This is a genomic window from Gulosibacter sediminis (assembly GCF_030011715.1).
Lineage (GTDB): Bacteria > Actinomycetota > Actinomycetes > Actinomycetales > Microbacteriaceae > Gulosibacter > Gulosibacter sediminis.
The window spans coordinates 1-55,952 of record NZ_JASCYH010000009.1 but is presented as its reverse complement, the minus strand read 5'-3'; the positions used below and the strand labels follow the sequence as shown (position 1 = coordinate 55,952).

General features: G+C 68.5%; 52 protein-coding genes and 1 riboswitch (1 of these 53 running past the window's edge). Of the genes, 25 read left to right on the top strand and 27 right to left on the bottom strand.

The genetic code is table 11. The features are described 5' to 3' along the window. The 4 genes in view from QM019_RS04950 to QM019_RS04935 are tightly spaced (each overlapping or abutting the next) and all read right to left on the bottom strand, a layout consistent with a single transcriptional unit that may run on beyond the window. On the bottom strand, window positions 1–375 hold the start of the coding sequence (locus QM019_RS04950) for a dipeptidase (RefSeq protein ID WP_282852101.1). Its footprint begins 630 nt before the window's first position; the window shows 375 of its 1,005 coding nt (coding positions 1–375); it begins with the start codon at window positions 373–375; its stop codon lies off the left edge, out of view. Beyond that, window positions 372–1,514 carry an o-succinylbenzoate synthase gene (gene menC / locus QM019_RS04945; RefSeq protein ID WP_282852100.1) on the bottom strand — a complete coding sequence of 381 codons (1,143 nt, stop codon included), beginning with the start codon at window positions 1,512–1,514 and terminating at the stop codon, window positions 372–374. The genes QM019_RS04950 and menC overlap by 4 nt, the downstream gene beginning before the upstream one ends. After that, window positions 1,504–2,175 carry a MurR/RpiR family transcriptional regulator gene (locus tag QM019_RS04940; protein ID WP_282852099.1) on the bottom strand — a complete coding sequence of 224 codons (672 nt, stop codon included), beginning with the start codon at window positions 2,173–2,175 and terminating at the stop codon, window positions 1,504–1,506. The genes menC and QM019_RS04940 overlap by 11 nt, the downstream gene beginning before the upstream one ends. Continuing rightward, window positions 2,172–2,930, bottom strand: coding sequence for a GNAT family N-acetyltransferase (locus tag QM019_RS04935; RefSeq protein WP_282852098.1), 759 nt, complete (start codon window positions 2,928–2,930; stop codon window positions 2,172–2,174). The genes QM019_RS04940 and QM019_RS04935 overlap by 4 nt, the downstream gene beginning before the upstream one ends. 89 nt (window positions 2,931–3,019) lie before the next feature. Between QM019_RS04935 and QM019_RS04930 the strand changes: the two genes are divergently transcribed. The 7 genes from QM019_RS04930 (at window position 3,020) to QM019_RS04900 (ending at window position 12,630) form a co-directional block, all read left to right on the top strand. Next, entirely contained in the window at window positions 3,020–4,093 is a 1,074-nt protein-coding gene (locus tag QM019_RS04930) for a M20/M25/M40 family metallo-hydrolase (protein WP_282852097.1), read from the top strand. A 348-nt stretch (window positions 4,094–4,441) separates the two neighbouring features. Next, entirely contained in the window at window positions 4,442–6,127 is a 1,686-nt protein-coding gene (locus QM019_RS04925; RefSeq protein WP_282852096.1) for an ABC transporter substrate-binding protein, read from the top strand. Window positions 6,128–6,147: 20 nt separating this feature from the next. Next, window positions 6,148–7,191, top strand: a complete 1,044-nt coding sequence (locus tag QM019_RS04920; protein ID WP_282852094.1) for an ABC transporter permease — start codon at window positions 6,148–6,150, stop codon at window positions 7,189–7,191. Next, on the top strand, window positions 7,188–8,096 hold the full coding sequence (locus tag QM019_RS04915) for an ABC transporter permease (protein WP_206427730.1): 909 nt from the start codon (window positions 7,188–7,190) through the stop codon (window positions 8,094–8,096). Before QM019_RS04920 ends, QM019_RS04915 begins: the two co-directional genes overlap by 4 nt. After that, window positions 8,096–9,754 (top strand): ATP-binding cassette domain-containing protein, encoded by a 1,659-nt coding sequence (locus QM019_RS04910; protein WP_282852093.1) that lies wholly within the window; start codon window positions 8,096–8,098, stop codon window positions 9,752–9,754. Before QM019_RS04915 ends, QM019_RS04910 begins: the two co-directional genes overlap by 1 nt. A 3-nt stretch (window positions 9,755–9,757) precedes the next feature. After that, window positions 9,758–10,591: a serine hydrolase gene (locus tag QM019_RS04905; RefSeq protein WP_282852092.1), complete on the top strand. Its 834-nt coding sequence runs from the start codon at window positions 9,758–9,760 to the stop codon at window positions 10,589–10,591. Continuing rightward, window positions 10,588–12,630 (top strand): D-alanyl-D-alanine carboxypeptidase, encoded by a 2,043-nt coding sequence (locus QM019_RS04900; protein ID WP_282852091.1) that lies wholly within the window; start codon window positions 10,588–10,590, stop codon window positions 12,628–12,630. Before QM019_RS04905 ends, QM019_RS04900 begins: the two co-directional genes overlap by 4 nt. On the opposite strand, the gene QM019_RS04895 is transcribed toward QM019_RS04900, so the two are convergent. Then, the gene (locus QM019_RS04895; protein ID WP_282852090.1) at window positions 12,627–13,538 is read right to left on the bottom strand and encodes a DMT family transporter; all 912 of its coding nucleotides are present in this window, start codon (window positions 13,536–13,538) and stop codon (window positions 12,627–12,629) included. The genes QM019_RS04900 and QM019_RS04895 overlap by 4 nt on opposite strands. Before the next feature lie 80 nt (window positions 13,539–13,618). Here QM019_RS04895 and QM019_RS04890 point away from each other — a divergent pair, with 80 nt between their 5' ends. Then, window positions 13,619–14,284, top strand: coding sequence for an alpha/beta fold hydrolase (locus tag QM019_RS04890; protein WP_164509796.1), 666 nt, complete (start codon window positions 13,619–13,621; stop codon window positions 14,282–14,284). Here the strand turns inward: QM019_RS04890 and QM019_RS04885 are convergent. Next, the gene (locus tag QM019_RS04885; RefSeq protein ID WP_282852088.1) at window positions 14,281–15,690 is read right to left on the bottom strand and encodes an MDR family MFS transporter; all 1,410 of its coding nucleotides are present in this window, start codon (window positions 15,688–15,690) and stop codon (window positions 14,281–14,283) included. The two genes, QM019_RS04890 and QM019_RS04885, sit on opposite strands and share 4 nt — an antisense overlap. Window positions 15,691–15,811: 121 nt before the next feature. Between QM019_RS04885 and QM019_RS04880 the strand changes: the two genes are divergently transcribed. Then, the gene (locus QM019_RS04880; protein WP_282852087.1) at window positions 15,812–16,411 is read left to right on the top strand and encodes a TetR/AcrR family transcriptional regulator; all 600 of its coding nucleotides are present in this window, start codon (window positions 15,812–15,814) and stop codon (window positions 16,409–16,411) included. Window positions 16,412–16,427: 16 nt separating this feature from the next. On the opposite strand, the gene QM019_RS04875 is transcribed toward QM019_RS04880, so the two are convergent. Beyond that, entirely contained in the window at window positions 16,428–16,736 is a 309-nt protein-coding gene (locus tag QM019_RS04875) for an antibiotic biosynthesis monooxygenase family protein (protein ID WP_193128043.1), read from the bottom strand. Between the two features lie 16 nt (window positions 16,737–16,752). Then, complete coding sequence (locus QM019_RS04870; RefSeq protein WP_282852086.1) at window positions 16,753–18,249, bottom strand: gamma-aminobutyraldehyde dehydrogenase; 1,497 nt, start codon at window positions 18,247–18,249, stop codon at window positions 16,753–16,755. Between the two features lie 163 nt (window positions 18,250–18,412). Here QM019_RS04870 and QM019_RS04865 point away from each other — a divergent pair, with 163 nt between their 5' ends. Then, entirely contained in the window at window positions 18,413–19,912 is a 1,500-nt protein-coding gene (locus tag QM019_RS04865) for a CoA-acylating methylmalonate-semialdehyde dehydrogenase (RefSeq protein WP_282852085.1), read from the top strand. Window positions 19,913–19,981: 69 nt separating this feature from the next. On the opposite strand, the gene QM019_RS04860 is transcribed toward QM019_RS04865, so the two are convergent. Then, window positions 19,982–24,331 carry a lamin tail domain-containing metallophosphoesterase family protein gene (locus QM019_RS04860; protein ID WP_282852084.1) on the bottom strand — a complete coding sequence of 1,450 codons (4,350 nt, stop codon included), beginning with the start codon at window positions 24,329–24,331 and terminating at the stop codon, window positions 19,982–19,984. 248 nt (window positions 24,332–24,579) lie between these two features. Beyond that, the gene (locus QM019_RS04855; protein ID WP_282852083.1) at window positions 24,580–26,088 is read right to left on the bottom strand and encodes a PucR family transcriptional regulator; all 1,509 of its coding nucleotides are present in this window, start codon (window positions 26,086–26,088) and stop codon (window positions 24,580–24,582) included. Between the two features lie 99 nt (window positions 26,089–26,187). Between QM019_RS04855 and QM019_RS04850 the strand changes: the two genes are divergently transcribed. After that, window positions 26,188–27,552 carry an aspartate aminotransferase family protein gene (locus QM019_RS04850; RefSeq protein ID WP_428831958.1) on the top strand — a complete coding sequence of 455 codons (1,365 nt, stop codon included), beginning with the start codon at window positions 26,188–26,190 and terminating at the stop codon, window positions 27,550–27,552. Window positions 27,553–27,566: 14 nt separating this feature from the next. Here QM019_RS04850 and QM019_RS04845 read toward each other — a convergent pair whose 3' ends face one another. Then, window positions 27,567–28,205, bottom strand: a complete 639-nt coding sequence (locus tag QM019_RS04845) for a response regulator (protein ID WP_282852081.1) — start codon at window positions 28,203–28,205, stop codon at window positions 27,567–27,569. Further along, a complete protein-coding gene (locus QM019_RS04840) occupies window positions 28,202–29,326 on the bottom strand; it encodes a sensor histidine kinase (protein ID WP_282852080.1) in 1,125 nt (374 codons plus the stop codon). The genes QM019_RS04845 and QM019_RS04840 overlap by 4 nt, the downstream gene beginning before the upstream one ends. 109 nt (window positions 29,327–29,435) lie before the next feature. On the opposite strand from QM019_RS04840, the gene QM019_RS04835 reads away from it, so the two are divergent. After that, entirely contained in the window at window positions 29,436–30,122 is a 687-nt protein-coding gene (locus tag QM019_RS04835; protein ID WP_282852078.1) for a GAP family protein, read from the top strand. 4 nt (window positions 30,123–30,126) lie between these two features. On the opposite strand, the gene QM019_RS04830 is transcribed toward QM019_RS04835, so the two are convergent. The 10 genes from QM019_RS04830 to QM019_RS04785 form a co-directional block, all read right to left on the bottom strand. Further along, the gene (locus QM019_RS04830) at window positions 30,127–31,503 is read right to left on the bottom strand and encodes an NAD(P)/FAD-dependent oxidoreductase (RefSeq protein WP_282852077.1); all 1,377 of its coding nucleotides are present in this window, start codon (window positions 31,501–31,503) and stop codon (window positions 30,127–30,129) included. Between the two features lie 13 nt (window positions 31,504–31,516). Beyond that, window positions 31,517–32,866 carry a D-arabinono-1,4-lactone oxidase gene (locus QM019_RS04825; RefSeq protein WP_282852076.1) on the bottom strand — a complete coding sequence of 450 codons (1,350 nt, stop codon included), beginning with the start codon at window positions 32,864–32,866 and terminating at the stop codon, window positions 31,517–31,519. Next, the gene (locus QM019_RS04820) at window positions 32,863–34,050 is read right to left on the bottom strand and encodes an alanine racemase (protein WP_282852075.1); all 1,188 of its coding nucleotides are present in this window, start codon (window positions 34,048–34,050) and stop codon (window positions 32,863–32,865) included. Before QM019_RS04820 ends, QM019_RS04825 begins: the two co-directional genes overlap by 4 nt. Before the next feature lie 2 nt (window positions 34,051–34,052). Next, entirely contained in the window at window positions 34,053–34,364 is a 312-nt protein-coding gene (locus QM019_RS04815) for a chorismate mutase (protein ID WP_282852074.1), read from the bottom strand. Window positions 34,365–34,391: 27 nt separating this feature from the next. Further along, window positions 34,392–35,096 carry a deoxyribose-phosphate aldolase gene (deoC, locus tag QM019_RS04810; RefSeq protein ID WP_193128050.1) on the bottom strand — a complete coding sequence of 235 codons (705 nt, stop codon included), beginning with the start codon at window positions 35,094–35,096 and terminating at the stop codon, window positions 34,392–34,394. Window positions 35,097–35,100: 4 nt separating this feature from the next. Next, complete coding sequence (locus QM019_RS04805) at window positions 35,101–35,688, bottom strand: GNAT family N-acetyltransferase (protein ID WP_282852073.1); 588 nt, start codon at window positions 35,686–35,688, stop codon at window positions 35,101–35,103. A 2-nt stretch (window positions 35,689–35,690) separates the two neighbouring features. Continuing rightward, window positions 35,691–36,488, bottom strand: coding sequence for a hydroxymethylpyrimidine/phosphomethylpyrimidine kinase (locus QM019_RS04800; RefSeq protein ID WP_282852072.1), 798 nt, complete (start codon window positions 36,486–36,488; stop codon window positions 35,691–35,693). 75 nt (window positions 36,489–36,563) lie between these two features. After that, complete coding sequence (locus tag QM019_RS04795; protein ID WP_282852071.1) at window positions 36,564–38,117, bottom strand: tripartite tricarboxylate transporter permease; 1,554 nt, start codon at window positions 38,115–38,117, stop codon at window positions 36,564–36,566. After that, a complete protein-coding gene (locus tag QM019_RS04790) occupies window positions 38,117–38,761 on the bottom strand; it encodes a tripartite tricarboxylate transporter TctB family protein (RefSeq protein WP_282852069.1) in 645 nt (214 codons plus the stop codon). Before QM019_RS04790 ends, QM019_RS04795 begins: the two co-directional genes overlap by 1 nt. Further along, complete coding sequence (locus tag QM019_RS04785) at window positions 38,758–39,726, bottom strand: Bug family tripartite tricarboxylate transporter substrate binding protein (RefSeq protein ID WP_282852068.1); 969 nt, start codon at window positions 39,724–39,726, stop codon at window positions 38,758–38,760. Before QM019_RS04785 ends, QM019_RS04790 begins: the two co-directional genes overlap by 4 nt. Before the next feature lie 182 nt (window positions 39,727–39,908). Here QM019_RS04785 and QM019_RS04780 point away from each other — a divergent pair, with 182 nt between their 5' ends. From QM019_RS04780 to QM019_RS04765, 4 genes are all read left to right on the top strand, one after another. Then, window positions 39,909–41,531, top strand: coding sequence for an ATP-binding protein (locus QM019_RS04780; RefSeq protein ID WP_282852067.1), 1,623 nt, complete (start codon window positions 39,909–39,911; stop codon window positions 41,529–41,531). Then, window positions 41,528–42,226: a response regulator gene (locus QM019_RS04775; RefSeq protein WP_282852066.1), complete on the top strand. Its 699-nt coding sequence runs from the start codon at window positions 41,528–41,530 to the stop codon at window positions 42,224–42,226. The genes QM019_RS04780 and QM019_RS04775 overlap by 4 nt, the downstream gene beginning before the upstream one ends. Window positions 42,227–42,304: 78 nt before the next feature. Further along, window positions 42,305–43,777 (top strand): FAD-dependent tricarballylate dehydrogenase TcuA, encoded by a 1,473-nt coding sequence (gene tcuA, locus QM019_RS04770; protein ID WP_282852064.1) that lies wholly within the window; start codon window positions 42,305–42,307, stop codon window positions 43,775–43,777. 22 nt (window positions 43,778–43,799) lie between these two features. Beyond that, window positions 43,800–44,441 (top strand): GntR family transcriptional regulator, encoded by a 642-nt coding sequence (locus QM019_RS04765; RefSeq protein ID WP_282852063.1) that lies wholly within the window; start codon window positions 43,800–43,802, stop codon window positions 44,439–44,441. A 6-nt stretch (window positions 44,442–44,447) separates the two neighbouring features. On the opposite strand, the gene QM019_RS04760 is transcribed toward QM019_RS04765, so the two are convergent. Together QM019_RS04760 and QM019_RS04755 are read right to left on the bottom strand one after the other, a co-directional pair. After that, a complete protein-coding gene (locus QM019_RS04760) occupies window positions 44,448–45,737 on the bottom strand; it encodes an adenylosuccinate synthase (protein ID WP_193128053.1) in 1,290 nt (429 codons plus the stop codon). Between the two features lie 44 nt (window positions 45,738–45,781). Continuing rightward, window positions 45,782–46,207, bottom strand: a complete 426-nt coding sequence (locus QM019_RS04755) for a DUF3151 domain-containing protein (protein ID WP_282827078.1) — start codon at window positions 46,205–46,207, stop codon at window positions 45,782–45,784. Window positions 46,208–46,308: 101 nt separating this feature from the next. Here QM019_RS04755 and QM019_RS04750 point away from each other — a divergent pair, with 101 nt between their 5' ends. The 5 genes from QM019_RS04750 (at window position 46,309) to QM019_RS04730 (ending at window position 50,615) form a co-directional block, all read left to right on the top strand. Further along, window positions 46,309–46,851 carry a cysteine hydrolase family protein gene (locus tag QM019_RS04750; RefSeq protein WP_282852062.1) on the top strand — a complete coding sequence of 181 codons (543 nt, stop codon included), beginning with the start codon at window positions 46,309–46,311 and terminating at the stop codon, window positions 46,849–46,851. 48 nt (window positions 46,852–46,899) lie between these two features. Then, window positions 46,900–47,023: riboswitch (FMN riboswitch) on the top strand. Window positions 47,024–47,082: 59 nt separating this feature from the next. Next, a complete protein-coding gene (locus QM019_RS04745) occupies window positions 47,083–47,949 on the top strand; it encodes an ABC transporter permease (protein ID WP_282852061.1) in 867 nt (288 codons plus the stop codon). Beyond that, complete coding sequence (locus QM019_RS04740; protein WP_282852058.1) at window positions 47,942–48,970, top strand: ABC transporter substrate-binding protein; 1,029 nt, start codon at window positions 47,942–47,944, stop codon at window positions 48,968–48,970. The genes QM019_RS04745 and QM019_RS04740 overlap by 8 nt, the downstream gene beginning before the upstream one ends. 17 nt (window positions 48,971–48,987) lie before the next feature. Continuing rightward, window positions 48,988–49,626, top strand: a complete 639-nt coding sequence (locus QM019_RS04735) for a TrmH family RNA methyltransferase (protein WP_193128054.1) — start codon at window positions 48,988–48,990, stop codon at window positions 49,624–49,626. Window positions 49,627–49,742: 116 nt separating this feature from the next. Beyond that, a complete protein-coding gene (locus QM019_RS04730; RefSeq protein ID WP_282827087.1) occupies window positions 49,743–50,615 on the top strand; it encodes a DUF559 domain-containing protein in 873 nt (290 codons plus the stop codon). A gap of 77 nt (window positions 50,616–50,692) precedes the next feature. Here QM019_RS04730 and QM019_RS04725 read toward each other — a convergent pair whose 3' ends face one another. After that, complete coding sequence (locus QM019_RS04725) at window positions 50,693–51,172, bottom strand: septum formation family protein (protein ID WP_282827089.1); 480 nt, start codon at window positions 51,170–51,172, stop codon at window positions 50,693–50,695. 2 nt (window positions 51,173–51,174) lie between these two features. Beyond that, complete coding sequence (gene pyrE / locus QM019_RS04720; RefSeq protein WP_125107516.1) at window positions 51,175–51,726, bottom strand: orotate phosphoribosyltransferase; 552 nt, start codon at window positions 51,724–51,726, stop codon at window positions 51,175–51,177. A gap of 39 nt (window positions 51,727–51,765) precedes the next feature. On the opposite strand from pyrE, the gene QM019_RS04715 reads away from it, so the two are divergent. The 3 genes from QM019_RS04715 to QM019_RS04705 all read left to right on the top strand — a co-directional run bounded on the left by QM019_RS04715 (window position 51,766) and on the right by QM019_RS04705 (window position 53,862). Continuing rightward, complete coding sequence (locus QM019_RS04715; protein WP_125107515.1) at window positions 51,766–52,602, top strand: exodeoxyribonuclease III; 837 nt, start codon at window positions 51,766–51,768, stop codon at window positions 52,600–52,602. 70 nt (window positions 52,603–52,672) lie between these two features. Continuing rightward, on the top strand, window positions 52,673–53,428 hold the full coding sequence (locus tag QM019_RS04710; RefSeq protein ID WP_282852057.1) for a hypothetical protein: 756 nt from the start codon (window positions 52,673–52,675) through the stop codon (window positions 53,426–53,428). Continuing rightward, window positions 53,425–53,862, top strand: coding sequence for a hypothetical protein (locus QM019_RS04705; protein ID WP_125107513.1), 438 nt, complete (start codon window positions 53,425–53,427; stop codon window positions 53,860–53,862). Before QM019_RS04710 ends, QM019_RS04705 begins: the two co-directional genes overlap by 4 nt. On the opposite strand, the gene QM019_RS04700 is transcribed toward QM019_RS04705, so the two are convergent. Next, window positions 53,859–55,214 (bottom strand): serine hydrolase domain-containing protein, encoded by a 1,356-nt coding sequence (locus tag QM019_RS04700; protein ID WP_282852056.1) that lies wholly within the window; start codon window positions 55,212–55,214, stop codon window positions 53,859–53,861. The genes QM019_RS04705 and QM019_RS04700 overlap by 4 nt on opposite strands. Before the next feature lie 117 nt (window positions 55,215–55,331). On the opposite strand from QM019_RS04700, the gene QM019_RS04695 reads away from it, so the two are divergent. Beyond that, window positions 55,332–55,898 carry a nitroreductase family protein gene (locus QM019_RS04695; protein WP_282852055.1) on the top strand — a complete coding sequence of 189 codons (567 nt, stop codon included), beginning with the start codon at window positions 55,332–55,334 and terminating at the stop codon, window positions 55,896–55,898. Window positions 55,899–55,952: the final 54 nt, after the last annotated feature.

The window sequence follows — 55,952 nt, the reverse complement described above, 5'->3', positions numbered from 1 at the left end:
CACCGCGAGCGAGCCGTGAATCTGCGCGCCGCCCTCGACGCCGAGCAGCGAGGCAATCTTGCCCTCGGCAATAGCGGCGCGCGCCTCGGCAGCGGTCGGCGTGAACGCGAGACGGTCGGGGTAGTCGTGAATGAGCCGGCGCACGAAATCGATCTGCTCAAGCGTCGCGACAACCTGCTCGGCCCCGGAGACCTTGTCGGGGTTCACCCACACCGACCAGAACTGGCCCGCGACGCCGCCCGCCTGCAGCCGCGGATAGTCAGTCTGCGTCGTCGCAATCGGTCCCCCGAACGGCTCGGTCGAGTACGCGAACTGCTTGCGGCACTCCCACGCGAAGTCGTTGTGACCGTCAATGACCTGGTATTTCGGGCTCATACTTCCTCTGCTTCCGGAACCCGCGCGGCGGCGGAGTCCCACACTCGGTTGGCCAGTTCGGTGATGCGATCGGCCCGCACCTCGTAGCCGAGGCCGGGCACGTTCGGCACCGCGACGGTGCCGCCGTGCGCGGCGACCGTTGGTTGGATGATGTCTTCTTCGTAGTACTTGTCGCTGCCCGAAACATCAGAGGGCAGAGAGAAGTTCGGCAGCGACGACACGGCGACGTTCGCGGCGCGACCGATGCCGAACTCGTGCATCCCGCCGCACCACACCGGCACGCCGAGCTCGCTCGCGCGGTCATGCGCGCGGCGCGCCTGCGTGAGCCCGCCCATCCGCGACACCTTGACGTTGAGGATGCGCCCGGCGTCGAGCCGGACCATCGTCTCAAGGTCGTCGAGCTGCACGACCGACTCGTCGAGGCAGATCGGCGTGGCGATGCGCCGCTGTAGCTGCTGATGCGCGAGAAAATCGCGCACGCCGAAGGGCTGCTCGATCATCGTGAGCGCGCTCGCATCGAGCCGTTCGAACAACTCGGCAACCTCATCGCTCCAGTCGTACGCGCCGTTCGCGTCGACGTGGAGGTCGAGGTGCGGATGCGCGGCCCGCACCGCCGTGACCGGCTCCAAATCCCAGCCGGGCGCGATCTTCAGCTTGACGCGCGAGTACCCGGCGTCGAGCTGCCGCTGCACCTGCTCGAGCAGGGCGTCGATCGACGGTTCGATGCCGAGCGAGACGCCGGCCTGCACGACCTCGCGGGTGCCGCCGAGCACCGAGGCGAGTGAGCGGCCCTGGTACTGCGCGAATAGATCCCACGCGGCGCCAACGAAGCCAGCCTTCGCAAACTCGTGGCCACGCACCTTCGCCCACGCCGCCTCGAGCTCCTCGGGGTGCGCCCACTCGCGGTCGAGCACGGCGGGCGCGAGAAACTCGGGGGCGACGAGCCAGGCAGTGCCGGTCGTCTCAGCGCCAAAGAAGGGGTCCTGCGGCGTCGCGATCTCGCCCCAGCCAACCGCACCGTCGGCGCTCGTGGCTTCGACGAGCGCGTGCGTGATCGCGCTCTTCCGGTGCGAACTCGTCTCAAAGCTGCGGCGCAGCGGCAGCGACACCTCAAAGAGGCGGATGCGGTCAATTCTCACTGAGCGCCTCCTCATCGGGCTCGTAGAGCCCGAGCTCCTGGGCCAGCCGGTCGCGCTCGGTGAGCCGACGGCGGGCCCCCTTCGCGCTCGCCGAGATGAGCGTGCTGAGCAGGTGCGCCACGGCGACGACCGGCGTGGGGCTGTCGGCGTACGAGGCAGAGCCGGTATCGACGATGATCACGACGTTCGCGAGGTCGACGAGCGGCGCCGACTCACTGTCGGTGATGCAGATGAGCTGGCCCCCGGCCTCGTGGAAGAGTCGCCCGAGCCGGATCACTTCGGCGCTGTAGCGGCGCATCGCGAAGACGATGAGCACGTCGGTCTCGCGCACATCGGTGAGCGCCACGATCGGGGTGAGCGCGCGGCCCTCGATGAGGTGGATGTTCGAAAGTGTCGCCGAGAGGTCGGTCGCGAGCAGCAGCGCGTAGGCAGCGCTTTTGCCCTCGCCTGCAATGAAGCGCCGCCGCGCGCCGAGCACGACGGCAGCGGCCTGCTGCGCCGCCCCGCTCTCGTCGAGGCGCGCGTAGGTGTCCGCGAGGGCGCGGGTGTCGCTCGTGACGACGCGCTCCTGCATCGTCGCGGCGCTCAGGTTCTTGCGCACGCGATTGCCGAAGCGGTCGCGTGGCGAGACGAGGCTGCGGTTGAGGTCTTCTTCGCTCATGCCCGGCCTCCTGGTTCTCGCGGCACCGCGAGGTACACCGAGGTGTCTTCGGAGACCACGAGGCAATCCACGAGCACATTGCCGGCCCGCAGCAGTCCGTCGAGGGATGCGCACACCCGGCTGGCGACTCGCTCGCGTTCGGTCGAGCCCAGCGGCGGCGTATGGCGCGGCACGCCGATCCAGGCGCGCTCGTCGTCGCGGACGATCGCACCCCAGTCCACGGTCGTCAGCACCGGGGCCGCGCTGGCCTCACGCGCCGTCGAACCCGTGAGGTCCCACTCGACCATGACGCGGTCGGTGTCGGCCCGGTCGTAGTAGTCGGGGTGAAAGCCGAGCCCGACCGCACCGAGGGTGTTGAGGTTGAAGTGGCCGTTGCGCGCGACGAGCGGGTCGAAGGCCCAGCGCATCCGCTCGTGCCCCCACTCGAGCGCGACATCACGCTGCAGCAGCTTGAGCCGGCGCCCGATGCCGCGGCCCTGGTATTCGGGCGCCACGACGGCCGCCTGCGAGTAGTGAAAGTCGACGCGATCGCGGTCGCGCCCCGCGAAGCCATAGGCAAAGCCAACGATGCGGTCATCGTCGTAGACGCCGACGGCCGAGCCACCGTTGCGAATCATCGCCTGCACAAGAAGGGGATTCAGGTTGACCCGCTTTGGCTCGTACCGAAACACCCGGGTGTAGAGCTCGGCGGCCTCGTGCAACTCGTCGGCACCAGCCAGGCGCCGCCCCACGAGTGACGACTGATGCGCCATCATACGTCTCCTATAGTTCCCCGTCGTGCAGAGTTGATCGTGAGCATATAGCGCCATTGCGTCGCTCACAAGGGAAGGATACGTTTCCTAACATGCGTGATTCCGAACCCTTAGCACTGCTGCATCGCCTCGTGCACATCGAATCACCGTCGAACGACACCGCCGCGAGCGCGCGGCTGGCCGAACTGCTCGCCGTCGAGTTCGAGTCCTGCGGCGCCACCGTCGCGACGGAGGTAACCCCGGCGGGTACGAACCTGCGCGCCGAGCTCGCAGGCGAGGGCGCCCCGGTACTCCTGGTCGGCCACCTCGACACCGTATGGCCCGTCGGCACGCTCGCGGGCGAGGTGCCGTGGCGAGTCGACGGCGACGTCGTGCACGGCCCCGGCGTCTTCGACATGAAGTCGGGCATTGTCGTCATGGTGCACGCGCTGCGCGCCCTGCACGGACTGCCGCATCGGGCCGTGCGCATCGCCCTCGTGTGCGATGAGGAGGTCGGGTCGCCGAACTCGCGCGACTTCGTGCTCCGCTGCGCCGAGGGCGCGTCCGCGGCCATCGGCTTCGAGTCACCGCACCCCGACGGCGCTCTGAAGATTGGGCGCCGCGGCAGCTGCCGGTTGCGCCTCGAGGTCACCGGCCGCGCATCCCATGCCGCCCTCGACCCCGAGGCCGGCGTCTCGGCCATCGACGAGCTCATCGACCAGCTGTTGCGCGTGCGCGCCATCACGAGCGACCCGGGCCTCTCGAGCCCCGTGCTCTGCAATGTGGGCACGGTGCACGGCGGCGGGCGCGCAAACGTGATCCCCGATGCGGCACACGCGGAGCTCGGGCTCCGCTTCGCCGATGCCGAGTCGGAGGCGCGGGTGCTCGACCACCTCGCCGCGCTCGCGCCCATCCGCCCCGGCGCGACCCTGCGCGTCACTCGCCTCAGCCAGCGCCCAACCTGGCAGCCGAGCCCCGGCGACGAGGCGCTCGCCCGTGAACTCGGCCTTGCGGGGCGCCCCGCCGCCGGCGGCGGCGACACGAACTTCCTCGGCGCGGCAGGCATCCCGACAGTCGACGGGCTCGGACCGCGCGGCGCCGGCGCTCACGCCACCACCGAGCACGCGAGCCTCGCATCCCTCAACGAGCGAATCGTTCAATTGCAGCAATTCCTGCAAATTCGGTGATTCCCACCCGCGGTTCCGCGACAGCACGTGCCAAGATGCGTTACGCATCCTGCATCAATGAGCGCGCATGAATATGGGAAATCGCGAGCATCTCGCGGATTCCAATCGCATTTGGGTTCAGGATACGTAACGGATCTATTGACCGCTGGAAATCTCCCGGTAATAATCAAGTGCAACCGCGGGTCAAAGATGAACTCGCGGCTGAAAGGATCCACGTTGCGAACCAAAATTCGACCTCTGGCGTTTCGCACCGCGGCCGCGTTAACCGCTGCTGCAGTCGGACTCTCGCTGTCGCCCGCGGGGCCCGTTGTGGCATCGCCGTCCGAGTCAGCGGTCAGCGCCACCACCATGCGCCTGGCTACCTCGGGTTTCATCGACTCATTCAATCCATTCACCTCGATCTACCTCACGCCGACCAACGCGCTGCGGTACATGTACGAGAACCTCGTGCAGTACAGCGCCGAAGACGGCTCACCGACCGGTGGCCTCGCCGAATCGTGGGAGACCGAGGAGGACGGCGCTCGCTGGGTCTACAAGATCCGCGAAGGCATGACCTGGTCCGACGGGGAGCCGATCACGGCCGAGGACGTCAAGTGGACCTACGACCAGATGATGAACGACGACCTCATGGGCACCGCCAACGGCAGCCTCGTGAGCAACTTCGAATCGGTTGAGGCCCCCGACGACACGACCCTGATCATCAACCTCAACGAGCCGCAAGCGCCCGTGCCCGGCCAGGAGATCCCGGTCGTGCCGGAGCACGTCTGGAGCGAGATCGACAACCCGTCGGAGTACGCGAACGACAGCGACGTAGTCGGCTCGGGCCCGTACATCCTCGAGAGCTACTCCGCGAACGAGGGCTTCGTGCTCAAGGCGAACCCTGACTTCTGGCGCGGCGCCCCGAGCATCGATAAGCTCCAGTACGTCTACTACACCGACAGCGATGCGTCGATCCAGGCGCTGCGCGCCGGTGACATCGACTTCATCTCGGGCCTCACGCCGCAGCAGTTCAGCGCGCTTGAGGGCGAGGAAGGCATCACGACAAGCTCCGGCGAGGGCCGCCGCTACACGTCCATCGCCATCAACCCGGGGCAGGTCACCCGCGACGGCGAGGCCTACGGCAACTCGAGCCCCGCGCTCGCCGACGTCGAGGTGCGCCAGGCGATCCGCAAGGGCATCGACAGCCAGGCATTGCTCGACAACGTCATGGACGGCCAGGGCGTGCACGCCACGAGCTTCGTGCCCGCGAGCTACGAGACCTGGATGCTGCCCGAGGACGACCCCTCGATCATGGAGTTCGACCCCGAGGCCGCGCGCACGCAGCTTGACGAGGCCGGCTGGACCGAGGGCGCCGACGGCATTCGTGAAAAGGACGGGGAAAAGCTCACGCTGACCCTGCAGATCGACGGTTCCGACCCGACCGAGCAGGCGCTCTCGGAGTACATTCAGCCGTGGATGGCCGACATCGGCATCGACCTCAAGGTTGAGGCCACCGACAGCGACACCCTCTCGGCGAACACCACCGCGGGGAACTACGACATGTACTTCTCTGGATGGTCGCTCGGCCCCGACCCCGACTACCAGCTCAGCATCAACACCTGCGCCAACCTGCCCACCGACACCGAGGGCAACGGCGGCACGACGCAGGACGGCTACTGCGATGAGGAGTTCGACTCGCTCTACGAGCAGCAGCGCACCGAGCTCGACCATGATGCTCGCGTCGAGCTCGTGCACGAGATGCTCGCGATGAACTACACCGCTTCGGTGCAGGTCGCGCTCTACTACCCGAACCAGCTCGAGGCCTACCGCTCGGACCGCTTCGAGAACTTCACGAAGATGCCGACCGACAACGGCATCATCGCGAACCAGTCCGGCTACTGGGGCTTCATGGACGTGACTCCGGTGGGCGAGAGCGGTTCGGGCGGCGGTTCGCAGACCGGCCTGTGGATCGTCATCGGCGGTGTCGTGGTGGTTGCCGCGATCGTCGTCGTGGTGATGATCTCGCGCCGCAAGAAGTCCGCGGACATCGAGTAACAACGCCGAAGCGAGCCGACATGTCGAATGCAGTACCACCGTCAACATCCGCTATTCAAACCACCGCGCAGGCGGAGGAACCGCAACGCGATTCCTCGTTCTGGCGCTACCTCGGCGCCAAGCTTGGCGGTGCGGCGATCAGCCTCGTGATGGTGGTACTGCTCGGCTTCTTTGCCTTTAAGCTGCTCCCGGGCGACCCTGTCGCCAAGATCGCCCGGGAGCGGCCCATGTCAGCCGAGCAGATCGAGACGCTGCGCGAGCAGTACGGCCTGAACAAGCCGCTGTTCCAGCAGTTCTTCGACTTCATTGGCAATGTCTTCACCCTCAACTTCGGCGAGAGCTACGTCTACCGCCGGCCGGTGTCGGAGCTCATCGGCCAGTACTTCTGGCCGACGATCCTCCTCACCGGCACCGCCGCGATCCTCGCGATCGTGCTCGGTCTGTGGCTCGGGCAGCGCGCGGCCTGGCGCCACGGCGGCACGTTCGACAAGATCGCCTCGGGCATCTCGCTCGTGTTCTGGTCAGTGCCGACCTTCTGGCTCGGCCTGCTGATGCTCATGGTCTTCGGCGGTACCCTGCGCTGGTTCCCGACCGGCGGCATGCGCTCGCCCGGGGCCCCCACTGATCCGCTCGGGCTCACGCTCGACGTCATCTCGCACATGGTGCTGCCGGTGCTCACGATGGTCGCGGTGGTGTTCGCCCAATACCTCATGGTCATGCGCTCCTCGCTCATCGAGGAGATGAACGCCGACTACCTCACGACCGCTCGCGCAAAGGGACTGCGCGAGGACCTCGTGCGCGAGCGCCACGCCGTGCCGAACGCGCTGCTACCCACCGTGACGCTCGTGTTCATGCACATCGGCGGCCTCATCGCTGGCGCCGTGACGGTCGAAACGGTCTTCTCGTGGCCCGGTCTCGGCAAGCTCACTTTCGAGGCCATCCAGGGCCCCGACCTCCCGCTGCTGCAGGGCACCTTCGTCGTGTTCTCGGCCATCATCATCGTCATGAATCTGCTGGCCGACCTCATCTACCGCCAGCTCGACCCCCGAGTGAGGCGCGCATGACCACCACGGCAACCCGCTCCCCCGGCCAGATGGCCCGGGCCCGACAGTGGAAATCGTTCTCGCAGTTCTGCCGCGACTTCTCGGCCTACAAGGCCGGCATGTTTGGCTTCGTGTTCCTCGTCATCGTCGGCGCCATCGCCCTCATCGCGCCGATCATTGCGCCCGACTGGATGCTCGACGTCACGAAGATCGGCACCCCCGACCGCTTCGCGCCACCTTCGGGCGAGCACCTGCTCGGCACCGACAACCAGGGCCGCGAGCTCTGGGTGCGCATGGTCTGGGGCGCACGCTCCTCGCTCGCCGTCGGCATCGCCGCAACCGCGATGTCGATGATCATCGGCACGATCGTCGGCATGGCCGCGGGCCACTTCCGCGGCTGGTTCGGCGGCCTGATGATGCGCATCATCGACTTCTTCCTCGTGCTGCCCTCGCTGATCCTCGCGATCGTGCTCTCGTCGGTGCTTGAGCGCGGCACGCTCACGATCATCATCGCGATCGGCCTCACCTCGTGGGCCGGCACCGCCCGCGTCGTGCGCGCCCAGACCCTCGCAGTCGAGTCGCGCGACTACATCGAACGCTCGCGCGCCCTCGGCGCCGGCCACTGGCACCTCATGCTGAAGCACCTGCTACCGGGCGTGCTGCCGCTCGTGCTCGCGAACACCACCCTCACGATCGGCTCGGCGATCATCGCCGAATCGACCCTTGCGTTCCTCGGCCTCGGCGACCCGCTCACGCAGTCGTGGGGCACGATCCTCAAGAACGCGACCGACGCATCCAGCGCCTCGAACGGCTACTGGTGGTACATCCTCATCCCCGGCCTCGCGATCGTGCTCGTCGTGCTCGCGTTCACGCTGATCGGCCGCGCCGTAGAGAACATCCTCAACCCGACGCTAAGGAAGCGCTGATGCCCGACCTGCTGTTTGAAGACGTCTCGATCGTCTACCGCACCTCGGGCCGCAACGACCGCGGCGAGGTGCACGCCGTGAAGAATGTGACGCTCGAGCTGCCCTCGGGCTCGACCCTCGGCATCGCGGGCGAGTCGGGCTCGGGCAAGTCGACGCTCGTCATGAGCGTGCTGCGGCTGCTGCCGAAGACCTCGAAGCTCACGGGCCGGGTGCTCGTTGGCGACACCGATCTCGCCGGCCTCAACTTTGGCCAGCTGCGAGCACTGCGCTGGGCAGAGGCATCGATCATCTTCCAGGGCGCGATGCACTCGCTCAACCCTGTGCGCACCGTCGGCCAGCAAATCATCGAGGCACTCGAGCTGCACCTCTCCGACTCGTGGAAGACCGAGTCGGCGCGCAAGCAGCGTGTCGCCCAATTGCTCGCCGACGTCGACCTGCCGGCCGAGCGCGCGCAGTCCTACCCACACGAGCTCTCGGGCGGGCAGCGGCAGCGCGTCATGATCGCGATGGCGCTCGCCTGCGAGCCCGACATCATCATCGCCGACGAGCCGACGACGGCCCTCGACGTGATCGTGCAGGAACAGATCCTCACGATGATCTCGAACCTCGTCGCTGAGCGCGGCATCTCGCTGCTCATGATCAGCCACGATCTCTCGGTGCTCGCGACCGCCTGCGAGCGCATCGCGGTGATGCGCGGTGGCGAGCTCATTGAGGTCGGCCCGTCGCAGCAGATCTGCCTCGAGCCGCGTGAGCCGTATACCCGCAAGCTCGCGAGCGCCTTCCCCACCATCGGCGACCCCAACTCGCGCCTGCGGCCGGTGACCCGGCATGCCGATGCCGACGAGCCGGCGGATGCGGGGGTCGCCGACGATGCGCCGCTGCTGCTCGACGCGAAGAACGTCGGCGTCACCTACCGTTCCGGAGGTCGGCTCGTGCGTGCCGTGCGCGATGTCGACCTGCAGGTGCGACGCGGTGAGATCCTCGCGCTTGTCGGCCAATCGGGCTCGGGCAAGTCGTCGCTTGCCCGCACGCTCATCGGGCTGCAGCCCGCCGACGCCGGGTCGAGCATCCAGTTCAACGGGGCACCCCTACCCACGCGTGGCCGGGCGCTGCGCGAGTTCCACAACCAGGTGCAGCTCGTGCTGCAAGACCCCTCTGCCGCGCTCAACCCGAAGATGAGCGTCTACGAGTCGGTCGCCGAGGGCCTGCGCATCCAGCGCTTCGCCGGCGACGAGATGGAGCGCGTGCGCCAGAGCCTCATTGACGCCGAGCTTTCGCCGCCCGAGCAGTTCTTCAACGCGATTCCTCAGGAGCTCTCGGGCGGGCAGCGCCAGCGCGTCGTCATCGCGGGCGCCCTCGCGCTCGGACCCGAGATGCTCATCGCTGACGAGCCGGTCGCGTCGCTCGACGCCTCCGTGCGCGGCGAGATCCTCGGCCTGCTGCTCTCGTTGCGGCGGCGCCTCGGGCTCGCGGCGCTCGTGATCACCCACGACCTCGGGCTCGCCTGGAACATCGCCGACACGGTCGCCGTGATGTACCACGGCGAGATCGTCGAACACGGGCCGACCGAGCAGGTGCTGCTCAACCCGCAGCACGAGTACACGCAGACGCTGCTCGACGCCGCCCCGAGCATCCGCCCCATCGCCGACGAGGTGTAGCCGGTGACGTTCACGATGCCGCCGCTGCGGCCCGAGGTGCGCTGGAGCATCCGCATCGTCGAACTCGACAGCGCCGAGGTGCTGCTCGAGCACGAGCCGGATGCGCAGCTCAAGACCGCGAGCGTCGGCAAGATTTTCCTGCTCGTCGAGGTCGCGCGGCGGCTGTTCAACGGCACGCTGCGGGCGGATGCGCGCACCGAGATTCCCGAGGCGCATCGCGTCGCCGACTCGGGCATCCTCTACCGCTTCGTCGACCAGCACGTCACCGTCGCCGACGCGGCCCTGCTCGTCGCCGCGTTCAGCGACAACCTCGCGACGAACGCGCTCATTCACCTCTGCGGGCTCGAGCGCGTGCGCGCCGTCGCCGGCGAGCTCGGGCTGCGCGACACGGGGCTGCTCGACTACATCCGCGACGAGCGCGGCCCCGAGCATCCGTGGACCCCATCGTTCGGAACCGCCCGCGAACTCGCCGACGTCATGCGTCGGCTCGACCGCGGCGAGATCGTCTCGCGCGACGTGTCGCGGCAGGTACTCGACTGGCTCGGCTCGGACGCCGATACCTCGATGCTCGCCGACGCGCTGCTGCTCGATTCACTCGCGCACGTCGGCCCCGAATACCAAGGCATGGTGCTGCGGCATAAGACCGGCAGCATCGAGACCGCCCGCATCGACGTCGGCGTGCTGCGCGGGCCGCGCGCGGGCGTGGCCTACGCGGTCGGCGCGAACTGGGCTGTCGGCGACAAGCGGGCCTCGACCATTGACACCATGCGCGAGCTCGGCGAGCAGATTCGCCGCCACGTAACCGGCCTCGCGCGCGACGAGGAGGGCGACGCATGACCATCGAGTTCCCGAACGACTACGGCTGCCGCTGGTCGGTGCTCGTACGCGACATCGACACGGGTGAGGAGCTGCTCAGCCACAGGCCCGACCGCGTACTCAGCACCGCGAGCATCGGCAAGGTGTTTCTGCTGCACCGGCTGCTGCGCGAGGTCGACGAGGGCACGCGCTCGCTCGACGAGGTGGTCGCTCGCCGACCGAGCGAGCTGATTGGCGGCTCGGGCATCTGGCAGCTACTGCAGCAGCCGACGTTCTCGCTCTACGACCTCGGTGCGTTCATCGGCGCGGTAAGCGACAACTCCGCGACGAACACGCTCGCGCGGGTCGTGGGGCTGGACGCGGTGACCGAGCACACCCGAGCGCTCGGCTACGAGCACTCGCGGCTCAACGACATCATTCGCTGGCCGATTCCGCCGGGCATGCCGCCACGGCTGTCGGAGGGCAACGCGAGCGAGCTGGTCGACTTCGTCGAGCGGGTGCAGCGGGGCGACGACCTCTCGCCCGCGTCGGCGGATGTGCTGCGCGGCTGGTTCGGCGCAGGCATGGACCTCTCAATGGTCGGCTCGGTGTTCGACCTCGACGGCCCCGACCACAACACCTTCGACAACGGCGTGTGGTTCTGGAACAAGACCGGCACCGTCTCGACCGTGCGCGCCGACATCGGCGTCGTCATGACACCAACCCGCCGCATCGCCTTCGCGGCGCTCGCGCAGTGGGATCGCGGCGAGGATGCACGCGGGCCCGTGCTCGAGACGATGGCCGAGATCGGCCTGCTCATCGGCGACGCCCTCGGCTGGGTCGACCCGCGACCCAAGCGCCGCGAACTCCACGCGCGCACGCCACTCGCCCCGCCCACCGCTGCGCCCTCGCTCGAGCGCATCCAGGCTGCCGCGGGCGACGCTCGGCTGCGGGATGCGCGCTACCTCGTGCTCGACGCCGCCTCGGGCGAGGAACTTCTCGCGCGCAAGCCCGACGAGCCCACGCCGACCGCGAGTGTGATGAAGACCCTCACGGGTGCCGCGGCGCTGCGCGTGCTCGGGCCCGAGCACCGCATCCCCACTCGCGTGCTCGCGGGCGCCGAGCCCGGCGAGATCGTGCTCGTCGGCGGCGGCGACGTCACCCTGAGTCGGGTACCGAGCGGCGAGCCCACGTTCTACCCTCACCCCGCCCACCTCGACGAACTCGCGGCACAGGTGCGCGAGCGCGTCGGCGAGGTGACACGAGTCGTGCTCGACGACCGCCTGTTCGCGGGCGCCGAGTGGCACCCCTCGTGGGATACCGAGGGGCGCGCGCCCGAGGGCTACATCCCCTTCATCTCGGCACTGCAGGTTGACGGTGACCGCGACGACCCGGTGCTCGACGACAGCCCGCGCACCGACAATCCAGTCGCGCGGCTCGGCAAACATTTTTCGGCGCTGCTCGGCGGGCCCGAAGTGCGCCGCGCCGGGACCGACGAACGCTTCGCCGGCGAGGAACTCGCGCGGGTCGAGTCGGCGCCGGTCGAGCAGCTCGTGCGCGAGATTCTGCGCTCGAGCGACAACGCGCTCTCGGAGGCGCTCGGCAAGCTCGTCGCCATCGCGCGCGGTGGCGACGCCTCGTTCGCCTCGGTGCACCGCGAGCTCACCGCCGTGGCAGCCGAGCTCGGGCTCGACGTCACTTCGGCAAACATCGTCGACGGCTCGGGCCTCAGCGACGAAAACCGCGTGACTCCGCGCACAATCGCCGAGTTGATGCGACGCGGCCACCGCGGCGACGGGCCCGCCGGGCTCATGTTCGAGCGGCTCATGCGCACGGGCAGCACCATGTCGGCGAACCGCTTCGTTGGCGCGGACCGGGTGGTCGGCGACGCCGTGGCGGCGAAGACCGGCTACATCAACTCAGTGCACTCGCTCGCTGGCGTGGTGCGCACCGTCGGCGGGCGCGAGCTCGTGTTCGCGGTGTTCGGCTGCGACCTCGAAGTGCCGGTCGAACCGTCCACGCGGCAGGCGGTCGACGATCTCGTCACGCGGCTGCACCTCGACGGGGATGCGCTCGGCTAGTTGCCGGGGCGGCGCACCGTGCGCAGGTTGGCCACTACGATACCGAGGAACGCGAGGGGCACGCCGATCAGCACGAGGATGCTGACATGGCCGGCCGCGAGGTCAAACAGCAGGGCGCCGATGAGCTGGCCCGCGACGACCGAGAGCGTGAGCAGGAAGACGCCGAGGTGCCGCACGACTGCGGCGACGACGATGAGGTAGAGCACGCCAAGCGCGCCGCCGACGTAGAGGTACCACTCGTCGGCGCCCGGCAGCGGAGCGAGTCGCACCCAGCCCACCGACTGGGCGATGACGGCGGCGATCGCGAGCACGACGGTGCCGACGAAGAAGTTCACGAGGCCGGGCGCGACGGCCTCGCGCGAGTGCGCATTGACGAGGCCGGTGACGGCCATCTGCAGCGAGATGCAGGCACCGGCGAAGACGCCGAGCACGAGCAGCGGAATCTTCGCGGCCGTGAGCTCGGTGCCGAGGCCGATCGCGACGACCGCGATGGCGGTCAGGATCGCGCCGAGCACGCGGAACAGCGAGATGCCGCGTTTCGGGGCACCAAGAAACCCGGTGGCATCGACGAGCAGCGAGCCGAGTAGCTGCCCAAGCACCATCGAGGTCATGAACATCGCGACGCCAAGCGTCGGCACCGAGACACCCTGCGCGAGCACGAACACCGCGCCGAGCACGCCACCGCCCAGGCCGTACCACGGCAGCTTGCGGGTACGCACGGCCTTGACCACCGCGAAGAGACCCCGGCGTGCGCTCGGCACGCACAGGGTGATGAGGATGAGTACGACGAGGCCGACGAGGAACGAAATCGTCGCGGCGTGCACGCCCGAAGCGACCGAGGCGCCGAGCGAGCCGTTGACGCGAGCCTGGGTCGCACTGCAGATTCCAACAACCACAGCGGTCAACATGAACACGATTCTTCGCGGGGTTGTCAATTCGCTCACTGTGTGAGCCTACTCTTCGGGTGCGTCCGTGAAGAATGGAATGCATGACCTCACCTACCTGCGTTGAATTCATCCATGCCGGTCCGCAGTCGCCGCGAGTTTGGGATCCGGTGATGGCGCAGCTGCCCGAATCCATCGACGCGGTGGCCCAGACCATCCCCGGCATCAGCGCGCCGGCGCCCGAGGGGTTCTCGCTCGATGCGGCCGCGCGGTGGGTGCTCGACGATCTCGCCGACCGCACCGACGAGGAAGGCGTGCTCGTCGGCATCTCGGTGGGGGCGCTCATCGCGATCCGCGCCGCCGCGCTCGAGCCCGGGCTGGTGAAGGGCCTCGTGCTCTCCGCGCCGTTCGCGCGCTCGCCCCGGGCGCTGCTGAAGATGCAGCGCACGATCTCGAGCGCCCTGCCCGAGCGCTACCTCGCAGGCCCGACGATCGAGGAGGGTGGCTCGGGCATTACGAAGCAGGACCTACTGTCGGTGCTCGACGGCATGTCGGGCCTCGACCTGCGGCCTGAGCTTTACCGCATCCAGTGCCCCGCCCTCGTACTCGTCGGCGGCAACGACCGCGCGAACCACAAGGGCTCGGGTGAGGTCGTCGAGTCGATGCAGGATGCGCAGCTGCAGATTGTGCCCGGCGAGGGCCATCTCTGGAACGAGACGAACCCGCAGCGCTTCGCCGCCGCGGTGAGCGGTTGGGTCGAGTCGCTCTAGGCCGTCGCCTCGGGGTGCTTCCGGATCGTCACCGCGAGCCCGACCGTGATCAGCGTGAGTACGCCGCCGATGATGAAGGGGTAGCGGCCCGCGTCAGCCACGTCGCCGAAAGCAGTCTGTGCGATACCGAACGCGGTGAGGAACAGCGCCGTGCCGATGGCGCCGGCGAGTTGCTGCCACGTGTTGAGGATCGCCGAACCGTGGCCGTACCTGTCGCGCGGCAGCGAGCCGAGCGAGTGCGTCAGCAGCGCCGAGATGATGAGGGCCATGCCCGCGCTGAAGACGCAGTGGCAGAGGATGACGAACCACGCCTCGGTGCTGGCGCCGACGGTCGCGAGGCCCCACTGCCCGGCGGTGAGCAAGAGCGCGCCGGGAATCACAAGCACGGCGGGGCCCTTGCGGTCGTAGATGCGGCCGGCGATCGGCGCGATGATCGCCTGTGTGAGACCGCCCGGCAGCAGCGAGAGGCCGACTGCCGCGGTGCTCAGGCCGAGCCCGTTCTCGAGGTAGACCGGCAGCACGACGACCGTGCCAAGCATCGCGCCGAAGGTGATGCCGATAATGAGCAGGCTGCGCACGAACGTGCCGTCCTTGAGGGGGGCGAGGTTGAGCAGCGGCGCCGCCTGCCGGCGCACGAGCGACTGCTGCCGCACCGCGAAGACGCTCAGCGCGGCGAGACCGACGACGAGGGCGACGACCGGCACGAAGTCTCCCTCGCCGATCTCAGAGATGCCCGAGACGCCGTAGACGAAGCTGCCGAAGCCGACGACCGAGAGCAGGATCGACACGGCGTCGAGGCGACCGGCGGGCTGGCCCTTACCGGCCGGCAGCGCGATGCCGCCGCCGATGAGCGCGAGCAGGGCGAACACCGCCATGCCCCAGAACAGGGCGTGCCAGGTGAAGGCGTCGATGACGAGGCCCGCGAGGGTGGGGCCGACCGCCGGGGCGACCGAGATGACGACGGTGTTGAGGCCCATGATCGAGCCGCGGTGCTCAGCCGGAACGAGCTGCAGGGTGGTGGTCATGAGCAGCGGCATGATCACCGCGGTGCCGAGCGCCTGCACGACGCGGGCGATGAGCATCGTCGCAAAGGTTGTTGAAAGCGCCGCGACGAGGGTGCCGATGCCGAAGAGCACGATGGCTGCGAGGAAGAGCGTCTTCGTGCTGAACCGCTGCATCAGGTAGCCGGTGAGCGGAATGCAGATGGCCATGGTGAGCAGGAAGCCCGTGGTGAACCAGCCGGCGGTGAGCGACGAGATCGAGAAGTCGGCCATGAGCGACGGCAGCGCGACGGTGAGCACCGTCTCGTTGAGGATCATAACGAACGCCGCGACCGCGAGCGTGCCGATGATGGCGACGAGTTTGCCCGTCGAAAGTGTGCGTGGCTGCGTCAGCGTCTGCGTCATGTTGTCGCCCTCTCATTTTTGCGAACGACCAAGTATGGCACACTGTGACACTCTGACGTAATATGCCAAGAGAGAAATTCTCGAAACACCCCGCAAACCGGAGCGTGACAAAATGACGACCATGGCCAACGACGGACGCTCGCTCACCGAGCGCCGCCGCGTGCAGACGAGCAACGAGATCCACGAGGCAGCAATGGCGCTGTTCGAGCGGCAGGGTGTCGAGGCCACCACGGTCGCCGAGATCGCCGAAGCAGCGGGCATCTCTTCCCGCACGTTTTTCCGCTACTTCGACAACAAGGAACACGCCGGCATTCCCGGCCAGCTCGACTTCCAGCACCGCATCGAGGCGTTCGTGCCGGTCGACGGATCGCCGAGCAGCGTTCTCAAGCAGATCGAGGGGATGCTCGAGGCCGAGATTCGAGAGTCGGCCGAGCGGAATCAGATCTCGATCCGCACCGCGCTCCTCTTCGCGAGTGAGCCCTCGCTGCTCGAGGAAGCGGCGGGGCAGCTTCAGCGCACGTCGAAGGTGCTCCAGGCGATCGTGCTCGAGCACTGCCCGTCACTGAAGAGGTCGGTGACGCTCATCATCACCGACCTCGCCATGACGACCTGGCACACGAGCTGGGAAGCACTCGGGCAGCGGTACGAGGCGGGCGAAACGATCACGCCGCTCGAAAACTACCGCGAGCACTGCGACATGCTGCGGGAGATCGTGCAGTAACTACTGCGGAGTGGGCTTACGGGGTGGGCTCGACGTCGAGGACGACCTCGAACTCAAGCAGGTTCGCACCGCTCGCAACGGGCTTGCCGTGCTCGCCCGAGTGCGCGGCCCGAGCATCCCCGTCGCGCCACGCGACGAACGACTCCTCGTCTTCCCACTCGGTCACGACGAAGTAGCGCGTCTCGCCGGCGGTCGGGCGCAGCAGCTTGAAGCCGCGGAATCCCGGCGACGTCTCGACGGTGCCGGCGCGCTCGGCGAAGCGGCGCTCGAGTTCGGGGCCCGCCTGCTCCGGCACGTCAATGGCATTGATCTTCACGATAGGCATGCCCCGAAGCCTAGCCCTACTCCCCCGCAAAAATGATGCGGTGCCAGTCCTTCTTCGCCACGGCGGTGATGTCCTGAATCACGTGCTTCACGTTCGTGTACTCCTCGAGCGAGTACGCCGACATGTCCTTGCCGTAGCCCGAGGCCTTGTAGCCGCCGTGGGGCATCTCGGAGATGATCGGAATGTGGTCGTTGATCCACACGCAGCCCGCGTCGATCTCGCGCGAGGCGCGGTTCGCGCGGTAGACGTTGCTCGTCCAGGCGGATGCGGCGAGGCCGTAGGGCGTGTCGTTCGCGAGGTCGATCGCCTCGTCGTCGCTTGAGAACGGCAGCACCACGAGCACGGGGCCGAAGACCTCGTCCTGCACGATTTCGGAGTCCTGTGCTGCACCAGTGATCAGCGTCGGCTCATAGAAGTAGCCGGCAGCCTCGGGCACGTGACCGCCGCGCACGACCGTGGCGCCAGCATCCACCGCCCGCTCGACCATCGCGGCGACCTTCTGCTGGTGGCCGCGCGACGAGAGCGGGCCGAGGTCGGTCTGCTCGTCGTCGGGGGTGCCGAGCTTGATGGTGTCGATGACGGCGGCGGTCTTCGCGACGAACTCGTCGATGACCGACTCGTGCACGTAGGCGCGGGTCGCTGCGGTGCAGTCCTGGCCCGTGTTGATGCACGAGGCCGCGACCGCGCCATTCGCGGCGGCGTCGAGGTCGGCGTCGTCGAACACGACGAACGGGGCCTTACCGCCGAGCTCGAGGTGGAGGCGCTTGCCCGGGATCGTCGACGCGATCGAACGGCCCACCTCGGTTGAGCCGGTGAACGACACCATGTTCACCTCGGGGTGCGTCGTGAGGTGCGTGCCGACCGAGCGGCCGCCACCGGTGACGATGTTGATGACGCCGGCGGGGATGCCCGCGCGGGCCGCCGATTCGGCGAACAGCAGCGAGGTGAGCGGGGTGATCTCGGCGGGCTTGAGCACGATCGTGTTGCCTGCCGCGACGGCGGGCAGGATCTTCCAGGCCGCCATCTGCAGCGGGTAGTTCCACGGCGCGATCGAGCCGACGACGCCGATGGGCTCGCGGCGGATCGACGAGGTGTGGTCGGCCGAGTACTCGGCCTGCGCCTTGCCCTCGAGCTGGCGGGCGGCGCCCGCGTAGAAGGCGACGTTGTCGATCGAGCCGGCCACGTCGAAGAGTGTCGTGAGTTTGAACGGCTTGCCACACTGGCGCGACTCCCAGCGCGCGAGCTCGTCCTCGTGCTCGCGCAGGTCGCGCACCCAGGCGTGCATGAGCTCGCTGCGCTCGCCCGGCGTGCGGCGCGACCAGTCGGCGAAGGCGCGACGCGCGGCCGCGACCGCCGCATCCACCTGCTCAGCCGACGCCTCGGCCTGCTCGACGATGACCTCGTCGAGCGCGGGGTCGCGCACCTCGACGCGGCGCTCGCCGGCGCCGGTCACGTACTCGCCATCGATCCAGTTGAGTGGCTGCTGCCAGGTCAATTCAGCGATCTTGGACATCTCGTATCACTCTTTCAAAGCTGGGATGCCTCTATCTCACCAGATCAGCCCCTGGGCCGGCGTGACAATCTGGCAACTCGAGCGCCCAGATTCGACAATGCCGACAGTTTGCCACGGCACGGGCCCCCGTAGCGTCCATGACAGACCCGATGAAAGGACTCTCATGACGAACCTCCCGGTTGTTCCGCACTGGATCGGTGGCAAGGAAGTCACCCCCGAAGGCAGCCGCACCGCCCCCGTGTTCGACCCGGCGCTTGGCGAAGAGACGAAGCGCGTCGTGCTCGCGGAGCAGACCGACGTCGACGTCGCCGTGAAGAGCGCGCACGAGGCCTACCACTCGTGGCGCGACGTGTCGCTCGCGAAGCGCACGTCGATCATCTTCAAGTTCCGCGAGCTGCTCGACTCGCGCAAGGGCGAGCTCGCCGAGATCATCACCGCCGAGCACGGCAAGGTACTCGACGATGCCCTTGGCGAGATCTCGCGCGGCCAGGAGGTCGTCGAGTACGCCTGCGGTATCACCGCGCACCTGCGCGGCCACTTCTCCGAGCAGATTTCGACCGGCTTCGACATCCACTCGGTGCACCAGCCGGTCGGCGTCGCCGCGATCATCTCGCCCTTCAACTTCCCCGCCATGGTGCCGATGTGGTTCTTCCCCATCGCCATCGCCGCGGGCAACGCCGTGATCCTCAAGCCCTCCGAGAAGGACCCCTCGGCGGCGGTCTGGATCGCGAAGCTCTGGCAGGAAGCCGGCCTCCCCGACGGCGTCTTCACCGTGCTCAACGGCGACAAGGTCGCGGTTGACGGCCTGCTCACGCACCCGCAGGTCGACGCCGTCTCGTTCGTCGGCTCGACCCCGATCGCCCGCTACGTCTACGAGACCGGCACGGCTCACGGCAAGCGCGTGCAGGCCCTCGGCGGCGCGAAGAACCACATGCTCGTGCTGCCCGACGCCGACCTCGACCTCGTGGCCGACTCGGCGATCAACGCCGGCTTCGGCTCGGCGGGCGAGCGCTGCATGGCGATCTCGGTCGTCGTCGCGGTCGAGCCCGTCGCCGACGAGCTCATCGAGAAGATCACCGAGCGCATGGGCAAGCTGCGCGTCGGCGACGGCCGCCGCGGCTGCGACATGGGCCCGCTCGTGACGCAGGCGCACCGCGACAAGGTCGCCGGCTACATCGACGTCGCGCTCGAGGACGGCGCCGACGTCGTCGTCGACGGCCGCGGCATCGAGGTCGACGGCGAGGCCGGCGGCTTCTGGCTCGGTCCGACGCTCATCGACAAGGTACCCACGAGCTCGCGCGTCTACACCGAGGAGATCTTCGGCCCAGTGCTCTCCATCGTGCGCGTCGCCTCGTTCGACGAGGGCGTCGACCTCATCAATAACGGTGCGTTTGGCAACGGCACCGCCGTGTTCACGAACGACGGTGGCGCGGCCCGCCGCTTCCAGCGCGAGATCGAGGTCGGCATGATCGGTGTCAACGTGCCGATTCCCGTGCCGATCGCGACCTACTCATTCGGCGGCTGGAAGGAGTCGCTGTTCGGCGACACCAAGGCTCACGGCGCCGAGGGAGTGCGCTTCTTCACCCGCCAGAAGGCGATCACGACCCGCTGGCTCGACCCGAGCCACGGCGGCATCAACCTCGGCTTCCCCCAGAACGACTAGCGACACCACCGCCCGAGGGCCTCGTTCACGTGGTGAACGAGGCCCTCGGGCGTTCAGCGGGGCCGGTCGCTACCGGCGCATCCCTCGGCGGCGCACCAGGAGCGCACCTGCAGCAACGGCCGTCAGCCCAAGGGCTGCCAGAGCGAGCATCCCATCGGCACCCGTGGTGGCCAGCCCGTCCCCGGAGTCACCGGCTTCGCCGCCCGAACCATCATCCGGCGATGCACCCTCCGCCGGAGGCGTTGCCGTCACCGTCGGGGCTGACGAATCGCTCGGCGCAGGGGAATCACTCGGCGCAGGGGAATCGCTCGGCGCAGGGGAATCACTCGGCGCAGGCGAGTCACTCGGCGCCGGGGAATCACTCGGCGCAGGCGAGTCCGTCGGCGCAGGCGTTGCGCAGTCCTCAGCAGCATCGAACACGTCCGAGCGGTACGTGCCGCCATACGCATCCGTCACCAGGAGATACCAGCCACCGGCATCAGCCAGCTGCGCGGCCGTCACGACAACGTCTGACCCAGAAGCTGCCTGGGCCTCGGCAACGACCTCCTCCGTCAGCACATCAACCTGCACCTGATCAGTCGTGAGTGACTTCTCGTGGGCCACGATGCCAAGGTCGCTGTAGTTGAGCGTGAACTCCTGCGCTTCGAGTTCAATGCTCGGGTCTTCAGTGTCGTAATCGTCAAGCGAGTACGAGTAGGTACGGTTCGTGATCGTCCCCGCGGTCGAGTCGAGGTGCTGCAAACGCAGGTACCCCTGGCCACCCTCGGGCAGCGACTGGTAATCGAACAGCACCGCGGCCACGGTGCGGTCAGTTACGCCATCACCGTCGTCGTCGAGCGGGTACTGCTGGACGTAGGCGTCGTGGTAGTGACCGGACTGCACCATGGCGACGTTCTCGTTCGGCACGACGACCTCTTGATACACGCGCTCGGGAATCGCGCCCCGGCCGCCGGTTGTCGTGAGGAACTCGTGCATGTTGATGACTGCGGCGCGCTCCGGGTACTGCGCGAGCACCTCGTTCATCCAGTCGATCTGCTCGTCACCGGCGCCCCAACCCATGTAGAGGTAGATGAAGTCAACGCCAGCGACGGTGACGAGGTCATAGTGACCCCGGTTGTCCTCGTGGTCACCGCCCCACCACGGGTTGTCGTTGTACCGATCGGCACCGAACCACTCGCTGTAGTGGCTGTAGTCGTCGTCCTTGTGCCCAACATCGTGGTTGCCCGCAAGCACACCGTAGGGCAGTTCGGCGTCGTCGAGACGCTGGTACGCCTCGTCTGCTCGCTCCCACTGCTCGGCTTCGCTCGAGACGTTGACGATGTCACCGGTGTGCGAGAGGTACTGGATGTTCATCGGATCGCGCTGCGCGAGCAGGTAATCGTGAATGCTCACCTGGTGCTTGTAGTACGACTCGGTCTCGTTGTAGTACTGGGTGTCGGTCTCCCATGCGATCGTCGCGTCGTACGCCGAACGGGGTGTGTCTCCCTCGTTCACGGGGACATAGGCGCTGTCGCGGTCAGACCGGTCTTCGCCAGCCCAGCCCACGCCGTTCTGCACGAGCAGCTGCACCTCGCCATTGTTGGCGAATTCGCCTGCGTCGACGGTCTCGGAGAACGACACCCCGCCGTCCGAATCCTCCGCGAGAATCTGGTGGTTGAGTTCGACCCAGCCGCCATCATTCGAGAGCGCAAACAGCGTCACCCTCGTGCCCGCATTTGCTTCACCTTGCCACTGCACGCGCACCTGGTCGCCGGCACCGGTACCGTCGGGCACTGCGGCGGTGAACTGCTGGTAGGGCAGCGCGTCGACGGCGCTGGCGCTTACGCCTTCACCGTCTGCCTCTGCCAATGTCGCCAACTCGTCGGCCGTCACAGCGGTGCCCTCGCGGTCAGTCGCTGCACCGTCATGCACGGTGCCCGAGGTCACCTCGAGATCGGTGACAGGAACGGTTTCGCCCCGCCGCACGCTGACGTTGAGGTCATCGCCGCTCGGGTCGGTCACTGAGATGTGCCCATCTGCATCACAGGTGGGGAAGCTCGTGACCTCCGCGGACGGGTTCTCGACGGGCACGGTGAACTGCACGGTCTCTTCAGTCAGGTTGCCCTGCAAGTCGGCCGCCGTCACCACCAGGGTGTGCTCGCCGGCAGCCAGCTCGGTCGAAGAGGTCTCCAGCGGCAGCTGCACCGTCTCACCGTCGAGGGTCGTCGTAATCGAGTCGCTGTCGACGCCCTGCCCCTCGCCGTCGACGATGTCGGCGTCGAGCACGGTCTCGCCGCGCAAGGTGTCGCCGTCAGCGATCGAGGTCGTGATGACTGGGGCAGTGTTGTCGACGTTGACCGTGAACTCGAGCGCGTCGTCGCCGCTGCGCACCGCCACCGCGTGCTCGCCGTCCGCAAGCCCGGCCGTGTCAACGGCGCAACGCACCGACGAGAACGCGTCCTCCGGCACGACAAACTCGGCGTCGTACACGCCGATGAGTCCCGCAGAGTCACCCATCTTGAGTTCGGTCCCAGCGGTGTAGCCCGTGGGCGTAAGTGTTCGGCCATCCGGCAGCACGAGCCGCGCGTCGCGAATCGTGAAATCGTCATTGTTCTCGAGGTCATCGGGGCCGGGGTGGGCCTTGGTACCCGCCGCGACCGACACCGTGACGGTCTCGCCCGGCGCGAAGGCCTCAAGCGAGATCTCCGACGAGATCGTCTCCCAGCCCGTGGGAATGCTGTCGTCGAAGATGTGCACCGGCTCGCCGTCGAACATGATCGCGTTCTGGAAGAACGTGTCGACGCCGGTGGCTTCGAAAGCGAATACGGGCGCGGTCTCGAGGGAAGGTTCCGCTGCGCACTGCTGCCCGTCGAACTCGATCACCGGAGCGCCAGCGTCAGCCGAACCGACGATCTGTGCGTTGCCAGAAATCCAGTCGCCGTCACTGAGGTTGGCGCGCACCGGGCCCTCCTCGGGGCGCACGACCTCGATGCGCTGCGTCGAGAGCTCCGCGGTGTTCGTGCCGTCCGAGGCGACGAGCGAGTACTCGATCCAGTCCTTACCCGTGAGGTCAATCTGGGGATACTCGTAGGAGAAGCTCTGGCCGTCTTCGGCAACCTCGAGGTTTACGGTGCGAGTGTCACCGGCGCTGGTCGCGATACGCAACGTCGCGGTGCGCACGAGGACATCATCGTTGATCGTGAACGCAAACTCGAAGTCGGTGGCGGGGTCGATTTCCTGCGCGGTCGCATCCGCAATCTGCGGTGCTTGCGTGTCCTCCGCTACCGCAACCAACTCGGCTGGCAGCTGATCCGCATCCGTCGCACCAGGGGTCGCCGGCGCGATCGAGAGCTTCGGTTGCACAAGATCGCTGTTCGAGCCGTAGCGGATGCCCTGGTCGGCCTGGGTGTCGTCGGCCTCGGTCCCGTTGTAGTAGACCCGGGTAATCGCGTGGCCGGTGTTCGTGCGGATGTCGAGCGAGCGCAGCGAACCGTTCGCCATGCCACCACTTTGCGTTTCGATCAGCGTCTCGCCCGCGACAAGTTGCGTGCCGAACTTTTCATTGAAGTCGTCCGCCGAAAGCTCCTGGTTCTCGGCATTCTTCACCCAAACGACTACCGAGGCGCCGGGCGCGACTTCGGCGTCGGGGGTGTCGAGGACCCACTGAATGTCCGAGCCAATCGATAGGTCGGCCGCGGGGTAGCCATATACTAGCTGGTAGTCGCTCAGGCTCACCGGCGAATTGCTCGGGTTCGTGAGTTCGATGAACTCATAGGCATCTGCCCCGCCGACATTCGAGGAGTCGGGCAGCAACTCGGTGATGAGGAGCGGCTTGTCAGTGTCGTCGCCCGGAGTGCCCGGAGTGCCCGGAGCTGTTGGTTCGGGCGAAGGTTCCGGAGTTTCAGTCGGCGCCGGAGTTGCTTCCTCGACTTCAGCCTCGCCTGGCGTTGCCGCTTGGTTTGCGCCGACGAGCGGCGCCGAGCCCGATTCCGTGTAACCAAAGTTGGCCGTGCCCGAACTGCTCACGCTGCCGGACGGGTAGTACGACCAAGCATTGACCCCATCCGGCGACACGAGGCGAATACCGCGCTCGCCGCCATTCGCCATGCCCGACTGCCCGGTCGCGGTCAGGAGCTGGTAGCTGCTCCCCGCATCCCCCCAATTGGCGCGGAAGTCAGCCTCGGTGTAGTCATCGCTGTTCACCGAATCGCTCGAATACTTCAACCACACCACTGCCGAGTCCCCGGGTGCGATGGTGAGGTTCTCGCCCCCGAGTTCGAGCGCAACGTCGCGGTCGACGTCGGTTGTGTCTGCGTAGATGTAGCTCACGGCCCAGCCGGTGAGATCGACGGCCTCATCCGAGTAGTTCGTGAGCTCGAAGAACTCAAAATTGTCGGCTCCGGGATGATCAGGAGCGATCTCCGTAACGGTCAGCGGCATCGATGCCGAAGCGGCGAGCGCGGCTGGGCTCCCGAGCAGAATTGGTGTGGTGCATGCAACCGCGGTAACCGCAGTTGCGGCAAGCCATCGGCGTACGCCTGGCGACAAAGACAAGAGACCTCCTGGGGCAATGTGAACCCTGACAGGCAAGTCAACTCGCGTGACGGGCCGCCAACTCCTCATTGAACGACAGCTGTCGCCAAGGTGAATGGTCTTGAAACTTTGTAGCTCACGCCCCGCTAGACCGCCTAAGCCGCGAGCTGCAGCGCGAGCCAGAGTTGCGCGCGGGCCGAGAAGTCGTCGAGGTCATATCCGGTGGCGGCGGCCGCCGCGGCGACTCGCGCCCGCAACGTGTGGCGGTGGATGCCGAGCTCGCGCGCCGCAGGATCCCATGCGCAATTGTGGGCGAACCAGGCGCGCAGCGAGGCGAGCAACTCGTCAGCGTCGTCGCGCTCGCGCAGCCCGGCGAGCATCCGCACGGCGAGGAGCTGCCCTTGTTCGGCGTCGAGCCAGGCGAGCAGGCCGTGCTCGGCGAGCCGGTCGAACTCGACCACCTCGCCGACGCGCGCCGCACGCCGCAGAGCGTGCCGCGCATCCTCGTAGCCGTGGGAGATATCTGCGACGTCGACCGCGGGTGAGACACCCACCGTGAGTCCGTCGCGCGCGAGTGGCTCCGGCAACTCAGCACCGTCAGGCACGACGAGCAGCAGCTCGTCACCGTGGCGCGCGAACGTGAGGTCGTTGGCTGCTGCGAGCAACTCGAGTTCGTCGAGCACGCGCGTCCACTCGGTTACGCCACGGGCGACGATGACCCGCACGCGGCCCTCCGGCACCCAGGTACCAAGGTCGCGCAGCGCGTCGCCCGCCGCGGCCGTCGCGCCGGCGAGATAGAGCTCGGCGACTCCGGTGCGCAGGCTGCGGCGCGCGCTGTCGAGCACGCGCGACTGCTCGATCGCGATCGAGGCGATGCCGACGACGCTCGCGAGCAGCTGCGCGCCTGCGGCGTCGAGCGGCGCGCCCGAGCCAATCGCCAGCACACCGCGCAGGCGGTCGGGCTGGCCGATCGTGTGCAGCGTCACGCTGTGGTCGGCCGACGCGAGACGGGCCGCGGCACGGCGGCGGCCGCGCAGCTGGCCGGCCACCGCGTCCGCAAGCTCGGCCTCCAGCTCCGGCGGCACGCGGCGGCCGAGCTGCACCTGCACGCGCCGGCCGAGTGCGTCGTAGAGCGCGACCCAGCTGTCGAGCTGCGCCGAGAGCTCGCGCAGGGTGGCGGCGAGGCCGTCGGGTCGCAGGGTCGCGCGAGCGATCGCGCGCTGCGCCCGGTTCGACCACTCGAGGCGCTCGTTGCGCTCGGCAGCGATCGCGTCGGCGACGGTACGCGAGATGCGGATGAACGGGGTCGACGAGGGCACGATGAACAGCGGGAGCTCGTGCTCGAGGCTCGCGTCGATGACCTCGGCCGGCACGCGGGCGTGCGCGACGTTCACTGCGAAGCCCAGCCCGACGATGCCCGCGTCGCGCAGGCGCCGCACGTACTCGCGCGCGTACTCGGTCTCGGCGGCCGCGTCGTGCTGGCGGCCGAACTGCGTGCCGTCGGTGAGCAGCAGCTGCCCCGCCTCGAGCCAGGGCGAGGGATGCTCGAGGTTCGACGAGTGCGCCCACGACACCCTCTCGTCGAGCTGTTCGTCGCGTACCTCGAGCGGCCGGGCCAGGCGCAGGCCAAGCGCGGAGTGGGCCAGGAGTGTTCGCAGCGTCATCACCACCCCGCCAGCGTAGCCGACGCACGGTGCGGATCTGTCTACGAGCATCCGTCATGTTCGACAGAACGGCACTCGCCACCAGGCAGCGGGGGCACAATGCTGGGAGCAGACCACCCCACCGTCAAAGGAGCCGACGTGACCGACACCACCCTCACCAGCCTGAGCAACGCCGAGGTCGCCAAGTACGACACCTCGCACGTGTTCCACTCCTGGTCGGCCCAGGGCAAGCTCGCCCCGCTGCCGATCAAGACCGCGCACGGCTCGACGGTGGTCGACTTTGAGGGCAACGAGTACCTCGACCTCTCGAGCCAGCTCGTGTTCACGAACCTCGGGCACCAGCACCCGCGCGTCGTCGAGGCGATTAAGCAGCAGGCGGATGAGCTGCTCACGATCGCGCCGGCGCACGCGAACCAGACTCGCGCGCGGGCGGCCGAGCTCATCCTCGAGCACGCCCCAGAGAACATGGACCGCGTGTTCTTCACCAACGGCGGTGCCGACGCGAACGAGAACGCGATTCGCCTCGCCCGCCAGGTCACCGGCCGCGACAAGGTGCTCTCGCGCTACCGCTCGTACCACGGCAACACCGGCGCGGCGATCGTCGCGACTGGCGACTGGCGCCGCCAGCCGAACGAGTACACGACCGGCCACGTGCATTTCTTCGGCCCGTACCTCTACCGCAGCGAGTTCTGGGCCGAGACCGAGGAGCAGGAGTGCGAGCGCGCGCTGCAGCACCTCGACTCGGTGATTCGCCACGAGGGCCCGAACACGATCGCCGCGATTCTGCTCGAGTCGATCCCCGGCACCGCGGGCATCATGGTGCCGCCGGCGGGCTACCTGCAGGGCGTGCGCGAGCTCGCCGACCGCTACGGCATCGTGCTCATCGCCGACGAGGTGATGGCCGGCTTCGGCCGCGCCGGCGAATGGTTCGCGTTCCAAGCCCAGGGCGTCACGCCCGACCTCATCACCTTCGCGAAGGGCGTCAACTCGGGCTACGTACCCCTCGGCGGCGTCATCATCTCGAAAGAGATCGCGGCGGCGTTCGACGAGCGCGTGTTCCCCGGCGGCCTCACCTACTCGGGCCACCCGCTCGCGACGGCGGCGGCGGTGGCGACCATCGAGACGATGACCGACGAGGGCGTCGTCGAGCACGCCCGCGAGCTCGGCACCGACGTGATCGGCCCGCGCCTGCGCGAGCTCGCCGAGGAGCTCGACGTGATCGGCGAGGTGCGCGGCACCGGCGTGTTCTGGGCGATCGAGCTCGTGTCGGACGCGGCGGCGCGCACCCCCGTCGCGGCAGAGTATATGGGCCGCGTCAAGGCGGCGCTCGTCGCGCGTGGCGTGATTCCGTTCACGAGCGATAACCGCATCCACATCGTGCCGCCGTGCACGATCTCGGCCGAGGAACTGAACCGCGGCCTCGACGTCGTCGCCGAGGTGCTGCGCAGCGAGGCCGTCGCCTAGGACTCGCGAGCGGTCTACCCTGCCGCGTCGCGCGCGAGCAGGGCGGCCTGCGTGCGCGAACTCACCCCGAGTTTCGCGAGAATGCGCGAAACGTGCTGTTTCGTCGTGCCGAGCGTGATGTGCAGCTCCCCGGCGATCTCGCCGTTCGTCGCACCCCGCCCGATCGCCCCGAGTATTTCGAGCTCTCGCTCGGTGAGGCCCGCCCCGCGCACCTGCGCGGCGGCGGGCGTCTCGCTTCGTGCGCCCGCCGCCGCCTGCAGCACGCGCGCAGTCACCTCAGGTGCGACGACACCCTGACCGCGCGCGACCCGGCGGATCGCGTCGACGAGCTCGCTCGGCTCGGCAGTTTTGAGCAGGAAGCCGGCAGCGCCGGCGTTGATCGCGGCGAACACGACGTCATCCTCGTCATAGGTCGTCAGCACGAGCACGCGAGTGCCCTCGGCCGCGAGCACCCGGGTCGCCTCGGCACCGTCGACGCCGGGCATCCGCATGTCCATGAGCACGACATCCGGTTTGAGCGCGCGGGCGTTGCCGATCGCCGTCGCGCCGTCGGACGCCTCACCGACGACCTCGATATCGTCGGCGGCCTCGAGCATCATCCGCAGGCCGGCACGGATCGCCGCGTGATCGTCTGCGAGCAGCACGCGCGTCATCGCGGCACCTCCGCGCGCACGCGCCAGACGTTGCGGCCCGCTCCCGCCGACTCGCCCGCGCTGAACCGGCCGCCCGCGCCGCGCATCCGCCGGGCCATCTGGCCCAGGCCGAGGCCGCTCGAGCCGCCGCGGGGCGCATCCGCTATTGGGTTTTCGATCTCGAGCGCGAGGCGGTCGTCGTCGGTCTCGAGGCGCAGCGTGGCCGTGCCATCGCCATACTTCAGTGCGTTCCCGAGGGCTTCGCGCGCGACCTCGCCGAGCGCGCCGTCAGCCTGAACCACCAATTCACCGCTCACCTCAATCTCAAGCCCCGCCTGCTGAGCTCTCGCAACCTCCGCATCCAGGGTCGTTGCGGCGATCGGCTCGGGCGTCGAGTCGCTACGCAGCACGTCGATGAGCTGCCGCATCTCGCCGAGCGCGGCGAGGGATGCGCGGCGCACCTCCGCGAGCGCGCGGCGGTCACGCTCGGCATCGGGTGCGCCGTCGAGGGCGCCCGCCGAAAAGATCGTGATCGCCGAGAGGTGGGCCGAGACGGTGTCGTGGAGGTCACGAGCCACCGCCTCGCGATCGGCCTGCACCGCAACCGCGGCGCGTAACCGCTCGGCTTCGGCGAGTTCGTCGCCCGCGCGCAGTTCGCTGCTCCACCACATCGGCAGGGCGCAGACGAGCATGACCTGCAGGGTCATCGAGGTCGTCGCGTCGGTGCTGCGCGTACCGATCGCGACGCATGCGATGACGATCCCACTCGTGGCGATGAGCAGACCGACGCCGATGCGCCGGTCGCGCGCCGCGCCGTAGCGCCAGAGTCCGTAGATCGTGGAGCTCCACTCGAGCTGCACCGTGATGTGGGTGCCCGTGAGACCCGACACCGCGACGCCGACGCAGGCCAAGAGCAGCGCCGGGACCGGCAGCGCCGAGGTGAATGCGGCGGCCACGGCCGTGATCGCGAGCGGCACCAGGAAGAGCGCTGGATGCGCGCCCTCGCCGAAGAGCCCCGGTACGACGCCGCTGCCCGGGTCTGCGACGAGCATGATGACCCCGAGTGCGGCGACCGCGACCGACCAGGGTACGTCACGGCGCAGCGCGATCGCGAGGGGTTCGCGCGGCGTGAACGAGAGCATGACTCCAGTATGTCGGCGCACGGCGGCCGACGGTACGGCACCAAAGTTAGGGGTGGCAACCTCACCTGCGCCAGATGGCGGGCGCCCGCGCCCCCGCGACGCTGAAGACATGGAACTTCTGCTCGCACTCCCCGCGCTCGCCCTCGCCGATTCGCTGAGCTACGGCACGCTGACGATTCCCGTCTGGCTGTTGCTCGAGCCGGGTCGGGTGCGTGGTCGGCGCGTGTTCACGTACCTGCTCACGATCGCCGCGTTCTACTTCGCCGTCGGCCTCGGCCTGCTCTGGAGCGCCGGTTGGCTGCTGCCGTTTGCCATCGACGCGGCCGAGTCACCGGCCGGGCACGTGGTGCTGCTCGTCACCGGCATCGCGCTCGTCATCTGGAGCTTCGCCCTTGACTCGAAGGGGGCGAAGGCGAAGCGCGCGAACGGCGGCGGCCTGATGGCGAAGCTCGCGAAATGGCGCACCTCCGACAAGCCGGTCGCCACCGTTGCCGTCGCGGCCGGACTCATCGAATTACTCACGATGCTGCCGTACCTCGTCGGCATCGGGCTCATCTCATCGAGCGACGCGAGCCCAGCGGCAGCGCTCGGCCTCCTCGCCGGCTACTGCCTCGTCATGGTGCTGCCCGCCCTCGCGCTGTTCGGGCTGCGAGCCGCGCTCGGCTCGCGGGTCGAGGGCCTGCTCGATCGCATTAACGCCTGGATGCTTAAGCACGGCGAATCGGCGCTGAGCTGGGTCGTCGGCATCCTCGGCGTCGTGCTGATCGTCAACAATCTCAATCTGGTTGGGAACTGATCGGCTAGTGCGAGCGCCCTGACACGAGGTCGGCGACGCGGGCGAGTGGCGAGGTGGTCGCTCGCCCGCCGTATTCGGCGCGGTCGGCGGCGCCGTAGGCGCCGTAGATGACGCGGGTCGCGATCCAGCGCAGGGGCTCAGGCTCCCAGCGGCGAACGCGGTGGCCGACCCAGGGCAGCGCGGTGAGTTCGGTGTCGCGACCGAGCACGAGGTCGCGCAGGGTGCGGCCCGCGAGGTTCGTTGTGGCGACGCCGGTGCCGACATAGCCGCCGGCGTGGCCAAGGCCTGTGGCGGGATCGAAGGTGACGGTGGCCGCCCAATCACGGGGGACGCCAAGAGTCCCCGACCAAAGGTGGTCGATGTCGACGCCGTCGAGCACGGGGAAGAACCGCACGAGCACCTCGCGCAGCGTGCCCGCGGTGACGGGCTGGGTGCGGCCGTCGTCGTCGGTCGCCGAGTTCCAGCGGTACGGCACGCCGCGGCCACCGAACGCGATGCGGTCGTCGGCGGTGCGCTGCGCGTACATGTAGACGTGCGCGAAATCGCCAAGCACCTCTCGGCCCTCCCAGCCGATGTGTTGCCACTGCGCCTCGCTGAGCGGTTCGGTCGCGATGAGCGACGAGTTCATCGGCAGCCACTCGCGGTGCAGGCCCTGCAGCCCGGCGGTGAAGCCCTCGGTCGCGCGGATCACGGCCCCCGCGTGCACGGTACCGGTGGCGGTCACGGCTTCGCCGGGCCGAATCTCGTCAACACGCGTGCCCTCGTAGATTTCGACCCCGAGCTTGGCGACGACCTCGCTCAGCCCGCGGGCGAGCTTCGCGGGGTGGATGCGCGCGGTGTGTGGCGACCAAAGCCCGCCGAGCGTGCCGGCCACGTTGATGCGCTCCTTCGCCGCCGAGGCGTCGAGTCGCTGCCAGCCGCCGATGCCGTCCCACGACTCGTCGTCGGCGAGCATCCCTTCGAGCCGCGCGAGCTGCGCGGGCGCATAGGCGACCTCGTGGTCGCCGCCCTTGACGATGTCGGCGTCGATGCCCTCGGCGGCCGCGACGCGAATCACCTCATCGACGGTCGCGTTCATCGCGAGCTGGAAGTCGCGCGCGGCCTCGCGTCCGTGCGTCGGCACGTACTGGTTGATGCCGCCGGTCACCGAGTTCGTGAGCCAGCCGCCGTTGCGGCCCGACGCCCCAAACCCGCAGAAACGCGCCTCGAGAATCGCGATGCGCGCATCCGGCTTCGCCTGTTTGAGGTAGTAGGCGCTCCAGAGCCCGGTGTAGCCGCCACCCACGATCGCAACGTCGACGTCGAGATCGCCCTCGACCCCGGGCCGCGGCACGGGCGTGCCCAGATCGGTCCACCAGTGCGAGACGTTGCCGTTGATCATGGGCCCGGCCTTCCTACTCCCCCAGCGTGCGGGTCAGGTATTGGTTCGCGAAGACACGGTTGGGGTCGACGTCGTTGCGCAGGGCGACGAAGTCATCGAACCGTGGATAGAGTTCACGCAGCTCGTCGGCGCGCAGCGTGTGCAGCTTGCCCCAGTGCGGGCGACCACCCGCGGCCTGCAGCACCTCTTCAACGGCACCGAAGAACTCGAGGTGCGGCTCGCGCACGTACTGGTGCACCGAGATGTACATCGACTCGCGCTGGTACGCGGTCGACAGCGGCACCTCGTCGGCGCCGGCGCAGCGCACCTCGATCGGGAACGAAACGTTCCAGTCGTTCGCATCGATGAGCTGCTGAATCTCGCGTACGACCTCGGGGCCGTCCTCGAGCGGTACGGCGTACTCCATCTCGTTGAAGCGCACGCGCCGCTGGCTCACGAACACGCCGTGCGAGTCGTCGACGTAGTGGCGGCGGCCCATGAGCGACGCCGAGAACTGGTTGATCTTCGGCACGACGCCGGGCACGACCGAGCCGAGCGACGCGACGAGCTGATGCGCCCAGTTCTGTACAACCTCCTCGTCGACGAACTTCGCGAGCGCGGTCTGCGGGGCGAACGACTCGTCGGGCTCCTCGCCGGGCGCGAGGCGGCGGTTCGTCTTCACGAGCGCGGTGTCGGCGTGCGGAAACCAGAAGAACTCGACGTGGTCGTTCGAGCGGGCGCGTTCGATGAAGCTCTCGACGACCTCATCCATCGGCAGGGCGTCTTCGCTTGCGGCGACGCGGAACGCGGGCACGCACTGAATGCCCACCTCGAGCACGACGCCGAGCGCGCCGAGGCCGAGGCGCGCGAACTCGAACAGGTCGGGGTGCGTGCGCTCGTCGCAGTAGACGATCGAGCCGTCGGCGAGCACCATGCGCAGCGACTTCACCATTTCGGCCAGGCCAGAGAAGCCCAAGCCGGTGCCGTGCGTGCCGGTCGAGATCGCCCCGGCGATGGTTTGCGCGTCGATGTCACCTTGGTTCGCGAGCGCGAGGTTGTAGGGGCCGAGCAGTTTCGGCAACTCGTGCAGCTTGGTGCCGGCGCGGAAGGTCGCGACACTCGTGTCAGGGTTCACCGAGACGAGACCGCGATAGTCATCGAAGTGCAGGCGCAGGCCCTCGGTCGTCGCAATGTCGTTAAACGAGTGCCCCGAGCCGACCGACTTGATCTTCAGGCCCGAGCCCGACGCACCGATGACCAGCGCCTTCACGGCGGTCTCGCTCGTCGGTCCAGCGACGAGCGTCGAGGTCTCGGTGACGCCACCCGACCAGTTGCGCCAGGCGTTGGGCCGACGCTTCGGCTTCGCGGTCTCGTCAGCGCTCATAGGTACGCGAATCCCTCTCCTCGATACGTCTTCCAGAAGTGTTCGATTATTCCATCCTTTACCACGGCGAAATCCGTGATGCGTTCAGCGAGTTCGCCAGCTTTTACGTGCCGCAGCCATACACGATCTCCAATTTCGAGCCCGCGGGCCGCGTGGCCGGTGATGGGCGTCTGCACCTCGCCGGCGCCCTCCTCGTGGAGGTAGTGCAGGCCTCGCGGCCAGTCGATGACGGGCAGGCGGTCGGCCCCGGGCTTGCCGGATGCGCTCCAGCCGCCGCCGTGCAGGGTCACGATCTCGGCGGTCGGCTTGCGCACGACATCGAGGCCAAAAAACGCAGCCGCCTCGTGCTGGAACCCACGGAATCTGTCGAACGAGGCGGGCGAAAAGAAGCCGCTGCCAGCGGCGATCTCGGTCACCGAGGGGTCGGCCGAGGTCGACTCGAGCGAGCCCGTACCGCCGCCGTTCACGAACTCGAGCTCGCCGGCGACGTCACGCACGGCCTCGACCATCTCGCCGCGGCGCCGCGGCACATCCGCCAGCGACTGCTGCCGAATCACCCGGATCGCGGCGCCGCGTGGGGTGTGCGCCGCATCCGGGAGGCCCGCGACCTGCGACTCGTACGCCATCACGCCGACGAGCCGCACTCCCTTTCGTGCCTTCACCGTGCGGGCGAAGGCAGCTGCCTGCGCGGCCTCGCGGATGCTCGAGCGGAAGACGCCGTAGTGCAGGTGGCCGCGCAGCAGGGGCTTCGCCGGCCACCAGCTCACATCGCCCTCCATCGCGACGCGAAGCACGCCCGGCCCAGGCGCGACGGCGTCAAAGAAGTCGAGGTGCTCCACCGCGTCGATCATGAGCGTGATTCGCTCACGCAGCTGCGCGTCCGAGCGCAACTCGCGTAGCGCATCCCGGTTCGTCGTCGGATAGCCGAGCACAACATCCTCGTGCCCGTCGCGCGCGAGCATGATCGCCTCGGGCAGCGTGAAGGCAAGGATGCCGCGAAAGCCCGGATGCTCGAGCACACGCTCGAGCGCGGCACGGGTGCGCAGCGACTTCGACGCGACGCGGATGGGCATGCCGCCCGCGCGCTGCGCCATCGCCGAGATGTTGCGGTCGAACGCCTCGAGGTCGATGACCCCGCAGGGCGCGGGCAGCGACGCGGCCGCCCGCCGCACGGATGCGCGCACGGCTAGTTGCTCTCGGCGGCGATCCGCTCGTGATGGCGGATGACCTCCGCGATGATGAAGCCGAGGAACTTCTCGGCGAACTCGGGGTCGAGGTCGGCGTCGTGCGCGAGCTGACGCAGGCGGGCGACCTGCTGCTGCTCGCGGGCGGGGTCGCTCGCGGGCAGCTCGTTCGCGGCCTTGAGTTCGCCCACCTGCTGCGTGCAGCGGAAGCGTTCGGCGAGGATCCAGATGAGAGCCGAGTCGATGTTGTCGATCGACTTGCGGATGCGCCCGAGCTCTTCGAGGGCCTGTTGTTGCTGCGCTGCTGACACCATGCTCACGATGGTATCGGCATCGGGCAGCTACTCGGACGGCGCGTCGGCGAGCACCTGCGCCGACGACGACATGCCGAGGCGCGAGGCGCCAGCCTCGATCATCTTCAGCGCGTCCTCGTAGGTGCGCACGCCGCCCGACGCCTTCACGCCGAGGCGGTCGCCGACCGTCGCGCGCATGAGGCGTACGGCCTCGACCGAGGCGCCGCCGGCCTTGTGGAAGCCGGTCGACGTCTTCACGAAGTCGGCGCCCGCAGCCTCGGCCGCCTGGCACGCGGCGACGATCTCGGCGTCGCTGAGCGCGGCCGATTCGATGATCACCTTCAGCAGCGTCGGCGCCGGCACTGCGCGGCGTACGGCCTCGATGTCGGCCTTCACGAGCTCGGGGTTGCCCGCCTTGAGCTGCCCGATGTCGATGACCATGTCGATCTCGTCGGCGCCCTCGGTCACGGCCTTCGCGGCCTCGACGGCCTTGATGTTTGAGTGGTGCTTGCCCGAGGGGAAGCCGACGACGGTGCAGATCTTCGGGCCCGACGCATCCGCCACCTCGGTCGCAACGTCGGGGTCGAGCCCGGCCGACCACGCGCCGCCGACGGGCAGCATGTTCGGCGAGACGCAGATCGAGAAGGTGCCGAGTTCGGCGGCCTCGCGGTAGAGCGCGATGACGTCGTCGTTCGTCGCGTCAGTGGCGAGCAGCGTGTGGTCAATGTACTTGGCGAGTTCCGCACGGTTCATGTCGCTAGTCTCCCACGCGTGCATCGAGACCGGCCCGCACCTCGGGCCACTCCTGCTCAAGAATCGAAAACACGACGGTCGACCGCTTCGAGCCGTCGGCGCGCGGGCGATCCTCGCGGAGGATGCCGTCGAGGTGCGCGCCGAGCTTCGTCACTGCCGCCCGCGAGCGATCGTTGAGGTTGTCGACCTCGAATACGACCCGGTGCGCGCCGCCGTCGAACGCCGCCGAGAGCATCGCCCGCTTCGCCTCGGGGTTCACGGTCGTGCCCCACACGTCGGGGCTGTATGCGGTGTAGCCGATGACCACCGATTCGCGCCGGTAGTCGGCGTTGTAGAACGAGGTGGTGCCTACCGCGCGGCCGTCGAAGCGCACGAGGTAGGTGCGCGACTCGTCGCCACTCGGGCGGTAGCCGTCGAACCACTCGGCGAACGAGTCGTGGTTGCGAAAGGCCTCGACGCCGCCGCCGAAGCCGCCCGCGAAGACGTCCTCGCGCCACAGCGCGGGCGCGAGTTCCTCGAGCCCGGCCTGGGTGATCGGCTCGAGGCGCACGCGCGTGCCCTCGAGGACGGCGTCGCGCTCCGGCAACTGCATGGCTACTCGCCCTGCCAGACGACGTCGAACGGGGTGTTCGCCGAGATCGCACGCTGGATGCCCGCGGTCACGAAGTCCTTCGCCGCGTCGACCGCGTCGTGGAGCGACTTGCCCTGCGCGAGGCCCGCCGAGACGGCGGTCGCGAGCGAGTCACCGGCACCCGAGACGCCGGCGGTGCCGACCTTCGGGCGCGAGTACTCGACGAGCTCCGAGCCGTCCCAAAGCACGTCGACGGCGTTGTCGCCGGGGGTCGCGAGGCCGCCCTTCACGAGCACGGCCTTCGTGCCGAGCTCGGAAATCTTCTTGGCGGCATCGCCGAGGCCCGCGACGGTGTCGATCTCGTCGACGCCGGCCAGCGTGCAGGTCTCGAAGTAGTTCGGGGTGATCACGTCGACGATCGGGAGGATCTCGGCGCGCAGCGCGTTGTCGATGTCGAGGGCCGCGCCGGGCTCCTGGCCCTTGCAGATGAGCACGGGGTCGCAGACGATGTTCGGCAGCTTCGCCGCGGTGAGGATGTCGCGCGTGGTTTCGATGGTCGGCACGGTGCCGAGCATGCCGATCTTCACGGATGCGGGCTGCCAGTCGGCGAGGATCGCCTCGGCCTGGTCGCGCAGCACCTGCGGGTCGATCGGCACGAAGCGGTGGTTCCAGCCGTCCTTCGGGTCGAACGAGACAATGCAGGTGAGGGCCGCCGCGCCGTAGACGCCCAGCTGCTGCAGCGTGCGCAGGTCGGCCTGCACACCCGCGCCGCCAGTGGCTTCCGAACCGGCAATGACAAAGGTGACGGGTGGCGTGGTCATGGAACTTCCTCGACGTTGGGGTGGTGAACGACGTTCATTAGCCTACGCGCGTCACCACCCCACCGCATCCGTTCGTTACTTCGTGTCGAGGTGTTCGGGGATGCGCACCGCGACGGTCTGTGCCTCGAGCTTTGCCTTGCGGCGGTGCCGCAGGTGCTGCACGCCCGAGATGACGAGCGCCGCGGCGAGCACGAGGTAGAGGCCGATCGTGAACGGCGAGCTCCAGAGCACCGCGACGTCACCCTCCGACACCGCGAGCGCGCGGCGCAGTTCGGTCTCGGCGAGCGGGCCGAGCACGACGGCGATCATGACCGGCGCGAGCGGCACGCGGTAACGACGCATGATGAGGCCGAGCACGCCAATGACGAACAGGATCCAGAGGTCAGACATCGACGAGCCCACGGCGTAGACGCCGAGCACCGCGAGCACGGTGATGCCGGCGTAGAGGTAGTGGTTCGGCACGCTGAGCAGCTTCGCCCACACGCCGGCGAGCGACATGTTGATGAACAGCAGCACGAGCAGGCCGATGATCAGCGAGGCGAGCAGCGTCCACACGAGGTCGGCGTTGTTCGTCAGCAGCAGCGGGCCGGGCTGCAGGCCGAACTGCTGGAACGCGGCGAGGATGATCGCGGCGGTCGACGAGACCGGCAGACCGAGCGCGAGCAGGGTACCCATCGCGGTTCCGGTGGTCGCGTTCCCCGCGGCCTCCGGCGCGGCGAGGCCGCGGAGCGAACCGGTCGTGCCAAACTCCTTGTCGCCGCGACGCTTCGCGAGCGACTTCTCAGTGCCGTACGCGAGGAACGTCGGCACCTCGGAGCCACCGGCCGGCACGATGCCGAAGGGCAGACCGAACGCGGTGCCGCGCAGCCAGGCGGGCAGGGCGTAGCGGAAGTCCTTCCAGCCGAGCATCGCGCGGCGCTGCTGGATGGGCTTGACGACGGCCTCGGTGCCGACCTTCGATGCCTGGTCGAACACCTCGCCGAGTGCGAGCAGACCCACCGTGATGACGACGATCGAGAAGCCGTCGAGCAGCTCGGGCGTGCCGAAGGTGTAGCGCTCGGTGCCCGAGGGTCCGTCGATACCGATGAAGGTGAGCGCGAGGCCGATGCCGAGGGCGATGAGGCCCTTGACGACCGACTCCGACACGACCGACGAGACGGCGAGGAACGCGAACACCGCGAGCGCGAAGTACTCGGCGGGGCCGAACATCGTCGCGAGGCGCATGAGCACCGGCATCATGAACACCGTGAGCAGCGTTGCGAGCAGGCCGCCGATGAAGGCGCCGATCGCGGCGGTCGCGAGCGCCTGCCCGGCCCGGCCATTGAGCGCGAGCTTATGGCCCTCGAAGGTCGAGGCGATCGCCGATGATTGGCCCGGGGTGTTGAGCAGGATCGCGGCGGTCGAGTCGCCGAACATGCCGCCGAAGTAGATGCCGGCGAACATGATCAGCGCGGCCGTCGGGTCGAGCGAGAAGGTGATCGGCAGCAGCAGCGCCACGGCCATGGAGGAGCCGAGGCCCGGCAGCACGCCGACCGCGGTGCCCATGATGGCGCCGAGCAGCACCCAGAGCATGTTGATGGGGGTAATCGCCGCGGCGAACCCCTGCATGAGCAGGTCGAACTGTTCCATTAGAAGATCCCTCCGAGGAACCCGGCGGGCAGCGTGAGCCCGAGCAGGCCGCTAAAGACGAGCTGCACGATCGAGCTGATGAGCAGGCCGACGCCGAGGTTGAACCAGATGCGCTTCGCGCCGAAGCCGATCGTCACGGCGCCGAAGAGCAGCGCGGCGGTGATGACCCAGCCGAGCAGCGGCAGCAGCAGGATGAAGCCGAGCACCGCGCCGATCGTGACGCCGGTCGCGCGCCAGTTGATGTCGTGCGTCGGCGCGTCGTCGTCCTCGACGGCGGCCGCGGCGGGGGCCTCGTGCTCGAGCTCGTGTTCCTGCTCGAGCGCGATGACCTGGGTGTTCGCGTTGCCGACGTCGGTGAGCATCTCGCTCGAGACGTCGGGGCGCAGCGCGGTGTGCTCCTCGGTGCGCTTGCGAGGGATGATCGCGCGCACGAGCAGGTAGCCGCTCACGACGGTGAGCAGGATGCCCACGAGCACGGGGAAGAACTCGGGGCCGGGCACGGCCTGGCCGCGCACCTCCATGGTGGCGGCGCCGTAGACCAGCACGGCCGCGATGACGAGGCCGATCGCCGAGATGATCACGTCGCCCCACTTGATGGTGCGGGGCCGCGACTGGGTGCGGTCGCGGGTGGTGGTGGCGGTCATAGTCCGAGCTCCTCAACGATCGCGTTGACCTCTTGTTGTTGCTGGTCGATGAACTCCTCAAACTCGGGGCCGGTGAGGAACGTGTCGGTCCAGCTATTGCGCACGAGGGCCTCCTGCCACTCGGGCGAATCGCGCATCTCGGTGACGATGTCGACGAGCTCCTGCTGCTCCTCGTCGGTGATGCCCGGCGGGGCGACGAAGCCGCGCCAGTTCGTCATCTCGACGTTGTAGCCCGCCTCGACGAGGGTCGGGGCGTCGACGCCCTCGACCGGCTCAGGCGCCGAGATCGCGATGAGCCGCAGCTCGCCCGCCTCAACCTGCGCGGCGACCTCGTTGTAGCCCGAGGCACCCGCGGTGGTGGTGTGCGAGAGCATCGCGCTCAGCGCATCCCCACCGCCCGAGTAGGCGATGTAGTTGACGTCGGCGGGGTTGATGCCGACCTCGCCCGCGAGCATCGCGGTGACGAGGTGCTCGATCGAGCCGAGCGAACCGCCCGCGAACGAGAAGCCCGTCGGGTCGGCTTTCCACGCCTCGATGAAGTCGTCGAGGTCTTGAATCTCGCTGTCGGCGGGCACGACGATCGCCGCGTAGTCGTCGGCAACGCGCGCGATCGGGGTGACGTCGGCGAGGGTCTCGTCCGGCTTCGACACCGCGATGCCGCCGACCATGACGCCGCCGGTCACCATGAGGTAGTCGGCGTGGCCCTCCATCTGCACGCACTGCGAGAGCCCGATCGTGCCGCTCGCGCCGGGCACGTTGACGACCTGCGCGTTCGCGACGATGCTGTCGCCGCGCAGGGTCTGCTGTGCGGTGCGGGCGAAGCCGTCCCAGCCACCGCCGGGCGCGGCGGGGGCCATGATCGTTATCTTCGAGCGCACGGTTGAGTTGGATGCGGTGGAAATCGCGTTCGCGAACGCGAATCCGGCGACGAGCGCGACCACCACCCCAAAAATGAGATTGCGCATGACTTTTGCCATCTGAACTCCGTTGTCCTGCTTGCATCAGCGAGTCGGCGCGGGCGGCCAGACTCACGAACACGCTAGGCAGCCGCGCGGGCCGGGCCGACGTTTCGGCAAGTATCGGAACTTTTGGTCATTTCGGTCAGCACGCGAGATGATGGGTGCGCCACCCCGAGAAAGACTCTGCAATGACGCGTACTCGCTCGCCACGGCGCCTCAGCGGCGCGCTGTTTGCCGTGCAGATGGCGATCATCATCGCGGTCGTCGTCATCGTTGCGGTCGTCGGCGTCGTGCGCTCGGTCGCGGCAAATCAGGAGGCGACCGAGCAGCGCATCTACGGGCAGGCGCTCACGCTGAGCCACCTGCCGTCGGTGATCGACGCGATGCAGGGCCCGAACGCGCACGCCGAGATTCAGCCGATCGTCGACGCCGCAATGTCGTCGAGCGATTTCCGCTACATCACCGTCGTCGGCATGGACAACATCCGCGTCGCCCACGTCGACCCGTCGGAGGTCGGCGAGCCCGTCTCCTCCGACCACTCGGCGATCCGCCGCGGCGAGACGTTCGCCGGCGTCGAGGAGGGCACGCAGGGCATCACCTACCGCGTCAAGGTGCCGATTCGCACCGAGTCGGGCAAGGTCGTCGGCACGCTCTCGGTCGGCGAGCTCGTGAGCGAGATTCGCGACGACGCGCTCATGCAGGTCGTGCCGCTCGCCGCGGTGTCGCTGCTCGCGATCATCGCGGGCGCCGTGCTCGCGTGGTTCGTGTCGAAGTGGCTGCGCCGCATGCTGTACGGCGTCGAGCCCGATCAGCTCGCGCAGCTGCTGCAGGCGCACCGCGCGGTCATGGAAAGCACCGAGGAGGGCGTCATCGCGACCGACGCCGACGGCCGCGTGCAGCTCGTCAACCGCGAGGCGGCGCGGATGCTCGGGGTCGCGTCCGAGGGTGAGCTCGAGGGCGCGGGGCTCGACGCCCTGCCCGAGGAGCTCGCGCAGCTACTCGAGGCCGAGCATCCGCCCGAGGATCTGCAACTCGTGCACCTGCCGAGCGGCAGCGTCTACGTGCACGCGGCCGCGACCTGGGCCGACGGCCGGGCGATCGGGCGGATGCTCGCGATGCGCGACCGCTCGCAGCTCGACGACGCGATCGCCCGCCTCGAGCGCCAGCGCGAACAGGCACAGCTGCTGCGCATCGAGGCGCACGAGTTCGAGAACCGGATGCACGTGCTCTCGGGCCTGCTCGAGCTCGGCGAATACGAGCAGGCCCGCGCCTACCTCGAGGAGCAGCCGAACGAGCTCGACCCGAACGCCGCATCCGAACTCGACCTCACCGCGCTCGAGCCGGCGCTGCTCGCCGCGCTCGTCTCGGCCCACGCCGCCGCGGCGTCACGCGAGCATGTCACGCTCGAGCTCGACGACGCCTCGCACGTGCCGGCCGACGTCACCGTGACGACCGACGATCTGCTCGTCGTCGCGAACCTGCTCACGAACGCCGTCGAGGCCACCGGCTTCGGCGGCACGGTGCGGCTCACCCTGCTCGCCGAGCCCGGCACCGGCCTGCTCGAGATCGTGGTTGAAGACGACGGCCCGGGCTTCTCAGCGTCACCCGAGGTGCTCACGACCGGCGGCATCACCACGAAGCTCGACGACCCCGAGCGGCACGGCATCGGCCTGTTCTCGGTGCAGGAGGTCGTGCGCGAGCGCGGCGGCGAACTGCGCTTCGGCGCCTCCGAACTCGGCGGCGCCCAGGTCGAGGCCGACCTGCCGCTCGCCTCCCCCGACACCGCATCCGGCGAAGGAGCCCCGCAGTGACCGACATTCGCACCCTCATCGTCGACGACGACTTTGCGGTCGGTCGGCTCCACGGCACGTTTCTCGAGCAGCTGCCCGGCTTCACGCTCGTCGGCAGCGAGCTCACGGCGGCGGCCGCGCTCGGCCGGCTGCGCCAGGGCGACGTCGACCTGCTGCTGCTCGACCTCTACCTGCCCGACACGAGCGGGCTCGACCTGCTGCGGCGCATCCGGGCCGACGCGAGCCTGCGCGTCGACGTACTCATGGTGAGCGCGGCGCACGAGCCCGAGCTCGTCGAGCAGGCGGGCGAGCTCGGCGTCGTCGACTTTCTACTCAAGCCGTTCACGCGCGACGCGTTCACCGCGCGGCTGCAGACCTACGCCGCCTGGGCGCAGCAGCGGGCGCGGATGCGCGAGCGCGGCGAGATCACGCAGGCGCAGGTGGATGCGCTGCTCGCGACCGGAGCGCATCCCGCCCCGAGCGCGACGCCGAAGGGGCTCAGCGCCGCGAGTCGGGATCGCGTGATCGCCTCGCTGCGCCAGCAGCCCGCGCCCGTCACCGCGAACGAGCTCGCCGAGCACACCGGGCTGTCGCGGGTGAGCGCGCGGCGGTACCTGCAGCTGCTCGTGCACGAGGGGCTCGTCGAGATGCAGCCGCGCTACGGCGACACCGGCAGGCCTCAGCACGAGTACCGGTGGTCGGGCCGGCGCGACTGACCTCCACGCCGCGCGGCTTGCGTGTCGCATCGGTCTCAATGTATACATTTGTATACAGACAAACCGATGGAGGTCACCATGCCCGCAGCACCCCTCGACACCGACGTCATCATCGTTGGCGGCGGCAACGCCGGATTCACCGCCGCCCACGCCGCCGCCGAGCGCGGCCGCCGCGTCATCCTGCTCGAGGCGGGCGAGGCCGACATGGCCGGCGGCAACAGCTTCTACACCGCCGGCGCCACCCGCATCACCCACTCGGGCCTCGACGAGCTGCGCGAGTGGCTCGAGCCCGACGAGCGCTGGGCGACGACCGTCGTGCCGCCGTACACCGCCGACGAGTACCGCGCCGACCTCGAGAAGGTCACCGAGGGGCGCAACGATCCCGAGCTCACCGAGGTGCTCGTGAGCGAGGTCACCTCGACCCTGCGCTGGCTGCAGGGCAAGGGCCTCAAGTACCGCCTCATGTACGAGCGTCAGGCGTACGAGCGCCCCGATGGCTCGTACCTCTTCTGGGGTGGGCTGCATGTCGGCAACGTCGGCGGCGGCGAGGGCCTCATCGCCGACCACACCCGCGTCGCGCAGGAGTCGGGCATCGACATTCGCTACGGCCACCGCGCCACCGAGCTGCTGGTGGACGGCGACCGCGTCGTCGGCGTGCGCGCGACCACCGGCGAGGGCGAGGTCGAGCTGCGGGCCGAGTCGGTCATCCTCACCGCCGGCGGCTTCGAGGCGAACCCCGAGCTGCGCCGCGAGTACCTCGGCGAGGGTTGGGAGAACGCGAAGGTGCGCGGCACGCCCTACAACCAGGGCGATATGCTCCGCGCGGCGCTCGAGCTCGGGGCCGGCCGCGGCGGCGACTGGCACACCTGCCACTCGGTGCAGTGGGATGCCTTCCTGCCCGAGAACGAGTCGAACCGTGAGCTCACGAACCGCCTCACGCGCCAGAGCTACCCGCTCGGCATCATCGTGAACCGCGACGGCGAGCGGTTCCTCGACGAGGGCGCCGACTTCCGCAACTACACCTATGCGAAGTACGGCAAGGAGATCCTGCGCCAGCCCGGCTCGGTCGCGTGGCAGATCTTCGACGCGAAGCTGCGCCCGATGTTGCGGGTCGAGGAGTACGACATGCCCGGCATCTCGGTCGAGCAGGCCGACACTATCGAGGAACTCGCCGAGAAGATCGGCGTCGACCCCGCCGCGCTCGTCGAGACCGTGCGCTCGTTTAACGCGTCGATCGACCGCGACAAGCCGTTCGACCCGACGGTGAAGGATGCGCGCCGCGCCGACACGACGCCGCCGAAGTCGAACTGGGCCGCCGAGCTCGAGACCGGCCCGTTCTACGCCTTCGGCGTGACCTGCGGCATCACCTTCACGTTCGGCGGGCTGAAGTCGGACACCGAGGGGCGCGTGCTCAGCGAGAGCGGCGACGAGATTGCCGGCCTCTACGTCGCCGGCGAGATGCTCGGCGGCCTGTTCAGCAACAATTACCCTGGTGGTTCGGGCCTCGCGGCGGGCGTCGTGTTTGGCCGCCGCGCCGGCGCGATCGCCTAACGCCCTCTCACAAAGCGAGCACATGAGCACGACCGACCCCGACAGCCTGATGGTGGCCCTGCGCGACGAGATCCTCACGGGCGCGCTCGAGCCGGGCACCCCGCTGCGGGAGGTCGCGCTGGCCGAGCGGTTCGGGGTCTCGCGCACGCCGGTGCGCGAGGCCTTGACCCGGCTCGCGGGCCTCGGTCTGCTCGAGCGGCAGGGGCGCACGCTCTGCGTCGCGACGCCTGACCCCGAGCGCATCCTCGGCACCTATAACGTGCGCATCGTGCTCGAGGGCGAGGCCGCCGCCGAGGCCGCCACGAACCGCCAGTTTGGTGACCTGGTGAAGCTCGAGGGGCTCGTGCGGCGCGACAGAGCGCTCGAGTCGCCGAGCGACGCCGAGCGGCTTACGACGAACCTCGAGTTTCACGCCGCGATCTGGGATGCGGCGCACAATCCGGTGCTCGTTGACCTGCTCAACCGGCTCGCGCTGCACCTCACGCACGCGCCGCACTCGACGCTCTCGGTCGGCGACCGCTGGGAGCGCTCGCTCGACGAACACGAGGCCCTCGTCGCGGCGATCGACGCTCGCGATGAAGGCCTCGCGCGGCAGCTCGCGAGCGACCACATGCGGGCCGCGCGCGAGCTGCGCATCCGATTGTTGCGGGGGTTGGGCGGTTAGCTCTAGCTAGTCGCCGAGCAGGTTGTGCAGCTCGATGATGTGGTCGCGGGCCGGGCCCGTGCCGATCGCCGAGATGCGGGCGCCCGAGAGTTCCTCGACCGCCTTGACGTAGTCCTGCGCGTTCTTCGGCAGGTCGGCGAAGTTCTTGATGCCCGAGATGTCCTCGTGCCAGCCGGGGAACTCCTCGTAGATCGGCTTGGCGTGGTGCACGTCGGACTGCGACATCGGCATCTCGTCGTAGCGTGTGCCGTCGACGTCGTAGGCGACGCAGACGGGAATCGTGTCGAAGGTCGACAGCACGTCGAGCTTCGTCATGACGATGTCGGTGAAGCCGTTGATGCGCGACGAGTAGCGAGCGACGACCGAGTCGAACCAGCCGGTGCGGCGCGGGCGACCCGTGGTGGTGCCGAACTCGCCGCCGCGCTGGCGCAGCTTCTCGCCGACCTCGTCGTCGAGCTCGGTCGGGAACGGGCCCGAGCCGACACGGGTGATGTACGCCTTCTGGATGCCGACGATGCGATTGATCGCGCGCGGAGAGACACCCGAACCCGTTGCGACGCCGCCGGCCGTGGCCGACGAGGAGGTCACGTACGGATAGGTGCCGTGGTCGATGTCGAGCATCGTGGCCTGGCCGGCCTCGAACACGACGATCTCGTTACGGTCGAGTGCCTCGTGCAGTTCGAGCGCGGTGTCGCCCACCATGGGGCGCAGCCGGTCGGCGTACTGCAGCAGGTTGTCGGTGATCTCGTCGACGCTGAACGCGCGGCGGTTGAACGCCTTCACGAGCAGCTCGTTCTTCTGCACGAGCGCACCCTCGACCTTCTGGCGCAGGATGTTCTCGTCGAAGAGGTCTTGAATGCGGATGCCCACGCGGGTCATCTTGTCGGCGTAGGTCGGACCGATGCCGCGGCCGGTCGTGCCGATGCGGCGCTTGCCGAGGAATCGCTCGGTCACTTGGTCGAGCGCGCGGTTGTACTCGGGGATCACGTGGGCGTTGCCCGAAACGCGCAGCTTCGAGGTGTCGACGCCACGCTCGTCGAGGTGCTCGATCTCCTCGAATAGCACGCCGAGGTCGACGACGACGCCGTTGCCGATCACCGGCGTGACGCCCGGCGTGAGGATGCCCGAGGGCAGCAGGTGCAGGGCGTACTTCTCGTCACCGATGACGACCGTGTGCCCGGCGTTGTTGCCGCCGTTGAACTTGACGACATAGTCAATGCGGCCGCCGAGAAGGTCGGTCGCCTTGCCCTTTCCTTCGTCGCCCCACTGACTACCAATGATTGCTACGCCTGGCATGAGCTCCCTACCCTTTGCTAGCTAACACTTAACTCTACGTCGAGCTAGCCTCGCTCCGCCTCAATCGCGCCGATCGCCGTCGAATCGGCGTCGTTGAGCAGATCGGTGAGACGGTCGACTTCGCTCGTCTCGCCGATGGCCCGGGCCGACTCGCGCAGCAGGTAGAAGCAGCGCAGCACGCCGCGGTTCGGCTCGTGCGACCACGGCACGGGGCCCTGGCCGCGCCAGCCGGCCTTGCGCAGCGCATCCAGCCCGCGGTGGTAGCCGACGCGCGCGAACGCGTAGGCCTGGATGGTCTGGCCGGCTTCGAGCGCGAGGCTCGCAAGCTCCGACCAGGCGAGCGACGAGGCGGGATGCTTTTCAACAATCGCCTCGGTCGCCGCCTCGTTGTCGGGGAGGTTGCCGAGGTCGTCGATGACCTCGGGCTCCTCGGGCAGCAGGGTTTCGGGAATGCCAAGCAGGTTGTCCATGCGGCCCATTATCCCGGGGTTGTATTGGTGCTTCGAGAGAGTGACCCCGGTGGCAGAATCACGAGCGAGACATCCCTCAACTCGATCTCGGAGGCAGCACCGTGATTCCCGCTGACGCACAACTCATTGCCATCGACATGCAGCGGGTCTTCCGAGACCCCGACAGTGTGTGGTGCTGCGCCGGCTTCGACGCCGCCCTGCGCAACATCGAACGGCTCGCGGCCGCCGTCTCGACGCCGCCCATCTTCACCCGCTTCGTGCGCGACCCTGCCGAGGTTGGCACCTGGCGCGAATACTACGACCGCTGGCCCACCACTCGACTCCCGCCCGACGACCCAGCGTGGGAGCTCGAGATCGGCTCGCTCACCGCATCCGACACCCTCGACGCCCCAACGTTCTCGAAGTGGGGCAACGAACTCGCCCGCCTGCCGATCACGACGCCGCTCATTTTTACTGGCGTCGCCACCGACTGCTGCGTACTCGGCACCGCGCTCGGCGCCATCGATGCGGGCCGCAAGGTCATCGTTGTCACCGACGCGTGCGCCGGCGGCACCGACGACGCGCACATCAAAGCGCTCGAACTCCTCGGCCTCCTCGACCCGCTCATCACGCTCGTCACCACCGACGAACTGCTCGCGCAGTAACAAACCGTCGACCCCTTCCGGGGCGCGTGTACAGTGAACGAACGAGTACACGTGCTCCGGGGTCGGTGAAAATCCGAGCCGGCGGTAAAGTCCGCGACCCGCATCTCACGATGCGGCTGATTCGGTGCAATTCCGAAACCGACGGTTAAAGTCCGGATGGGAGGCGCGCGGTACCTGACGTTCACGAACGTCGAGCAGTGCGTATCCCCGGGGCCAGATCTGGAGGACCCGATGGAGCGCACGAGCCGCGCCTGGCCGCGCTTTGTCGCGCCGGCGGCCCTCGCCGTCGTGCTCCTCACGGTTTGGGAGCTCGCGGTGCGCAGCGGCGTCATCAGCGAGGAGTTCCTGCCCACGCCCAGCGCGCTCGCGGTGCGCTTTTTCACCGAGATCGTCGACGGCCCGCTGCTGCAGTACACCGGCGTCACCCTCGTCGAAGCGCTGCTCGGCACGCTCATCGCGGTGCTCGTGGCGGTGCCCCTCGGCTACCTCATCGCCCGCGTCGTGTGGGTCGACCTTGCGCTCACGCCCTACGTCACGGCGTCACAGGCGATCCCCGCCGTCGCGGTCGCGCCCCTGCTCGCGCTCTGGATCGGCTACGGCCTCACCCCGATCGCCATGCTCTGCGCGGTCGTCGCGTTCTTCCCGATGCTCGTCACGACCATCCTCGGCGTGCGCGCCCTGCCGAGCGACGTCATCGAAGCGGCGCGCCTCGACGGCGCGAACTGGTGGCAGACCCTGCTCTGGGTCGAGGCACCGCTCGCGATGCCGAGCGTGCTCGCGGGCCTGCGCGCCGGCACCGCCCTCTCGATCACCGGCGCCGTCGTCGGCGAGTTCACGATGGGCGGCCGCGGCCTCGGCATGCTGCTCACCCTTTTCCGCGACGCGAACGACACCGAAGGCCTGTTCGCGACCCTGATCATGCTCGTGATCCTCGCCGTCGGCCTGTTCACGATTTTGCGCGTGCTGGATGCGGTGCTCACCGCCCGCTCGTGCGCCCGCTCTGCCGACACCCTCAACTCGCTCGATTCGCTCGACACTGACGAGATTCACCTCGTCCCACCGGCCGAGCCCTCCCCCAAAGGATCCGCGCATGTCTAGGTTCACCCGACTCGTCCGCGCCGCCGCCGTCGCGGCCGCCGCGGCGCTCGCACTCGCCGGCTGCCAGGGCGTCGCATCCTCGCCCGACTCGAGCGGCGCATCCGGCGACACCCTCACCATCGGTCTCACCTACACCCCGAACGTGCAGTTCGCGCCGTTCTACGTCGCCGAGGACCTCGGCTACTTCGACGAGGCCGGCGTCAACGTCGAACTACGCCACCACGGTGAGAGCGAGGAGCTGTTCGGCGCGCTCAAGGCCGGCACCGAGCAGCTCGTCTACGCCGGCGGCGACGAGATCACGCAGGCTGCCGCGGGCGGCGTCGACCTGCAGTCGGTCGCAACGCTCTTCAACACCTACCCCGCGGTGCTCATCGTGCCAGAGGACTCCGAGATCACGACGCCCGAGGACCTCAAGGGCCACACCGTCGGCCTGCCCGGCCTCTACGGCCAGACCTACTTCGCGCTGCTTGCGATGCTCGACGAGGCGGGCCTGAGCCAGGACGACGTGGACATCCAAGCCATCGGCTACACGCAGCAGGCCGCGCTCACGGGCGGCCGCGTCGACGCGGTCATGGGCTTCTCGAACAACGACGCCGTGCAGTTCGAGGCGGAGGGCTTCCCGATTCGCACGATCGACGCGGTCGACCCCGCGCATCCAACCCTCGTCGGCCCGGCCGTGGCCGCCGATGCCGCGACAATCGCCGACCGCGGCGACGACGTGAGCCGGGTGCTCGAGGCCGTACAGAAGGCGATCGAGTACATCGCCGAGAACCCGGAGGAGGCCGTCGAGATCACCGCGAAGTACGTGCCGACCCTCACGAGCGACGAGCAGAAGGCCGCCGCGCTCGCGACGCTCAACGCGACGATCCCGCTCATGGAACCGCTCGGCGATGCGTCGCTGCTCACAAACGACCCTGACACCTGGGCCGCGATGGCCGAGTTCATGTTCTCGTCGGGCCTCATCGACACCGAGGTTGCGCCCGAGTCGCTCTACACGAACGCCCTGCTGCCGAGCGCATAGCGGCACAATAGAGCGAGATGAATGAGCAGTCACCAACGCACGAGCTGAGCACGTGGGGCGTCGGCCCCTGGCAGGGCGAGTGGCCCGACGACCCCCGTTACGACCCCGAGTTGCTGGAGCACGGCGACACTCGCAACGTCATCGACCGGTTTCGGTACTGGAAGATGCAGGCGATCGTCGACGACCTCGACACGACGCGGCACCCGTTCCACGTCGCCATCGAGAACTGGCAGCACGACATGAACATCGGCTCGATCGTGCGCAGCGCGAACGCGTTTGGCGCGAACACGGTGCACATCGTCGGCCGTAAGCGGTGGAACCGCCGCGGCGCCATGGTCACCGACCGCTACCAGCACGTCGTGCACCACGAGACGATCGAGGCGTTCGCGGCCTGGGCGCGCGAGGCCGGCATGCCGATTCTCGCCATCGACAATGTGCCCGGCTGCGTGCCGATCGAGACGACCGCGCTGCCCGAGCGCTGCGTGTTCCTCTTCGGGCAGGAGGGGCCGGGGCTCACGCAGGAGGCGGTGGATGCGTCGGAGCAGGTGATTGAGATCACCCAGTTTGGTTCGACTCGCTCGATCAACGCGTCGGCGGCCGCGGCCGTGACGATGCACGACTGGGTACTGCAGCACGTCTACGGTCGCCGGCCGTAGTTTCGGGGGTTGACGGGGTCGTCTATTCGGCTCCCGGGTCGCCTGTGGGATTGTCGTCGTCCACAGCCGCACGCCGACCATGCCTGCCCGGCCGTCTGCCGGGCTTCACTGGCAGTGTGCTCGACCTCACTCCCCTCTTTGCCGCCAACTTCGGCGTGCTCTCCAACGCGCAGCTGCGGGCCGTGCCGCTCGACAAGGTCGAGGTTCGTCAACTGACCCGCTCGGGGCAACTGACGCAGCTGCGCCGCGGGTGGTGGTCAGGAACTGACCCGCATGCCGACGTAGTGAGCGCCGTCAAGGCGGGCGGTGTGCTCACCGGCCCATCGGCGCTGAAACTTCACGGCGCCTGGACGCCCGAGGGCCTCGGCGTCAACGTGCGCGCGGCGCGCGACGACCGCATCAAAGTCACAACCGACCTCACCACGCACCGACTGCGCGGCGAGGCGGCTCGCCCATGCGATACCGCCTGCGACTCGGCACTCGTCGCGCTGTTCGTCACCATGCTCGACTTCCCCGCCGACACTGCGACTGTGCTCGCCGACTCGCTGGTGCAGCAGGGCATCTTGAGCGAAGCCCAGATCGAGCGCGCTGCCTTGCTCACCGGCCCTCGCGGTCAGGAGGTGCTCGCGCGATTCGATGCGAGCGCGGAGTCCGGCACCGAGACGCTGGTGCGACTCTGGCTGCGCTCGCATCACATTCGCTATCGCACGCAGGTCGAGATTGGCGAGGTCGGTCGCGTGGACTTCCTCGTCGGCAAGTCGCTCATCATCGAGGTCGACAGCAAATCGCACCACACGTCTGAGGAGGCGTATCAGAACGACCGCACCCGCGATCTCGCGCTCACCAGCCTCGGCTACCGCGTGATTCGCGTGACCTACGAGGACGTCGTCTCGCGGCTCGACGAGGTCGGACAGAGCATTCTGAGCCTCGTGCGTGATGGCGTGCACCGGCGCGGGCCCAGTTCGGGCGAGGGCACCGAGGCTGCGTGACCCAGCTGTCCCATATACGCGACAGAAGGGATATATACCCCTCCGGCCCGTATATGGGACAGCTGGGTCAACGCGGGCTAGTAAGTCGGCGTTGCGGAGGGCGTTGCGGCCGCCTCGTCGGTCACCGAGAAGCAGACGTAGTTGCGCTCGCCCGCGGCCCAGTCTTCTTCGAGCGGCCAGCGGACCTGCAGTTCGGTGATGTCGATCGGGTAGTCGTCGAGGCCCTCGCACGCGAGCACGGCCCAGTCCGCGAGCGCGTCGTCGCCGGGCCAGTCGGTGCCAGCGTCGACGTAGTCGGTCACGTCGACCGTGCCGATCACTTCGGCGGCGTGCGGCTGCGAGCACGACACCTCGTCAAACTCGAGTTGCCAGGCATCGTCGAACTCGGCGACGCACGTGCCCGCCGAGGCCTCGAAGATGCTCGGGGTCTCGGTGGGGGTCGGCGTCGGCGAGGCCTCGGGCACGCCGAGCGGTCGCCAGAGCCAGCCGACGGCCGCTCCCACGAGCAGCACCACCACGGCGGCGGCGATCGCGATGCCGCGCCGGCCTGCGGTCACGGTTACGACTCGGCGAGGCCGAGGTCGTCAAGCCCGATCGCGTAGCGGTACGGGTAACCCGCCTCTTCGATGCGCTCGCCCGCGCCGGTCGCACGGTCGACGATGGTGCAGACGCCGACGACGGTCGCGCCGGCCTTCTCGAGCGCGGCGGCGGCGGCGAGCGGCGAGCCGCCGGTCGTCGAGGTGTCCTCAAGCACGACGACGCGCTTGCCGTCGACGTCGGGCCCCTCGACCTGCTTGCCGCGGCCGTGGTCCTTCGGCTCCTTGCGCACGACGAACGCGTTGATCGGCGCGCCCTGCGCGACCGACTGGTGCAGCACCGCGTTCGCGAGCGGGTCGGCGCCCATTGTCAGGCCGCCCACCGCATCCGGCTCAAACTCGGCGACGAGGTCGATCAGCACCTGGCCGATCAGCGGCGCAGCGCGGTGGTCGAGCGAAAGCTTGCGCAGATCGATGTAATAGCTCGCCTTCTTGCCGCTCGTGAGGGTGAAGTCCCCGTGGAAAACGGCCTCGTCGGAGATGAGCTGAATGAGCTGAGTACGCGCGTCGGTCACGTGACCAAGCGTACCGGCCAAGGCCGATACGGTAGAGCCATGCGCATCGCCACGTGGAACGTCAACTCCATCCGCACCCGCAAGGGCCGCGTCGTCGACTACCTACAGCACGCCGACATCGACGTGCTCGCGATGCAAGAGATTAAGTGCAAGCCCGAGCAGTTCCCCTACGAGGAGTTCGAGCAGGCGGGCTACGAGGTCATCGCCTACGGCAAGAACCAGTGGAACGGCGTCGCCTTCGCCTCGCGCCTGCCGATCGAGGAGGTCGTGCACGACTTCGCCGACATGCCGGGCTTTGGCAAGCCGCTCGACGACGGCTCGCTGCCCATCGAGGCCCGCGCGCTCGGCGTCACGATCGAGGGTGTGCGCCTCTGGTCGCTCTACGTGCCGAACGGCCGCGAGATCGACAACCCGCACTACCCCTACAAGCTCGAGTGGCTCGCGGCGCTGCGCCGCTCGGTGGCAGTGCGCCGCGACTCGCACCCGGGCGAGCCGCTCGCGATCATGGGCGACTTCAACATCGCGCCCGAAGATCACGACGTGTGGAGCATGGAGTTCTTCGAGGGCCGCACCCACGTCACGAAGCCCGAGCGCGACGCATTTCAGGCGTTCCTCGACGACGGGCTCATCGACGCGCTGCGCAGCCGTGGCGTCGAGGGCTACACCTACTGGGACTACCAGCAGCTTCGGTTCCCCCGTAACGAGGGCATGCGCATTGACTTCATCCTCGGTACGCCCGAGTTCGACGAGCTCGTCGTCGACGCCTGGATTGCGCGCGACGAGCGCAAGGGCGACGGCCCGAGCGACCACGTGCCCGTCGTGGTTGAGCTCGACATCGACACCGCACTCGACGACGACGCCCCCATGATTTTCTAGCGCGCTTGGCCGATCTGCGCTCATCCGTCGCGGTGATGCGCCGACGGCCCGCGCCCGCTTGGATAGTTCCATGACCATGCCACTGTTGCCGCCGATCGGGAATCCCCCGGGGTTCGAGGAGCCGCGCGAGGCTCCCCGCGCCGTGCCCGCCGCACCGGCCACACCCGCACCTGCCCCCGCTGCTTCGCCTGCGCCCGCTGCGGCCGCGCGCGGCCCGCTGCCGTCACCGGATGGCCGCCACCACGTCGTGCCACAGGCACGCGTCGTGCCCTGGTCGGCCGATGCTCCGGCCGACACGAACGGAGAGCTGCCCGCGCCGCATCCGGTCACCACGAACTCGTCGACGACATCGGCAGGGCCCGTCGCGACCGATGCGCGGCCCGCCGCGAGCGCATCCGCCGCCGCATCCCCAACTCAGCCTGCGCAGGCGAGCAAGCCGGCGCCCACCAGCAAGCGCCGCGGTGTCGGCCTGCCCGCCCTCATCGGCATCGGCGTCGTCGGGCTCGTACTCGGCGCGGGCGCGGTGTACGGCATCCAGGCCCTGAACCAGCCGTCGGCGCTCGCAGGCATCCCCGCAAAGTGCTCGCTCGGCGAGGGCAACTACGAGCTCAGCGACAGCGAGCTCGTGGTGCACGCGCCGGCCGCGGTGTCGGACGCCGGCCGGTTTGCCGGCGACGGCGCCTGCGTGCTCTACGAACTCGGCGCCGAACCCGAGGGGCAGACCTACGTCGACTACCTCGCGACGCTCGAGGAGCCCGCCACGATCGGCGGCTTTACGGTGCACCTCGACCCCGAATCCGGCGAGCTGAAGGTGGCGCAGTCATGACCGAATCGACCACGACGCGCCGCTTCGGCGTGCTCGGCATGACCATCGCCGCGGTTGCCGGCATCGCGGTGGGCGCGGGTGTCAGCGTTGGCATCGGCGCATTCACCGGCCCGAACACCGACTCCGAGCGCCTCGCGAGCGCGGTGCGCGGCTGCACCGCCGAACCGGGCAGCGAGGCCGACGTCGCGAACTTCACCACCGTCACCGACGCGAACCACCTCGAGTACGTCGCCGATGGCGAGGTCGAGGGTGGCGAGGGCAACGCCCACTACGCGAACATGTCGTGCCTGCTCTCGAGCGTCGGCGTCGGCGCGCTCGAGTTCCCGGCGATCCTGCAGGGCCCGTACGACCTCAGCTTCGAGACTGAGCTCGCGACAGCCACCGTCACGGGCGACGACTTCGACAGCGCGACCCTGACGATCGACCTGCACTAGCAGTCGCGCGCGAGCGCCGCATCCGCAATGTCATAGGCGAGGTGCACGCGCTCGTCGTTGTCCTGGTTGATCTCGGAGGCGGTCCAGAACACCGTCACCTGCCGCAGCCCGTCCGGACTCGACAGCGTGAGCGCGCGGTAGCCGAGGCCCGAACCCAGGTGGCCGTAGACCATCCCGGGCTCGCCGATCTGCACGCCGATGGTGCCGAGGTCGTCCTCGATCACACTGCCCGAGCCGTCGTCGGGCGCGTCTGGCCAGCTGGCGGGGACGCTCGGGCTCGGGGCGGCCGCGACCCCTTCCGTCGAGGTCGGGGTCGCCGTGGCGTTCGGCGCGATCGTCGGGTCGACCTGCTCGGAGTTGATCATCGTCGCGTCGCTGGCCGGGCACTTGTCTTCGCGCGCCTGGATGCCGAGGCCATAGCCCTCGTCGTTGAGCCGCAGCATGTAGCCGACGAGCTGCGGGGGCAGCACCTGCCCGGTGAGGAGCGCGCGCATGAACGTGTTCACGTCGGCGGGGGTCGACACGACGGCGCCGGCGCCGTTCCAGAGCGACGCATCCTGCTTCGTCACGTCGATCGAAAGGCCCGACTCGACGACGTAGCCGTGCAGTGAGTTCGACGGCATCGAAGCGTCGTCGGGGATGCTCGTGTTGGTGAGGCCGAGCGGTGTCGTGATGCGGGCGGCGAGCTCCTCGTCGAGCGGGTTGCCGGTGAGTTCCTCGAGCAGCATCGTGAGCACGACGTAGTTCGAATTCGAGTACTCCCAGCTGGTGCCCGGGTCGAAGCGCCACTGCTGGGTGAGGGCGAGGTCGACGAGTTCCTGCTGCGTGCGACCGTTGTCGAGCACGTTGAGGATCTGCGTTGGGTCGCCGAGCGCGAGTGCCTCGACGTAGTCGGGCATGCCCGAGGTGTGCTGCAGCAGCTGCTCGACGGTGACCTCGCGCCCGCCGACGACGCCCGGCAACACGTCCTCAACATCGGTGTCGAGCGTGAGCTCCCCCTCGTCGACGAGCTGGAGGATCATCGTCGCGACCATGGGCTTCGTCACGCTCGCGACGCGCGAGGTGTTGCTCGCGCTCGCCGGCAACTCGCTGTTGCTCGACTGCACGCCGACCGCGCTCGTCCAGACCTCGTCGCCATCGCGCACCTCGATGGTCACGGCGGGAGCGCCAGCGTCGGTGAGCTGGTTCATAAGGGCGGTGAGGTCGTCGGTTTCGAAGCTCGCCGACTCGGTGGGGCGCAGCGGCACGGCCGTCGGACCGGGCAGCGCCGTGCCGACGCAGGCGGTGAGCGCAAAGACCGCAGCGATGCCGGCCGCGACGGCGGCCCGCCAGGCAAGGTTCGTTCTGCGCATCCCATAAATCGTGCCACGCGCAGGTGAGGTGCGCGTGAACGCCATGCGGCGGAATGTTGCTTCGACGCGAGGCGTTGCGTGACTACGCTTGCACTCGTTCGATTCGAAAGGACTCGCATGTCGACCCCTCGCAATGAGACCACCCGACCGATTCACGGCCTCCTCGCCGACCGTTGGAGCCCCCGCGGTTTTGATTCGAGCTTCGAGCTCGACCGCGAGCAGATGCGCACGCTGTTCGAGGCCGCGCGCTGGTCGCCGTCGGCGTTCAACAACCAGCCGTGGGCGTTCATTTCGGGTCGCCGCGGCACCGACACGTTCCAGCACATCCTCGACGGGCTGCTGCCCTTCAACCAGGCGTGGGCCGAGCGCGTTTCGGCACTCGTGCTGACGCTCGCGCAGGTCGAGCGCGAGGGTGAGCCCGTCCCGACCGCGTACTACGACCTCGGGCAGGCCGTCGCCCACCTCACGTTCCAGGCCGAGGCGCTCGACATCGACGTGCACCAGATGACCGGCTTCGACGTCGCGCAGTTCGAGTTCGAGATTCCCGAGGGCTACGAGATCGTCACCGCGGTCGCGCTCGGCCGCTTCGTCGACTCGGAGGAGATCCCCGAGAAGATCCGCGAGCGCGACGCCGCTCCCCGCGCACGCAAGCCGGTCGAAGAAATCGTCCTAGTCCGCGACTAAAAGCAGTTGAGTGGTCGGTTTTTGTAGTTCTGGCGGTGCCAGAACTACAAAAAC

Bases quoted from the DNA above. Each gene is read 5' to 3' on its own strand.
- QM019_RS04765 (WP_282852063.1), top strand. From the start codon at position 43,800: ATGAGCACGACCGACCCCGACAGCCTGATGGTGGCCCTGCGCGACGAG.
- QM019_RS04735 (WP_193128054.1), top strand. From the start codon at position 48,988: ATGAATGAGCAGTCACCAACGCACGAGCTGAGCACGTGGGGCGTCGGC.
- QM019_RS04895 (WP_282852090.1), bottom strand. From the start codon at position 13,538: ATGTTGACCGCTGTGGTTGTTGGAATCTGCAGTGCGACCCAGGCTCGC.
- QM019_RS04855 (WP_282852083.1), bottom strand. From the start codon at position 26,088: ATGACGCTGCGAACACTCCTGGCCCACTCCGCGCTTGGCCTGCGCCTG.
- QM019_RS04885 (WP_282852088.1), bottom strand. From the start codon at position 15,690: ATGACGCAGACGCTGACGCAGCCACGCACACTTTCGACGGGCAAACTC.
- QM019_RS04695 (WP_282852055.1), top strand. From the start codon at position 55,332: ATGTCGACCCCTCGCAATGAGACCACCCGACCGATTCACGGCCTCCTC.
- QM019_RS04910 (WP_282852093.1), top strand. From the start codon at position 8,096: ATGCCCGACCTGCTGTTTGAAGACGTCTCGATCGTCTACCGCACCTCG.
- QM019_RS04835 (WP_282852078.1), top strand. From the start codon at position 29,436: ATGGAACTTCTGCTCGCACTCCCCGCGCTCGCCCTCGCCGATTCGCTG.
- QM019_RS04805 (WP_282852073.1), bottom strand. From the start codon at position 35,688: ATGCAGTTGCCGGAGCGCGACGCCGTCCTCGAGGGCACGCGCGTGCGC.
- QM019_RS04915 (WP_206427730.1), top strand. From the start codon at position 7,188: ATGACCACCACGGCAACCCGCTCCCCCGGCCAGATGGCCCGGGCCCGA.
- QM019_RS04800 (WP_282852072.1), bottom strand. From the start codon at position 36,488: ATGACCACGCCACCCGTCACCTTTGTCATTGCCGGTTCGGAAGCCACT.
- tcuA (WP_282852064.1), top strand. From the start codon at position 42,305: ATGCCCGCAGCACCCCTCGACACCGACGTCATCATCGTTGGCGGCGGC.
- QM019_RS04745 (WP_282852061.1), top strand. From the start codon at position 47,083: ATGGAGCGCACGAGCCGCGCCTGGCCGCGCTTTGTCGCGCCGGCGGCC.
- QM019_RS04935 (WP_282852098.1), bottom strand. From the start codon at position 2,930: ATGATGGCGCATCAGTCGTCACTCGTGGGGCGGCGCCTGGCTGGTGCC.
- QM019_RS04940 (WP_282852099.1), bottom strand. From the start codon at position 2,175: ATGAGCGAAGAAGACCTCAACCGCAGCCTCGTCTCGCCACGCGACCGC.
- QM019_RS04790 (WP_282852069.1), bottom strand. From the start codon at position 38,761: ATGACCGCCACCACCACCCGCGACCGCACCCAGTCGCGGCCCCGCACC.
- QM019_RS04875 (WP_193128043.1), bottom strand. From the start codon at position 16,736: ATGCCTATCGTGAAGATCAATGCCATTGACGTGCCGGAGCAGGCGGGC.
- QM019_RS04920 (WP_282852094.1), top strand. From the start codon at position 6,148: ATGTCGAATGCAGTACCACCGTCAACATCCGCTATTCAAACCACCGCG.
- QM019_RS04880 (WP_282852087.1), top strand. From the start codon at position 15,812: ATGGCCAACGACGGACGCTCGCTCACCGAGCGCCGCCGCGTGCAGACG.
- QM019_RS04825 (WP_282852076.1), bottom strand. From the start codon at position 32,866: ATGAGCGCTGACGAGACCGCGAAGCCGAAGCGTCGGCCCAACGCCTGG.
- QM019_RS04705 (WP_125107513.1), top strand. From the start codon at position 53,425: ATGACCGAATCGACCACGACGCGCCGCTTCGGCGTGCTCGGCATGACC.
- QM019_RS04710 (WP_282852057.1), top strand. From the start codon at position 52,673: ATGACCATGCCACTGTTGCCGCCGATCGGGAATCCCCCGGGGTTCGAG.
- QM019_RS04840 (WP_282852080.1), bottom strand. From the start codon at position 29,326: ATGCTCTCGTTCACGCCGCGCGAACCCCTCGCGATCGCGCTGCGCCGT.
- QM019_RS04925 (WP_282852096.1), top strand. From the start codon at position 4,442: ATGCGCCTGGCTACCTCGGGTTTCATCGACTCATTCAATCCATTCACC.
- QM019_RS04865 (WP_282852085.1), top strand. From the start codon at position 18,413: ATGACGAACCTCCCGGTTGTTCCGCACTGGATCGGTGGCAAGGAAGTC.
- QM019_RS04715 (WP_125107515.1), top strand. From the start codon at position 51,766: ATGCGCATCGCCACGTGGAACGTCAACTCCATCCGCACCCGCAAGGGC.
- QM019_RS04845 (WP_282852081.1), bottom strand. From the start codon at position 28,205: ATGACGCGCGTGCTGCTCGCAGACGATCACGCGGCGATCCGTGCCGGC.
- QM019_RS04785 (WP_282852068.1), bottom strand. From the start codon at position 39,726: ATGCGCAATCTCATTTTTGGGGTGGTGGTCGCGCTCGTCGCCGGATTC.
- deoC (WP_193128050.1), bottom strand. From the start codon at position 35,096: ATGAACCGTGCGGAACTCGCCAAGTACATTGACCACACGCTGCTCGCC.
- QM019_RS04830 (WP_282852077.1), bottom strand. From the start codon at position 31,503: ATGATCAACGGCAACGTCTCGCACTGGTGGACCGATCTGGGCACGCCC.
- QM019_RS04930 (WP_282852097.1), top strand. From the start codon at position 3,020: ATGCGTGATTCCGAACCCTTAGCACTGCTGCATCGCCTCGTGCACATC.
- QM019_RS04755 (WP_282827078.1), bottom strand. From the start codon at position 46,207: ATGGACAACCTGCTTGGCATTCCCGAAACCCTGCTGCCCGAGGAGCCC.
- QM019_RS04890 (WP_164509796.1), top strand. From the start codon at position 13,619: ATGACCTCACCTACCTGCGTTGAATTCATCCATGCCGGTCCGCAGTCG.
- QM019_RS04780 (WP_282852067.1), top strand. From the start codon at position 39,909: ATGACGCGTACTCGCTCGCCACGGCGCCTCAGCGGCGCGCTGTTTGCC.
- QM019_RS04795 (WP_282852071.1), bottom strand. From the start codon at position 38,117: ATGGAACAGTTCGACCTGCTCATGCAGGGGTTCGCCGCGGCGATTACC.
- QM019_RS04860 (WP_282852084.1), bottom strand. From the start codon at position 24,331: ATGCCGCTGACCGTTACGGAGATCGCTCCTGATCATCCCGGAGCCGAC.
- QM019_RS04700 (WP_282852056.1), bottom strand. From the start codon at position 55,214: ATGCGCAGAACGAACCTTGCCTGGCGGGCCGCCGTCGCGGCCGGCATC.
- QM019_RS04900 (WP_282852091.1), top strand. From the start codon at position 10,588: ATGACCATCGAGTTCCCGAACGACTACGGCTGCCGCTGGTCGGTGCTC.
- QM019_RS04815 (WP_282852074.1), bottom strand. From the start codon at position 34,364: ATGGTGTCAGCAGCGCAGCAACAACAGGCCCTCGAAGAGCTCGGGCGC.
- QM019_RS04870 (WP_282852086.1), bottom strand. From the start codon at position 18,249: ATGTCCAAGATCGCTGAATTGACCTGGCAGCAGCCACTCAACTGGATC.
- QM019_RS04850 (WP_428831958.1), top strand. From the start codon at position 26,188: ATGCTGGGAGCAGACCACCCCACCGTCAAAGGAGCCGACGTGACCGAC.
- QM019_RS04760 (WP_193128053.1), bottom strand. From the start codon at position 45,737: ATGCCAGGCGTAGCAATCATTGGTAGTCAGTGGGGCGACGAAGGAAAG.
- QM019_RS04740 (WP_282852058.1), top strand. From the start codon at position 47,942: ATGTCTAGGTTCACCCGACTCGTCCGCGCCGCCGCCGTCGCGGCCGCC.